We start from the raw sequence: 57,671 nt of genomic DNA, 5'->3' as shown, positions 1-57,671 counted from the left end.
CGTTAACCAGTACTCTTCTCTACCGTTACGATCCCATAACGAGAAACCACCATCAGGACGTTGCATGCTTAATAAATGAGGGATCCCCAATTCAATGGCTTTGCGACGGTCATCATCTGTCTGCGATTTTATACCTAACTTATTCAGCTCTGCTTGTGAAGAGTATAACGATGGATACAAGCCACTGATTGTCTGCTCAAGACAGCCATATGGATAAGCAAATAGCTCACGAATATAGCGGGCAATCTGCAATGGTGGACGGCTAGTTAGTAAAACTTGACCTTCGAGCGTATTAGGGGAGAGACCTTGTAAATTCTCGGTTGGTAATGACCATTGCTCACCCGGCTCAATAGCAACAGCATAAGAGACCGTTTCCGCAGGCTGTGCAGGGCGAACCCCGACTTTCCAACTATTGCTATACGCTTTCAATGATTCATCTGGCAAATCAATACCATTGATTGTCATTGAAACCTCACCCTGACCATAACCATAATCCGCGCGAACTGGCAACGTTACCGTTGTACGTTTACCTTTCACTAAGGCTAGCTCTTTCGTGGCGGCTCCTTCTAATTTCACCATTCCAGAAGCTTTAAAAGTCACTGTCACATTTTGTGTATTGTCCGTCGTGTTAGTGAGATCTAATGCGAAGTAAGATTTATCACCACCAGCCATAAAACGTGGCATCGACATTTGAGTGATAAGCGGCGCCGCTACCACGACTTTACTATCAGCATGACCAAAATCCTTCTCATTCCATGCTTGAGCCATTACGCGCAACTCACCATTAAAATCAGGGATCGGTAAGCTAATTTCACCTTCACCATTTTTATCTAATGTGACAGGTGCCGCCTGTTCCGCAATGATTTGCACTTCTGTAAGTAGCTTCATTCCACCACGATCTAATGAAGTATCTTCACCATCACCACCAAAACGTAAATTTGCTAACTTACCTTGGCCTTCAATGAGGTGACCGTACACATCGTACTGATCGACACTGTAACGTTTACGACCAAAGAAGGCGTCATACGGATCGGGCGTTTTAAAATCAGTAATGTTCAACACGCCAGTATCCACAGCAGATAGCAATACATTGACTTTTTCAGGTAATGGCTTGCCATCTTGTGCCGTCGCTTTCACTTTAACGATAAGGTCTTGGTTTGGACGCATTTGGGTTGGTGCTGAGAGCGCTAATCCAATCTTGCGATTTTCATCCGCTAACGGAAGATGAAGTACCCCAATCGCTCGCTTAACCGTTGCCTCTTTCGAGTCATCTCCTGGACGAACAACGACCGCAGTAATGTATAGGTCATGGCGAGCCCACTCTTTATTCACTGGTACCTCAATTTCCATTCCTTTTTCAGGAACATCAATTTCTTGCCACCACAGTGGACCATTACTTGATTCAAGTAAAATATAACCTTTACCCGCTTTTGGTGATTCCACACGAACTTTTGCTTTTTCACCCGGTAAATAAGCCGGTTTATTTAAACTCAGCTTAACTTGATCAGGGCGCACAGCCCCATTACCGCCCGTATTGTCTTGCCATGAATAACCGGCCCAAAACGGTAGACTGGTGACTAATTGGTTATTTTCATTGATAACCTCAAGACGGAAGGCACCCCAATCAACAGGAAATGAGACTTTTGTTGTCTGACCTTGACTAATCTTGATGTTTTCATTGGCCATCACTAAATCTTTTTGATCATAGTTTGATGTCCAACCACCACTTTCAGACCAATTCCAATAATAATCACGACGCTCATAAATTAGGCGTGCAGTTAAATTGTTGGCCTCTAATTTATTTCCGGCAGCATCAGCAAAGACAAGCTCAAACTCCGCTAAAGAATTTTCATCAACATTATAGCGTTGGGCATAGCGGTCAGTTCGATAATCATAAATTTCCTTTTTATTGAATAATGGGCGAATACCCACCATCTCCCTTGCTGGCCATACGGCTTGCTCAGCACGACGGGTCACCGGACGCCCGCCCGCCTCCAATAGACTAACTTGCGCAATAACTTTTATTGGGGAGCGTAAAGATTCCCAATTACTTTGTGGCACACTAATGGCGGTTTCACCCGTATCATCTAGCGTTAAATCGAATTCATCAAGCTTACGTTGCAACCCTTCTTCGCTCGCAAAACCAAATTCAAATCCAGGTAATTTAGCTACGGCTTCACGATCAGGACGAATAAATATTTGCCCTTGAAGTTCATTACCCGCGGCGGGTGCACCATATAAATAGCGGCCTTGAATATCAAACTCAACAGGCTGATTATTCAAAATAGGTTTATCTTTTGTAGTGACATCTAATGCCATGCGTTCAGGCATAAAGTCTTCAACATTGAATTTATAGTAACGTAGTGGTGACCCGTCACCTAAATCAAAGCGTAATGACCAGCCCCCCGTTTCCGCTGATTGAGGAATTTCATACTGGTATTGATACAAACCATCATGGTCTTTCTCAGGTTGCCACACAAAACTTCTAACAACCTGTCCATCCGTTTTTAAAACATCCACTTTAACAGGTTGCGCTTTAAGTGGATTTCCATCACCGTCGCGTAATAACCCATTAACCAATAACAGTTCACCTGGGCGATATAAGTCACGTGGCCCAAACACAAAAAATTGTTTTGCGTATCCAGTAGGGCCTGAAATATCAAATTCAGAGAGGTCTAAAGCAGGTTGAGTAAGGTCAATCATGCTCGTTTGCCCATCAAGGGTCGCTAGCAATAATTTTCCACCCGCTAATTTATCTAATTTGGCATGCCCCTCGCTATCAGTAGTCGCTTGGTTAACCAATTGACCTTTTTCATCAAGGATACGCAGCTCAACGCCTTTAAGGGCGGAACCTTTTGCGAGTGATTGCGTAAAAACATCAACCTGATCTTGATAGCTATGCAGTGAGACCCCTATGTCACTCAGGGTGAATACTGTTGCAGGGAACTGATAACTGTAGCTACCCGCTTTTTGCATGATAGCTAGGTAGACGCCGTCTTGCTGTAGCTCTTTAATGTCTTTTAAAGGTAGTAAAACGGTTTGGCGAGTGTTTTTATCAGGATTGAGGTCAAAGCGCCCTGTATAAGCAAGTTCGGTTTTATTGAGAAACTCTTCTGAATACCAATATTCATAGTTACTACGGTATTGCCACATTGACAGAAATTGTGGTAATTGCTTTTCGTCAATACGGAAAAAATTCACATCGACTTTATCTACATTCAGCGCAATAACGGGCAATCCTTGTGCTACTTTGCTCGGTAATAAGGAGCCTTTGCTTGCAAAACCAACTGTTGGGATAATCTGTGCTGTTTGCAGTTTTTTCTCAAATGGTTGCTCTATCGTACGCCCATTTATCGCCTTAATCCCTGTATTTACTGTGAGATTTAACTCTCTTGATGGCGGTAAGTGACGAAAACGTAACTCCATTTTATTATCGGATAGTTCCCAAGCACCATCCAATTTTCCTGATTTCACATCAACTAAGTTTAAATATTGACTAAAATCTTGCTCCTCATATAGCGGCACAGAGAAGGTGACAACCATTGCGCTTGCCCCATCTAGTTGCAACTCAGAGGCATCAAGAATAGTTAACTCTTTACCCGCATAGCGCTTCATCATTTCAGCTGCTGATAATTTCGGCGTAGCTCCCTTTGCCGCCGCTAACGGTGCCGTTTGAATCACTTTTTCTGTCGTTGCACTTTTTTCGGCTACGACGCTGTTTTCTTTACTATTTGTGTTGTCTGAATTATCACAACCTGTTAGTGCAATAACTGAGGCTAATGCTGCTACAATATAACGTTTTTTTGTTTTTAGACCCGCCAATGAAGCCCAACGAATATGTTGATTCATGACCGATTCTTCCTTTTATAGTTAATATATGGTGCTTTTACTTCCATCTATAAGTTGGAAGCTACAGAAATCTTGGCTGGATGTTAAAATAAGCAAAGACTGAGATAGTGCGTAAATCGGTTACACAATTTAACAGATTGTGCGATTAGTACCTATAAGACAAAGCGGAAAAAACCCTAACTATTTTAGGCATCAGTACAGATAAAACAGATATTAACGCACATAAGATAATCCATTAATGTATCAGTAGGCGGTGTTGTGATGATTTTGTAAGATACAAAGAAAAAATAGAGCCCTTCACATCAACAAAACAGGGCACCTGTCACATCACTGGAGGGAAATAAGTTCTTCTTGGCTTAGCCCTGTACTTTCCATAATTAACTCAAGGCTAATTCCATTTTTTAAAAGTGTTCTAGCGATAGCAAGATTTGCCTCATGTTTGCCTTTTTCAATGCCCTCTTCCAGACCTTGTTGATGCCCTTTTTCCCAGCCTGCTTTTACACCTTTATCTTGCAAACGTTGTGCAATATTCATAATAACCTCTTGATGCTTTTCAGTTTTTTCACTCAACTGTTGGACTATTTTCTCAACATTTTCTGCATCCATCGTAAAAAATAGATAGTTGAGAATAGTGATGACATCGCTATCAGTATTATAGTGATTATTGAGCGCTTGAGCCAATAGGGAGATCACATGCTCACTTTCCTCCCGCAAATGCTTATGTTTCATAGCCAATTCCATAATTGCAACCTTACGATAATTAACAATTTCATTATCATCAATAACCGTGACATCGACTAAAGGAAAAGAACGTGTGTACAAGTTATTAGCCACATCCGCGAGAGGAAAACAGTCAGTCCATAATTGTGAATATGGATAAGGTGAACTCTCCCCGTGATAAAACAAAACAGGTACCACTAGTGGCAAGTTCTTATGCCCTTGTTGCAAATGCTGATTCATCGCTAAAAATGCATAATGCATTAATCGCCATGCCATCAATTTGTCTGGTGAAGATTGATGTTCGACGAGTAAGTAAATATACCCTTCTCCTTCTGTCGTTTGAACTGAATACAACACATCTGATAATCGTGAACGCAATTGTTTGTCTATGAAAGAAGAATTAGTGAGAGTTAATGTTTCAAAATCACATAATGCATGAATATGCTCTGGTAAATGAAAATGAAAAAAATCTTTAGCATTTTCTATTTGCGCCATGAAACCTTTAAATGCCGCATCGTGAGCTGAGTGTCGTTGTACTTTCTTCATTAGCGAACCTTATCTAAGCAGACCTATAAAAATCATTGTGATATTTATTTGCAGGCGATTTTGGTGATTGCCTTAGAAGGGAGCATCGTATTTTAAATGACCACTATAACTCGTCATATATTAAGTCGTTACTGACTACACTCACACTAGCCATATCGTTATCGACACAGCAATATTTATGACTTTAAACTATTTAACCATCAATATGGACGATGTACCCTACTATTTGTCATTACATGACAAACCTATCATCTCAATACTGAAAAGGTCATTAGTCGCTCAATTAACTCACGACAAAAGTTTCTCTGAAAAATAGCATGATTCTGAAACGCTATATGTAATGACGCTCGCTGCTTAGGTTATTTAAGCTATTGGTCTAATGAGGGATACCCCACAGTGGGCCACTAACCCACTGCAGAAGCTTATTTGGTGTTTTTAATTGGGATTGAATCACGTAACCAACTGCCTAACTTACGTTGATAGAAAGGTTGAATATGTTCAGTAATAAAATGGCTAATACCCTTTTCTGCTTCATTAACTAAACAAAAATCAATGGACTCATTATCGTCTAAATATTCACACGCTAATGTTCCCGCTTGATGAATAATCTCATCGATATTCTCAGTTCCTGGCACAAACTCTAATGCCACCATTAAAATAGCTTCATCACCCTCTTGGTTTTCTTCTTGGGCAGATACTAAAAAGGCACGGCGTACCACCTTATGCTGTTTAAAACATTCAGTTAAGACCCCTACTAATGCTTCAGGCTCTTCTTCAAGTGCGCTTAATTTTAACGATGCCCCTTGAGGAATAACCAACTCAGTAAATTCGATATTGTTATCGTTGCTAAAAGGTTTATTCGATTCGGATTGCTGCGACATGCTTATGCCTCATAGAAAAATAATTAACCCTATAATAAAAAAACGGGCACGAAAAGTCGCCCCCTTCGTCCCCGCTAATGTTTATTAAGATAAAACTTTTTAGCCTGCTTTTTTCATCAGTAAGTTTGCTATCGTTCTTACACCAATTCCCGTTGCACCTTCAGCCCACAGGCTCACTGGTGATTTACGGTACGTTGCTGAACAATCAATATGCACCCAGTTTTGACGATAATTCTCAACAAAATGGGATAGGAATGCGGCTGCGGTACTTGCACCTGCTGTATGGGATGGTGCAGCAATGTTATTTAGGTCAGCAAACCCCGACGGCAATTGCTGGCGGTGGAATTCAGCCAGTGGTAAGCGCCAAAACAGTTCAAACTCTTCATTTGAAGCATCCATAAGCTCAGCAACCAGTTTATCATCAAAGCTAAGCACTGAATGATAGTCGTTGCCAACTGCGGTTTTTGCAGCCCCCGTTAAAGTTGCCGCATCAATAATCAGCGATGGCTGCTCTTTACTTGCATCAATCAAGCCATCAGCCAAAACTAAACGACCTTCTGCATCTGTGTTCATCACTTCAACAGACTTACCATTGCGGTAACGGATGATATCACCTAATTTAAAGGCATTGCTGCTAACCATATTGTCAGCCAAGCAAAGGAACAATTTAACGCGTTTTTTCAGACCACGATTAATAGCGAGTGCCAGAGAACCAACCAGCGTTGCTGCCCCACCCATATCTGCTTTCATTGAGTTCATGGATGATGAAGGTTTGATACTATAGCCACCTGAATCAAATGTGATCCCTTTCCCAACTAAGCAGGCAAAAACAGCCGCGTGGGGGTTGCCTGTAGGGTTGTAATCTAACGCTAATAAAGCAGGCGCACGGCTTGAACCACGACCTACCGTATGAATACCTGCATACCCTTGCTCAAGTAGATCATCACCTTTAATGATACGGTAACTGATATCTTCAGCATTAATATGACACAACAAATCAATCGCACGTTGCGCCAGTTGCTCTGGCCCTAACTCATCCGCTGGCGCATTGATCACATCGCGTACCCAATCAATTGTACGGATACGGTTTTCTAATTCTTGGCGATCCGCTTCTGGCAAAACTGGCCACTCTATTGTTCTTGCCCCTTTTGGTGCACGAAAACCTTGCCAAAATGCCCAACTTTTTTCTAGATCCCAACCTTCACCCGTTAAAGAAACATTACGAATACCTTGGCTATCCAATTTACGCCCTGCACTTTGTACCGCGCACAACTTACCCGGATGCTTTAAATGAATAGTTATTCCTTTATCGCCAGAACTCACTAACGCCCCTTCACCCCAACAAGGTGCCGCGGCTTCAAATGAAATCATTACTGGCATAATTTGTTTTGTCATCGTTTCTCCCACTTTATCTGTATCTGTTTTTTACAGGCAGCTCTTGTCTAAATCAGTCGCTGATAGAAGTAACTTAACCGATTAACGGCCAAATAGGTATCAAGATAGTGCTCATAAATAAAAACCGGACGAGTTGCCCGGTTTATCTATCAAATTTGAAAATTATTCGAACTCATCCAACCAAACCAATAAAATGGCTTCTAAGATTTTCTCGTTGGATTTTTGTGGATCATCGTCGAACTCTTCTAATTCACAAATCCATCGGTGCATATCCGTAAAGCGCACAGTTTTTGGATCCAAATCAGGATACGCATCGTACAGTGCTTCACCGATTTCTCGGCTATTCGACCATTTAAGGCTCATATTTGCTTCCCCACACAGCGGATTATATCAGTATTAATGCTCACGAGCGTGATTAATTGTATATTTTGGGATCTCAACAACCAAATCTTCGTCAGCGACCAAAGCTTGGCAGCTTAAGCGACTTTCTGGTTCTAATCCCCATGCCTTATCCAGCATGTCATCTTCTAATTCGCTGCTCTCTTCGAGAGAATCAAAGCCTTCGCGAACAATACAGTGACAAGTTGTACAAGCACATGATTTTTCACATGCATGTTCAAGTTCAATGCCAACTCGCAATGCTGCATTTAAAATTGACTCGCCCTGTTGTGCATCAACAACTGCACCTTCCGGACATAATTCTGTATGAGGTAGAAAAACTATTTTAGGCATAATTATATCTCATCCACAGATTGGCCTGATAGCGCTTGGCGAATAGAAGCATCCATTCGACGCGCCGCAAACCCCTGTGATTGCTTATCCAGTTGTTTAATGGCATTTTCAATAGCAGTAGGGTCTGTGCCTTCTACTGCTTCAATTAATATATTGACGGCATTATCAATCGCTGACTCTTCGTCGGGAGTCAATAGATTAGCATCTTGCTCTAATGCACTAGTCAAACTCTCAAGCACTCTTGCGGCTTCAACTTTTTGTTCCGCTAAACGGCGCGCATTTAAATCATCTTGCGCATTAGCCATTGAATCTTTAATCATGCTTGAAATTTCAGTATCAGTTAACCCATATGAGGGCTTCACCTGAATAGAAGCGGCTACTCCCGTCGATTTTTCCATTGCACTGACGCTTAACAAGCCATCCGCATCCACTTGGAAAGTGACACGAATATGAGCACCACCAGCAGCCATTGGCGGAATATCGCGTAATGAAAAACGTGCTAATGAACGGCAATCTGAAACCATTTCACGCTCACCTTGTACCACATGCACAGACATCGCTGTTTGCCCGTCTTTAAACGTCGTAAACTCTTGGGCACGTGCTACAGGTATCGTGGTATTACGAGGGATAATTTTTTCGACTAATCCCCCCATCGTTTCAAGACCTAACGACAATGGGATAACATCTAACAGCAACATGTCACTATCAGGCTTATTGCCCACTAAAATATCAGCTTGGATGGCAGCACCAATGGCTACTACTTTGTCAGGATCAATCGAAGTTAATGGTTGTTTACCAAAAAATTCACCAACCTTATTTCTGACTAAAGGCACGCGGGTAGAGCCACCAACCATCACCACATTTAACACGTCATCAGCATCTACTTGTGCATCTTTCAATGCACGACGGCAGGCCATTAATGTGCGTTTCACATGGTTTTGTATTAACTGTTCAAACACCTCACGCTGAATTTCTCCTTGCCATTGTGGCAATGAAATTTGTGCGGTTTCAGCCTCACTAAGTGCGATTTTCGCTTCGGTTGCAGCATTCAGTAATTGACGATTTAAATGGTGGTCACCTTGTGTCTGAATACCTGCTTGCTCGGCAATCCATTTGGCTAATGCTTGGTCAAAATCATCGCCGCCCAGTGCGGTATCGCCCCCTGTAGCAAGGACTTCAAACACGCCACGACTTAGGCGCAAAATAGAAACATCAAATGTTCCACCTCCTAAATCATAAACAGCGATGACCCCTTCTTGGCCTGAATCAAGACCATAGGCAATAGCCGCCGCTGTCGGTTCATTTAATAAACGGAGAACATGTAAACCGGCAAGGCGGGCTGCATCTTTTGTTCCTTGGCGTTGTGCGTCATCGAAATAAGCGGGTACGGTGATCACGACACCATCCATTTCTCCGCCTAATGTTTCTTCCGCTCTCTTTGCTAGCGTTTTTAAAATATCTGAAGAAACTTGGATCGGATCAACTTGCCCTGCTGCCGTTTGAATAAAAGGAAGCCCATTTTCACTAGCAGTGAAACGATAAGGTAGGTCGGGATAACGTTGTTGGATGTCAGCCAATGAACGCCCCATCATTCTTTTTACCGAAATAATGGTATTAACAGGGTCACGCTCTGCTAGCTGTTTTGCCACCCAGCCCACTTGTTTATTATCGGATTGATAATTGACGACCGATGGTAGTAAATAACGCCCATCATGATCAGGTAAAGCCGTTGCTTCACCGCTACGTACCGTGGCGACCAAAGAGTGAGTCGTACCAAGATCAATCCCCGCCGCCAATTTACGTTGATGTGGTGCGGCTGTCATGCCTGGTTCGCTGATTTGAAGTAAAGCCATAATCGTTTCTCTTAAAAATCATCCAGTAAACGTTCTTCGAGTTGTTCAGCTTGTTGCTGTAATTTATCGAGAAAACGCAATTTACGTACCGTATCTGCCGCCAATTCCCACTGTGCACTATCGAGTTGCTCAACCATCAATGCGGAACGTGTTTTTTGCATTTGTTTTACTTTCGTCATGAACGCTGTAAGCAAATCAGTCGCATTATTATGGTGCTCAATATTATCGAGCTCTTCTCGTAGCTCTAATTGCTCCATTAAGAATGCAGTGTCGTGCATAGTATGTTGTTCGTTATTAATATCAATCCCTTGTAGTAATAACATATATTCGGCACGTTTTAGTGGATGACGAAGAGCTTGGTAAGCCGCATTGATCGTTGCCGCTTGTTGAAGCGCTTGCATTTTTTCCTGTTCCGTACAGGCAGCAAAGCGATCTGGATGGTATTGGCGCTGTAGCGATTGAAAACGTTGCGTTAATTGTTCATTATCGATCGCATAGTTGGGCGTTAACCCAAAAAGAGTAAAATAATCCATAAGTACTTAGTTTCTCGAACTGACGCACTCATGCACTTCGTGTAGTTAGCTATCAAAACTCACTCACAATGTTAAATAATCAGCGCGAATATTCGCTTTCGATAGGTGTCAGGAGCCACGAAATGCATTAGTTAAAAATATTGCCTATAAAAAGACATTATACGTGAAAGCTTTCACCACAACCGCACTCACTGCTGACATTGGGGTTATTGAATTTAAAACCTTCATTTAAGCCTTCTTTGACAAAATCTAGCTCAGTACCGTCTAAGTAGACAATGCTTTTACCATCAACGATCACTTTGACACCTTTATCTTCAAAAACGGTATCTTCTTCATTGATAATATCTGCAAATTCGAGAATATAGGCCATGCCTGAGCAACCTGATGTTCTGACACCAAGGCGTAAACCTTCACCTTTACCACGGCTTGCGAGGAAAGCTTGAATACGTTGCGCAGCACTTTCTGTTAGAGAAATAGACATTGCGAACCTCACTATAGAAACAAACAAGGCAGATACTCACTAATTGGTAGCATCCGCCTTAAAAATTAATCAATTATACCGACCGATGTTTTCATCACACGGATTTTAGTTATTTATGTCCATGTGCCCATTAGCCGGAATTAAAGCCTTATTTGCCTTGGCGTTTGCTTTTATAATCCGCAATGGCTGCTTTAATTGCATCTTCAGCAAGAATCGAACAGTGAATTTTCACTGGTGGTAATTCTAGCTCTTCAGCGATAGCTGTATTTTTAATCGCTTCGGCTTCATCTAAGCTTTTACCTTTCATCCACTCAGTGACAAGTGAACTTGAAGCAATTGCTGAGCCACAGCCGTAAGTCTTGAAACGCGCATCTTCAATGATTCCATTATCATTTACTTTGATTTGCAGTTTCATCACATCACCACAAGCTGGCGCGCCAACCATCCCGCTACCTACGCTTGGGTCGTTATTGTCGAATGAACCCACATTACGTGGATTTTCATAATGATCGATGACTTTTTCACTATATGCCATTTTTAAACTCCTGAAACTGTCTGATTAATGGTGAGACCATTCGATGCTGTTAAGATCTACGCCGTCTTTGAACATTTCCCATAAAGGAGACAGTTCACGTAAGTGGCCAATTGCGCCATGAATCTGTTTGATTGCATAGTCAATTTCTTCTTCTGTTGTAAAGCGACCTAAAGAAAAACGAATAGAACTGTGAGCAAGTTCATCATTCATTCCAAGGGCACGTAGAACATAAGAAGGTTCTAGGCTTGCAGAAGTACATGCAGAGCCAGATGATACCGCTAAATCTTTAAGAGACATCATCAGCGATTCACCTTCAACATAGTTGAAGCTGACATTCAGAATGTGTGGAGCACCGTTCTCTAAATCACCATTGAGGTAAACTTCTTCAATATCTTTAATGCCATTCCAAAGACGCATGCGCAGTTTACGTAAGCGTGCTGACTCCTCAGCCATTTCTTCTTTTGCGATACGGTAAGCCTCACCCATCCCAACGATTTGAGGGACAGGTAATGTACCAGAACGCATACCACGCTCATGACCACCACCGTGTTGTTGAGCTTCAAGGCGAACACGTGGTTTACGACGCACATACAAAGCACCGATACCCATAGGGCCATACAGTTTATGTGCAGAGAATGACATCAAATCCACTTTCAGAGTGGACAGGTCGATAGGGAGTTTACCAACGCTTTGAGTGGCGTCGACATGGAAAATAATGTTGCGGCTACGGCACATTTCACCGATGGCTGCGATATCTTGAACGACACCAATTTCATTATTCACATGCATAATAGAAACAAGGATAGTATCGTCGCGTAAAGCAGCTTCTAAATCTTTCAGGTCAATCAAACCATTGCTTTGTGGTGCAAGGTAAGTCACTTCAAACCCTTCACGCTCAAGCTGGCGGCAGGTGTCTAAAACTGCTTTGTGCTCTGTTTTACAAGTGACAATGTGCTTGCCTTTCTTTTGATAGAAATTAGCGGCACCTTTGATAGCTAAGTTATCAGATTCTGTTGCACCTGAAGTAAAGACAATTTCGCGTGGATCGGCATTCACCAATTCTGCGATTTGATTACGTGCAATATCAACGGCCTCTTCTGCTTGCCACCCAAAACGGTGAGAGCGCGAAGCGGGGTTACCAAAAATGCCGTCCATTGTTAGACATTGCATCATTTTTTCAGCAACACGTGGGTCAACGGGTGTTGTTGCTGAATAATCAAGATAAATCGGTAATTTCATTGCTCACTTACTCCAAAAGACAAAATTGTCTTCATTTTCTAACGATACCTATGATGATCATTCATTCGAACCCCATCATTTTGTGTATCAACTGCAATTTATTAAAATATTATATAATTAAGCACGGACATTAATAATCGTTTCAGGTGAAAGACCACCTAATGTTGCCCGACGTTTTTCGTTATCTTGTCTATCGGCGACATCTATGACTTCTTGATTTTTAACTAATTCATCAAGGCTAATGCTGCTTAGGAAGCTTGTGATCCTATCGCTCAAATCACGCCACAGCGCATGCGTTAGACAACGGTCACCATTTTGACAACCTTCTTTGTTGCCTTGACAACGTGTCGCATCAACAGATTCATCAACCGCGGCAATTACTTGAGCAACAAAAATTTGATCAGCATCGCGGCCTAGCAAATAACCACCACCTGGGCCACGAACACTCGAAACAAGCTCGTTTTTGCGTAGACGAGCGAAAAGTTGCTCAAGATAAGAGAGGGAAATTCCCTGACGCTCAGAAATATCAGCTAAAGGTACAGGCCCTGTCTGAGAGTGTAATGCGACATCTAACATCGCCGTTACTGCATAACGCCCTTTGGAAGTGAGTCTCATAACATATACTCCGTGGTAAAATATTGCCCAATTGTGACATTCCCGACTAATTTAGTCAACTATTTACCTGACTAATTTACTCAAGTATTTTTCACGGAGTGATAACTCATTTTTTTGCCCATTTTTCCATTGAAGTCAGGATACCACGTAAAATATGTAGCTCCTGAGTTTCAATGTGTGCACGGGTGTATAAACGTCTCAATTTATTCATAATTAGGCCCGGATGCGCCTTACGAATAAACCCTGATTCATTCAACACACTTTCAAGATGCACATAAAAACGCTCAATATCTTCTACCGGCGGATATTCTACCTCATCCTCCTCCGAGTTCACTGCGTTTTTTTCCTCTAGGGCTAAATAGGCCATGCGAATTTCGTAACTGACCAACTGAACCGCCATCGCAAGGTTTAATGAACCATATTCAGGATTGGTAGGTATATAAAGATGGTACTGGCATTTTTGCAGCTCTTCATTGGTCAGCCCAATACGCTCACGGCCAAAAATTATGGCAACAGGCGCCGTTTTCGCTTGCATCACTGATTTTTCGCCACATTCACGCGGTGCAACCATCGGCCAAGAAAGTGTCCGGGAGCGCGCGCTCGTGCCAATGACTAATTTACACCCTTCTAGAGCTTCATCCAATGAATTGACTATCGTGGCATTGCCAATAACATCGCTGGCTCCTGCAGAAAGCGCAATCGCATGCGAGTCAGGCTGTACTTGTGGATTAACGAGATAAAGGTTGGATAAACCCATGGTTTTCATGGCTCTAGCAGTAGAGCCCATATTGCCAGTGTGTGAGGTCTCAACAAGGATAATGCGGATATTGTCTAACATGGTTTAGTCGTTTTTCTAAAAAATAATCGCAAGAGTCTAACACAAAATTGCTTATTGTGACGAACATCTATATAATCCGCCCACTCAAAGTTTTTCGTTCTTTAACATTCCAGTGGAAAAAGCCCATGCATCCGATGCTAAATATCGCCATACGTGCTGCGCGTAAGGCTGGCAACCACATAGCAAAAAGCTATGAAACGCCTGACAATGTTCAAATCACTCAAAAAGGCTCTAACGATTTCGTCACCAACGTTGACCGTGAAGCAGAACATTTAATTATCGAGGTCATCCGTAAATCTTATCCTGACCACACTATCATTACTGAAGAAAGTGGTGAGTTACTTGGTAAAGAAGATGATATTCAATGGGTAATCGATCCACTGGATGGCACCACTAACTTCACAAAACGTTTCCCTCACTTTGCTGTTTCTATCGCGGTTCGTATTAAAGGCCGTACAGAAGTCGCCGCTGTTTACGATCCTATGCGTAACGAGTTATTTACCGCTGTTCGTGGTCAAGGCGCACAATTAAATGGTTATCGCCTACGTGGTGCCGATGCTCGCGAACTCGATGGCGCGATCGTGGCAACCGGTTTCCCCTTTAAGCAAAAACAACACGCCGTTGTGTTCATGAACATCATGAGCAAAATGTTTGAGAGCTGTGCAGACTTCCGCCGTACAGGCTCAGCGGCTCTAGACTTGTGTTACGTCGCTGCGGGTCGTGTCGATGCTTACTATGAAATTGGTTTAAAACCATGGGATTTCTTAGGTGGTGAACTGATCATGCGTGAAGCTGGCGGTATTATGACGGATTTTGTTGGCAACCATAATTACTTAGCTTCAGGTAATATTGTTGCGGGTAGCCCACGCATTGTTAAAGAGATTTTATCTGTGATGCGTGAAGAATTATCCGAGTCACTGAAACGTTAATGATTTAATAAAGGTGTTGGGGCTTCCCCCAATGCCTTTAATTCTCCCCTCTCATATAACCCACCATAAGATAACTCAATTTGATAGAAAGCATTTTAGTGTCACGTTTTTTACTATCGATTACACCACCAAAATGCCTTCTTGTTAGTGATTTTGGATTGTTCATTCACTTCAGATATATATCTAACCCTGATATTTAGGAACAAACCCAAGTTAACCTTATGATTGTGCTACAACTTTCGGTCTAATAAACAAAGCAGGGATCGCCAATAGTGCCATTAAATAAAAGACTAAACCGTGATTGTCTGGCACACGCTCATAGATAGCCCCCACCACAACAGTGATGATAGCTAAACCGCCCCCTGTTGCTAATGCTGAATAAACACCTTGTAATGGAATAATTTCATTTTCTTTTCGAGCACTGATAAAACGCATTGCAGCGAGGTGGCATACGGTAAAGGTTCCGCTGTGCAATATCTGAACAACAATAAGGACTGGTAGTGAGGTAAATGCCCCCATTAGCCCCCAACGAATGATGCCGCTGATGGCAGATAACAAAAGTAGATTTCGTGAACTCCAACGACGAAATAGTTTGTTACTCAACATAAAAACCACAACTTCAGCGACAACGCCAAGTGCCCAGAGGCGACCTATAACGATGTCAGAATAGCCTGCTTCCTTCCAAAATAAAGAGGCATAGCCATAATATGCAGCATGTGCGCCTTGCAACAAGGTGACACAAATTAGGAACGTCACTACGTTTTTATCCGCAATGAGTTGTCTAAATGAGAGTTTATCTTCTCCTGCAACTTTAGGTATGCCTTTAGGCATAATTGCAGGCGTTAACATTGCCGTGAGTAATAAAGCTAAGCAGCTAATAATTAAAGCCACCATAATGGATTGATGACCTAATATATCGGCGAAATATCCCATCGCTATGGAGCCAATAATAAAAGCGACGGAGCCCCAAAGCCTAATTTTGCCATAATCAAAGGGAAACTGCTTTTGCCATGTTCCTGCCAGCGAGTCACCGAGTGGCACTAATGGCGCAAAAAATAAGTTAAACCCAGTCATGACAAAAAATAGCCATGCCCAATGGGAACCAAAGGAAAAGGCAACAGCAAAGAGTAGAGACAATCCTGCCAATATTCTTAATGCGTTAATGAGTTTGGATTGATCTTTAACCATCGGTGTAATAAACATTGCACCAAGGAAACGCGCAGCTAACCCAATCCCTAATAACACCCCGCTCATTTCAGCATCAATACCTTCACCTTGTAGCCAAATTGGCCAGAATGGTAGAAAAATACTGTAAGCGAAAAAATAGGTAAAATAATCAATCGCTAGCCAGCGAGTTGATGGAATTACCATCACTCCTCCTTGTTTTTCAATGCAAAAAACCCGCTTTTACCAAAGTGTAGAAGCGGGTTTTGAAACTAAATTAATTTTATTTTATGCGTAAACTGGGTATTTTGCGCAGATATTCAATACGTTTTGTTTGATACGTTCAATGGTCGCTTCATCATTGAGGTTATCCAGAACATCGCACATCCAACCAGCCAGTTCACGTGCATCGCCTTCATTAAAGCCACGACGTGTGATCGCTGGCGTACCAATGCGGATACCAGAGGTAACAAATGGACTTTTCGGGTCGTTAGGAACGCTGTTTTTATTCACCGTAATGTTTGCACGACCCAATGCAGCGTCAGCATCTTTACCTGTAATACCTTTATCAACCAGATCCACTAAGAACAGATGGTTCTCTGTGCCACCGGACACTACTTTATAACCGCGTTGTTGGAAAATTTCTACCATTGCTTTCGCATTTTTCGCAACTTGTTGTTGATAAACTTTAAATTCAGGTTCCATCGCTTCTTTCAATGCGACCGCTTTACCTGCAATAACATGCATTAACGGGCCACCTTGAGAGCCAGGGAAGACGGCTGAGTTCAGTTTTTTGTACAGTTCTTCGTCACCACCTTTCGCCAAAATCAGACCACCACGAGGGCCAGCTAATGTTTTATGGGTTGTTGTAGTAACAATATGTGCGTGTGGAACTGGGTTAGGATAGACGCCTGCTGCGATTAGACCCGCAACGTGAGCCATATCAACGAATAGATAAGCATTGATGCTATCTGCGATTTCACGCATTTTAGCCCAATCAACAATACCAGAATATGCAGAGAAACCACCGATGATCATTTTTGGCTTATGTTTCAATGCTTGTGCTTTGATATCTTCGTAGTCGATTTTTCCGCTTTCATCGATACCGTAAGGAACGATGTTATAAAGTTTGCCAGAGAAGTTGACTGGTGAACCATGGGTCAAGTGACCACCATGAGCAAGGTTCATACCCAATACGGTATCACCCGGTTGCAGCAACGCCATGTAAACAGCCGCATTAGCCTGTGAACCTGAATGAGGTTGTACGTTAGCATAATCAGCACCAAACAGCGCTTTTGCACGATCGATAGCTAATTGCTCGACAACGTCAACATACTCACAACCACCGTAATAGCGTTTGCCTGGGTAGCCTTCTGCATATTTATTCGTTAGCTGAGATCCCTGAGCTTGCATCACTCGTGGACTGGTATAGTTTTCTGAAGCAATTAACTCAATGTGTTCTTCTTGACGGACGACTTCTTGTTCCATTGCTTCCCACAGTTGTGGATCATAATCTGCAATATTCATTTCACGCTTTAACATTCGCTTCTCCTGCCTCAGCCATTCAATAAGTTGATAACAAAACTATCGCAATAGCACACAGTGTAAACTCTTTTTCTTCAGGGTGATAGCCCTAAAGAAAAAATATACGCAAACGTTTGCATAAATTTTCTCAGTCATAAAAGACTATCAAGCATACCAAGATAAAATCAGCCATATTCGCATTGCTAAAAGATTAAATCCTATTTATTGGGTGACTCTTTTATAAAGTTTCTATTTTTAAACTCTTTTTATAATAGACCTATTTACTTTGTGTGTTAAAAGTTATAAATTGCATTTAAAATACATGTTATGAAATTCATCATCGAATGAAATTATTTCAGGAGAGCCTGTATGCTAGACAGCCAAACTATCGCTATTGTTAAATCCACTATCCCAGCCATTGCTGCAACGGGTCCCAAACTAACTGCTCACTTCTACGACAGAATGTTCAAACAACATCCTGAGCTGAAAGATATTTTTAACATGACGCATCAAAGTAACGGCTCACAACGTGAAGCCTTATTTAATGCGGTTTGCGCGTATGCAACACATATTGAGACGCCCGAAGCATTGATTTCTGCTGTAGAAAAAATCGCACAAAAACATGCAAGCTTGAATATCAAACCTGAACACTACCCTATTGTCGGGGAAAATTTATTGGCTGCTATCGATGAGTTACTCAACCCAGGGCAAGAAGTGTTAGATGCTTGGGGTAAAGCTTATGGTGTCCTTGCTGATATTTTTATCAATCGTGAAGCAGAAATTTACCGCCAAAATGCAGATAAAACAGGGGGCTGGGAAGGTTTACGTGAGTTCCGTGTTGCGGCTAAACAGGCGCAAAGTGATGTGATCACAAGCTTTGAGTTTGTCCCTGTCGATGGTCAGCCTGTCGCAGATTATCGTCCAGGCCAATACATCACTATTTATATCAATGATGACAGCCTAACTAACCAAGAAATTCGCCAATATTCACTGACCACAGCACCAAATGGTCGTAGTTATCGTATTGCCGTTAAACGTGAAGATAATGGTGTTGTCTCCAATTATATTCACCAAAACTTAAATGAAGGTGATATTGTTCATTTAGCGCCACCATGCGGTGATTTCTTTATTGATATCGATAATAAAACCCCTGTCACTCTCATTTCAGCGGGTGTCGGTTTAACACCGATGCTGAGCATGCTCAATTCATTAACTCAGGAAGGCCATGAAGCACAAGTTAACTGGCTACATGCCGCCGAAAATGGTGCCGTTCATGCGTTCCATCATGAGGTAAATAAACACCTTGCTCACCATCCACATAGCCAATCCGCTGTTTGGTTTAATCAGCCACGTGCAGAAGATAAACAAGGATTTGATTATCAATTTAGTGGCTTAATGGATCTTTCGCAGGTTAAAGCGTGGTTAGGCGTTCCAAATATGCAGTTCTATTTCTGTGGTCCAGTTGGCTTTATGCAATACATCGCTAAACAACTGATTGAGATGGGCGTTTCAGCAGAGAATATTCATTATGAGTGCTTTGGCCCTCATAAAGTTCTACCTTTAAATTAATTTTAAATAACCTATTTAAATTTCGCGGTAACGGTTTTGCATACTAAACACTCTTTTAATCCCATTCCTGTGTTTATGCCGTTACCGCTTTTTATTAAATAATGACTAAGCTATTCCATGATGTTTGCCCCACGACCATTCCCTAAATAATGCGTAGTAAGTAGGGGTCGATGGCGCGGCTCCCTTGAAATGTGACTAGAGCCGCGAAAAAAGCATGGAAATTAAATCGCCTCTTCGTCCTGTTCACCAGTACGAATACGGATCACGCGAGCAACATCGTAGACAAAAATTTTGCCATCACCAATTTTGCCAGTTTGTGCCGTCTGCATAATAGTTTCTACGCAGCTTTCGACAATATCATCGGGCACAACAATTTCAATTTTGACTTTAGGCAGGAAGTCCACCATATATTCGGCGCCACGATAAAGCTCGGTATGACCTTTTTGACGACCAAAACCTTTGACTTCTGTTACCGTCATCCCAGTGATCCCCACTTCCGCTAACGCTTCTCGGACATCATCCAGCTTAAAAGGCTTAATAATTGCATCAATTTTTTTCATAAATAATTCCTGTTATGACCAGTTTTTACGGCCAAAACCTGACGTGATTGGATAACGACGATCTTTTCCGAAATTACGCACCGTAATACGTGGTCCAACTGGCGCTTGACGGCGTTTATATTCGTTAATATCGACAAGACGCACAACGCGATGAACCGTTGCTTCATCGAAGCCTTGCTCAATCAATTGTGCCACGGAATAATCTTTTTCCACATAAGCTTCAAGTAACGCATCTAAAATATCGTATGGCGGCAAGCTATCTTGATCGAGCTGCCCTGGTGCCAGCTCCGCCGATGGTGGCCTATCGATCACACGTTGCGGTATCGCAGGAGAGATCGTATTACGATATTTCGCTAACTCAAAAACCAATGTCTTTGGTACATCTTTTAAAACATCAAAACCGCCCGCCATATCACCATATAAGGTTGAATAGCCAACGGCAGATTCACTTTTATTACTGGTCGTTAAAACTAAACGACGGCGCTTATTGGACATCGCCATTAAAATAACAGCACGGCAACGCGCCTGTAAATTCTCTTCGGTAGTATCAACAGCAGTACCTTCAAACATTGGTTGAAGTTGTGACATAAAAGCATCAAACATAGGTTCGATTGAGACAATATCAAACTCAACGCCAAGCAATTCAGCCTGCTCTTTGGCATCATGGATACTCATTTCTGAGGTATAGCGGAATGGCATCATCACGGCCTGAACGCGTTCTTTGCCAATCGCATCCACCGCTATTGCCACTGTTAATCCCGAATCAATCCCACCGGATAAACCGAGTATAGCGCCATTAAAACCATTTTTATTGATATAATCGCGAGTTGCCATCACCAAGCCTTGATAAACCTGTGCAACTGGTGACAGTGCTGGTGCTAGCTTTTCCATCGGTACCGCGGATAACTCATTAAACTGGCAATTAACGATTTGCTCATCAAAATCAACCAGCTGATGTGTGATTTTACCGTCACTCGCCAGCACTTTAGAGCCACCATCAAAAATTAACTCATCCTGACCGCCCACTTGGTTCAAATAGATGATAGGTAATTGTGTACGCTGGCAATGCCTTACCAATAAATCACTCCGACTATGATCCTTGTTACGATCATATGGGGAGGCATTAATCGTCAACAATAGTTCGGCACCGGCTTGCTTAACGGCATCCACTGGCCCATCGAACCAAATATCTTCACAAATTAATAAGCCTATACGGTAACCTTTAAAGTCAACCACACCAGTTTTATCCCCCGCTGAGAAATAGCGAAGCTCATCAAAAACACCATAGTTTGGCAGCTCTTGTTTGAAATAGCGGGTGAGGAGTTTTCCTTGGTAGAAAAAAGAGAGGGCGTTATACATTTTCCCCGCTTCTGTCCACGGGTGACCAACAACAATCGCTGTTTCCGTGCTCGCATTTTGTAAGCGTTCTAATTGCACTAAACAACGTTGGGTAAAATCCGCACGGAATAAAAGATCTTCCGGTGGATACCCCGTGAGTGACAGCTCAGAGAACACAACAATGTCAGCGATATTCTTTTGTTCTTCAAAAACTTGCAACATGCGTTCACAGTTGCCTTCAATATCGCCAACTAACCAATTTAATTGAGCTAGTGAAATATTAAGCTTACGGCTCATAAGGTATTTCTTCTCCCGAGCATTGATATTGATACCTTAATTCACTCTTCACTAGCCATTACCACGGCAGCGATAAATTGAGTGACTTAAACACGATAAATTTAGATGATAAGGCCAATTATTCTTTAAAATCATTAGCCTCTAAATCATGACGTGCCAATAATTTATAAAATTCAGTACGATTTCTGCCTGCCATGCGAGCGGCTTGTGTCACATTCCCTTTTGTCATCTGTAATAGTTTACGTAGATAGTTAAGCTCAAATTGGTTACGTGCCTCAACAAACGTTGGAAGTGCCGTATTTTCACCTTGTAACGCTTGGCTAACCAGCGCTTCACTGATCACAGGTGTTGTAGTCAATGCGACGCATTGCTCAATGACGTTAACCAATTGACGTACGTTGCCCGGCCAACTGGCTGACATCAAACACTTCATAGCTTCTGTCGAGAAGCTACGAACAAACGGCTTATGCCTAGATGCCGATTCACGTAGTAAATGGTTAGCTAAAATAGGTATATCCTCCGCCCTCTCATTCAGGGCTGGGATGCGCAAATTCACCACATTCAGACGATAATAGAGGTCTTCACGAAACTCATTTTTTTCCATCGCCTTCGGTAAATTACGGTGTGTTGCAGAGATAATACGCACATCAATATCTAAATCACGATTACTGCCAAGAGGACGTACTTTGCGCTCTTGTAATACGCGTAATAATTTAACTTGCAGCGGCATTGGCATATCGCCGATTTCATCAAGAAATAGCGTTCCCCCATTTGCGGCAAAGAATAGCCCTTCTCGGCTACTCACAGCCCCTGTAAAGGCCCCTTTTGCATGGCCAAATAGCTCAGATTCAAGTAATTGTTCTGGTAATGCGCCGCAGTTAATCGCGATGAATGGCTTGCGTGCCCGTGGGCTTGCCTTATGGATTGCCTGTGCTAAGACCTCTTTACCTGTACCACTCTGCCCATTAATTAATACGCTCACATCCGATTGCGCGACCATATGGGCTTGTTCTAACAGTCGGATCATCAACGGGCTGCGGGTAACAATGCCTTCGCTCCACTCTTCATCACTGATTGGTGTTGAAGATAATGCCAATGCTTCATCAATGGCCTTGTAGAGCGCATCTTTATCAACAGGTTTGGTTAGGAAACTAAATACGCCGCGCTGTGTTGCTGCAACGGCGTCGGGAATTGAGCCATGGGCAGTGAGGATTATCACGGGTAAATTAGGGTGTTGCTTCTGGATCTCATCGAACAGAGCCATTCCATCCATTTCATCCATTCGCAAGTCACTAATCACCAACTCTATTTTTTCTTTTTGAAGCAATTTTAGCGCTTCTGGCCCACTTTCCACGGTGGTGACTTTAAAACCTTCACTGCTTAAGCGCATACCCAGTAATTTCAGCAGACTAGGATCATCATCCACCAGCAGAAGATTTGCTGATTTACGGTTGGTCATTGCGCTCATTCTCCGATGGGTTATTAGTTGAAGAGTTACCATCTTCAGCGACTGGTTTTTCCGTTTTAGCCGCTTCTTTTGGTTGCTTTTTATCTACCGCTTCAACCTCTTTTTCCGTTTCATTGGTAATTTGTTTGCGAGAGGAGAGTTGCCTCTCAATGTCAGTTAAATTTTCTAATTTACGTGAGGTTGTATTCAGTTCAAATACCAGTCTGGCATTTTCTTCTTTCATACGGTCAAGTTTATTGTCTGTATCTTGCTGTAGCCGCTTAAAACGAGAATTGGCTTCAGCAAGATTAATTGTTTGTACCTGTTGTTCACGCCAAAGTTGTAATAACGGGCGAATTGCCGTGGGGAAATTAAGGCTAAAAGTGTTCATACTGTCGACCATTTTGCGTCGTTCAGCAATTGTGGGTTCAGCCGCGCCCATTAAGATACTGTGCTGAAATGCGTCCGACCAATTTTCAATCTGTATCTGTGATGCCTGCTTGCGTGCTGTAGCAGGGTCGAGACGATCGGCACAGTCCATCATCCTCAACCAAAAAAGTGCATTTTCTCGCGCATTAGGCTGATAATTTTCCCAAACGCCCTCACATGCCGCATAACGGTAATCGGTCACTTTAACTTCAGGGACAACAACTTGAGCTAACGTATCTAAAGAAGATTGCCCATTTTGAGTCGTACACCCCGTTAAAATGAGTGACAACAATAACGCGCCTATATGCACCGCTTTTTGCTTTTGGATGAATGTAGAGTTTTTTTTCGTTAACCCGATATATCGCTTTGGTAACACCGCAAAGCGTAATGCAACCAAAACATCTGTAGACCTATTTGCCATTATTATTCATTCTCTGCAGTTAAAGGCAGTTCAATTCTAAAGCAGACATCTGCTAATTTATTGGGTACTAGTGAAAGTTCACCCCCCATTTGCTTAATGCAATCATGTGCAATACTTAGCCCCAATCCGCTGCCTTTGACAGCTCCTTTTCTCACAAGCGACCCTTGGTAAAAAGGTTCAAAAATCATACTTTGTTCTGACTCAGGAATTGGTGTGCCAGTATTAGCAACTTCAATAACAAGCTTATTATCTATTCTGCGGCTTGTGATCCAAATATTACCTGATTCACTGCCATAGTGCACCGCATTGGAGTAGATATTATCAATAACCCGTCCTAGTAGCGTTGGTTCAGCAAGGCAATGGTCAATACGTAGACGAATATCCGTTTGAATATTTTTCGCTCTCGCAGGTAAATTATGAGCCATAACAATGTCTTCAATCAATTTTTGCAAATCAACATGTTGTGCTTCTGGCGGGCTATCTGCTAATTTACGATTATAATCAAGAAGCTGCTCAATAAGTTGCTGAAGATGCTTACTGCTGTTATCAAGAATTTCTACAACCTCTTTTTGTGACTCGGTAAGCGGCCCCGCCACTTCATCGGCCAGTAATTCAGTGCCTTCACGCATACTTGCTAATGGTGTTTTCAGCTCATGGGAAATATGCCGCAAAAACTCATGGCGCTGCGATTCTAACCAAGCTAAGCGTTCACTTAACCAGATAATCCGCTGCGCTAACGAGCGTAGCTCTCGAGGCCCTTTAAATAATTTTAAATTATTTGTCAGCGTTCTGCCTGTGCCTAATCGGTTGATCATACGTTCGATGCCTTTCACTGGCCCGATAATCATTCGAGTAAACAAAGCAACTAAGAGCACACTCAATAAAAAGAGGATAAGGCTCTGCCAACCAAAAAGCTGTCCTTTATTGGCAATTGCTTTTTGTAATTGCTCCCCTCGACTAAATATTACGTCGCGGGTCTCTTGTATTAATGCATTATTCTGCTCTGAGAATTGGCTTAATGCTGCGGTGACTTCTTTAGGCGGTTCACTATTCTCACAAACTACCGTTTTTAATTCTTCCAACGCGCGAGTCAGTGCCGATGTATCTGCATTTTTAGGCAGTATCGTTTTTTGCCGCTCAAACATCTGCTGATAATCAGAAAACTGCTTGAGGTAGAGGGTATGTAATGAAGCATCTTTCAAAACACAGTATTGGCGATAGCTTCTTTCCATTTCTAAAGCTAGTCCACCCATCGCTTCACTTCGCCGGGTATCTAAAAGTGTTGTTTTATTGATTTGAGCAGCTTGATTACTTAATTGCTCCAAGCTTTGGTAAGCCTGATAAGCCAGAACCAATAGTGGCAATAGCACTAACCAAAATGCCATGACAACCAATTGGCGCAAGGAGCGCGGAAATAGACGCCATTTACTCAATGCATTCATCTCACACCTGTTAAACGAGGTTCCATGGTAACAGAACTGAATGAATTACGTGAACTTGATGATCACCACAGTTCGATTTTCCCTCTTATTTCATAAGAGTCACGCTAGTTACAGCAAGCAATGTGCCAATCTCATTGAGAATAAACAAGAAAAATTATGGGGGGATAAATACAGGAAGGCGGAATAAAGAGTTCAACTTTATTCCGCCAGCGATTTACTGATGTGATATATGATTATCTCTTTATAATCATATAGGTGGTGCCTCACTCCACGTGTCGCCCTGTGTTTGATAAGGCTCGAAAGCGAATATCTGTGCTGTTGGACGGTAGGCACCTTACTTTGGCATCATTCTTGCTTTATGTGGTATGTTCCCACCCTAATGTGGACCGACATAATAATGTTGAATGAGCAACTGAATATTATTATGCACACATCGTGCCAACTTTTCAATATATTTATTAATTAATTGAAAGATAAGCACTTTTATTTTTTCGGTTTCTTATTTCTTCTTTTTCACCTCTAAAATTTTTCTTTCTTTCCTCTATACTGTCTCCTTTTAAAGACACCCACCACAGCATAGAAAATTATTTTTATTTTTCAACAAATTAAATGTCTCCATTTGGAGACACCCAAATAAGGGGTTTGTCGCCAATTTTATACACCTCGAAAAAAAACCTCATCACCTGAATAAAAAAACCTCAGAATAATTAATAAAATTGATATTTATTGCGAGACCAACAGAAATCCAAATTAAAGCGAAAATAATAAACACTATGGCACCCCTAATTTTTATTGATAAAAATTAAGAGTACTTTCCAAGAAATAATTTTACTAATCTATACTTCACGACAATACTTAACTTTTACTTATTGATTTGATAATAAAGATTCGATGAGGAAATTTATGAATATGCAATCAAGTAACACAATAGAGCAGAACGATATGCAAGCCGCGTTGTATGTGCTTGAGCAAACTATTGGTTTTGTATTTCAAGCAGCACTACGCGCCGCGGTGCAGTTAAATATTGCGGATCATTTAATGCAGGAAGCAAAGACCGTTGAGCAACTGGCTGCTGAAATAAAGGCAGATGCGAGAGTCGTGAAAAAAATTCTTCGAGTACTCGCAACCCGTAAAATTTTTACTTGTTTAGATGGCACTCATTACGCATTAACGCCAGAAGCGACCTTTTTATGCACTGATCACCCCTACTCATTGCGCCCTGCTATTCTCTGGTTGACTGATAAAACCTTTTGGCTAACGAGCGCAGAGTTCACACAATCCGCTTATGGTAAGCGCGTATTTGAAGATTTATTCGGAAGTACATTCTTTGATTACTGGGAAAAGAATGCTGACCAACCAGAAGGCTTTGATGAAGGGCAAGCTTCTTTATCAAAAATTGAAAACGAATTTATCCTAAAAAATTATACTTTCCCAGAAAATATCATTGTTGCCGATATTGCTGGCGGCTTAGGCAACCTGCTACTTGAAGTATTGGCACGTAATCCGTCATTAAAGGGTATCCTATTTGATAGGAAACATGTGCTAGAAAAAAATATTCTACATCGGCTCAAAGATGATACCCGTTGGACATTACAACCCGGCTCTTTTTTTGAACAGTGTCCAGAAGCTGATATCTACCTATTGAAATACATAACTCATGATTGGAGTGATGATAAGCTTATTGAGATATTTAAAACCATCCGTCGCGCCATGAAACCAACCTCAAAATTACTAGTCATGGACGCGATTATCCCCGAAGATAATCGCCCCCATTTTGGAAAGGAATTAGAGCTTATATGCTTTAGTGTTATTCACGATAGTAACGAGCATACAGAAGCTGAATTTAACGCATTGTTCTCGCAAGCAGGTCTAAAAATCAACCGAATTATTCCAACAGAAAGCCATATTGCTATCATTGAAACCGTTCCTGTCTAATCGGCAACGACGAAAAAATAGCCCCGTATTACGGGGCTATCAGATTCAGGTTACTTAGCCTAATTGCTTACGCGCATTACGGAAAATACGCATCCATGGGCCATCTTCACCCCAATTTTCTGGGTGCCAAGAGTGACTTACAGTACGGAATACACGCTCAGGATGCGGCATCATAATTGTTGCGCGGCCATCCATTGATGTCACCGAAGTAATACCATTCACTGAGCCATTAGGGTTAGCAGGGTATTGCTCTGTGACCTGCCCATAGTTATTCACAAAGCGCAGTGCTACTAATGAATGATTTTCCAATTGCTGAATATGGGCAGGATTACGCGCCTCAACCAAACCTTCACCATGAGATACCGCAATCGGCATGCGTGAACCGACCATATCTTGAAGCAATAAAGAAGGGCTCTTAGCTACCTCGACCAAACTAAAGCGCGCTTCAAATCGTTCTGAGCGATTGCGTACAAAACGAGGCCACAGTTCTGCTCCTGGGATCAACTCATATAAATTGGACATCATTTGACAACCATTACACACGCCAAGGGATAATGTATCTTGACGAGCAAAGAAAGCAGCAAATTCATCACGTACTTGGTTATTAAACAGGATTGATTTTGCCCAACCTTCCCCAGCACCTAATACGTCACCGTATGAGAAGCCACCACATGCAACTAAGGTTTGGAAGCCTGCCAATGATAGATGCCCCGCGAGCAGATCACTCATATGGACATCAACCGCATCAAAACCAGCACGGTCAAAAGCAGCTGCCATTTCCACATGAGAGTTAACACCTTGTTCGCGCAACACCGCAACTTTAGGGCGTACACCAGACAGGATATAAGGTGCTGCGATATCCTCTGCAATATCGAAAGTAAGCTGAGTATTTAGACCAGGGTCTTGGCTATCCAACTTCGCTTTATGCTCTTCATCTGCACACGCCTCATTATCACGTAAGCGTTGCATCTGCCATGTTGTCTCAGCCCACCACTCACGTAATGTACTGCGAGATTCCTGATAAACAACAGTATCACGACTATTAATCACTAATGCATCTTCTTGGGTGACCGTACCTAGATAATGTAAACATTCACCTAAACCCGCTTCAGCAAAGCAATTTTCAACATATTGCTTATCTTGCTGTTTAATTTGGATAACGGCGCCCAACTCTTCATTAAACAGCGCGGCGAGAATATCTTCATCAAATTCGCTAATATCAACATTAATACCGCAATGGCCTGCAAATGCCATCTCAGCTAATGTTACGAACAGACCACCATCAGAGCGGTCATGGTATGCTAGCAGTTTTTGCTCTGACAATAAGCGTTGGATAGCGGCAAAGAAACCAGATAGTAATTTAGGGTCGCGCACATCCGGTGCTTTGTTACCTAACTGACGGTAAACTTGCGCAAGAGCCGAGCCGCCTAAAGCATTATGCCCTTGACCAAGGTCGATTAACATTAAGGCAGAGTCAACGTCCGTTTTTAATTCAGGTGTCACCGTCAAACGCACATCTTCAACACGACCGAATGCGCTAATAATCAGTGATAGTGGTGATGTCATTTCACGCTCTTCACCATTATCTTGCCAACGTGTTTTCATTGACATCGAATCTTTACCAACAGGGATAGTCAACCCTAAAGCAGGACACAGTTCTTCGCCTACCGCTTTCACAGCTTCATACAGACCTGCATCTTCCCCGGGATGCCCCGCCGCCGCCATCCAGTTAGCTGAAAGTTTTACTCGTTTTAGATCTTGCACATATGCGCTAGCAATATTAGTTAATGCTTCCCCTACCGCCATACGGGCAGAAGCGGCGAAGTCTAACAATGCAACAGGGGTTCTTTCACCAATTGACATAGCCTCGCCATAGTAGCTATCAAGACTCGCTGTTGTGACCGCGCAGTCCGCGACAGGGATCTGCCAAGGCCCAACCATCTGATCACGCGCAACCATACCAGTCACTGTACGGTCACCAATAGTAATTAAAAATGTTTTTTCCGCGACGGCTGGAAGATGCAACACGCGTTTTACTGCTTCATTTAAATGGATAGACGTTCTATCTAACGCCCCTGGTTGTGCCTTTAATGTATTCACATCACGCAACATTTTAGGGGTTTTACCTAACAGCACATCAAGAGGCATATCAATAGGTTGATTATTAAAATGCGCATCTTTTAAAACTAATTCACGCTGTTCGGTTGCTTCACCAATTACTGCAAAAGGAGCACGTTCACGCTCACAAATTACCGTAAATAGAGCCATTTGTTCTGGAGCAACGGCTAAGACGTAACGCTCTTGAGACTCATTACACCATACTTCTAATGGGCTCATTCCAGGCTCATCATTCAGAATTTTGCGCAGTTCAAAGCAACCACCACGGCCCCCATCACTCACTAATTCAGGCATGGCATTCGATAAGCCACCCGCTCCCACATCATGGATAAATAAAATGGGGTTGTTCTCACCCAACTGCCAACAATTATCAATAACCTCTTGGCAACGTCGCTCCATTTCTGGGTTATCACGCTGCACTGATGCAAAATCCAGATCAGCATCTGATTGACCAGAAGCCATAGAAGATGCGGCACCACCACCAAGACCGATATTCATTGATGGCCCACCAAGGACGATGAGTTTTGCTCCAACAGGGATCTCACCTTTTTGCACGTGATCCGCCCTGATATTGCCAATCCCTCCAGCTAACATAATAGGTTTATGATAGCCGCGTAGCTCTTCACCGTTATGGCTGTTAACCTTTTCTTCATAGGTACGGAAGTAACCTAATAGTGCTGGGCGACCAAATTCGTTATTAAACGCCGCGCCACCTAATGGCCCTTCTAGCATAATATCGAGAGCGGTAACGATACGTTCCGGTTTGCCGAAATCTTCTTCCCATGGCTGCTCAAACCCAGGGATACGTAAATTCGATACTGAGAAACCAACTAAACCTGCTTTCGGTTTGGCACCGCGCCCTGTCGCCCCTTCATCACGAATTTCACCGCCCGAGCCCGTTGCTGCCCCCGGCCATGGAGAGATCGCTGTAGGGTGGTTATGTGTTTCGACTTTCATCAAAATATGAGCATCTTCTTGATGATAACGATAAGTACGGCTATCTGATTCTGGGAAGAAACGCCCCACGGAAGATCCTTCCATCACTGCCGCATTATCTTTATAAGCAGATAACACATAGTCTGGCGTCGTTTCAAAGGTGTTTTTAATCATTTTAAACAGCGATTTAGGCTGCTTTTCACCATCAATGATCCAATCTGCATTAAAAATTTTATGGCGGCAGTGTTCTGAGTTTGCCTGTGCAAACATATACAGTTCAACATCCGTTGGGTTGCGTTTTAACTCAGTGAATGCATTTAGAAGGTAATCAATTTCATCATCAGCAAGTGCTAACCCCATTTCTACGTTAGCTTTTTCGAGGGCAGTTCGACCATGACGACTGATATCAATAACTTTCATTGGTGCGGGTTGATGATGAACAAACAGTGCCTCAGCTTGCTCAAAAGAGCCAAAAACACTCTCCATCATGCGGTCATGTAGTAGCGCTGCAACGTCTAGCCACTGTGCTTGTGATAATGAATCGGCTTGCACATAATAAGCAATACCACGTTCAATTCTTTCGACCTGAGATAAACCACAATTGTGAGCAATATCTGTCGCTTTAGATGACCAAGGAGAAATTGTTCCTGGGCGTGGTGTCACTAATATGAGTTTACCAAAAGGCTCGTGCTCCGCGAGAGAAGGACCGTATTTCAGCAAACTACGCAGTTTGCCTTGCTCGCTTTCACTTAAAGGCGCTGATAGTTCAGCAAAGTGCATATATTCAGCATAAATATCCGTAACAGGAAGCTGTTTTTCAGCAAACAACGCCAACAGGCGAGCAATACGAAATGCTGATAGAGCAGGTGAACCACGCAAAATTTCCATAGTCTTAAATTCTCTCATTTAAACGCCAGCCCTGATCATAAAAGCAGGGGAACCGGAACACATTATAGAGCAATGCGAATCAATACGAAACCGTTTGCGTGACTAAAAATAAAGCAAACCGTTAAAAATTATTAGGAACGAAATAGCACAATATTGGTTGCACGGATCATAATTGTTGAGCAAAATGTCCAAACACTGGAAATATAACCATTACTTATAACAATTTTTATTACAACACCGGCATACAAACACCCACAATTTTCTGGGCGATTGAGAGATAGCAACATTCATCTATTGACTCGCTTGGATAGCAGCTTCGATTGCTAAACAGTGCAAAGCAATCTGGACTTGAAGTATAAAGGGTATACATACGAGATATTTTTTTTGAATAACATCAAGGTTAATTATTTCATTATTGGGATTATTGCGCTTGTTGCGGCCATGATTATCGGACTGAATCTCCGCTGGCCCAATACACAAAATAATCAACTCAATCAAATCCTCTCTCGAGGTGAATTGCGAGTCAGCGCGATTAGCTCCCCTCTGATTTATCTTGACGATGAAGCGAATCTGCATGGTTTTGATTATGAGCTTGTACAAAGCTTTGCCGATTACCTCGGCGTAAAACTAATCATCACCATGAGACCCACCGTCGAGCTTATTTTTGATGATATTGAAGAGGGGAATGCAGATATCGGGGTTGCTGGTCTGCTCTATAATAAAGATAGATTACAAAAAATGAAAACTGGGCCAAGCTACCTAAATGTGACACAGCAATTGGTCTACCGAAAAGGTTCTACTCGCCCTAAGAGCTTTAATGATATTAAAGGAAAATTGGTGGTTATGGCAGGCTCTGCACACGCTAGCACCCTCAAATCATTAGCCGGTAAATACCCAGAGCTGACTTGGCAAGAAACTACCGAATACACAACCAATCAATTGTTAGAAATGGTTGCCGAAGGGCTGATTGACTATACACTCGAAGATTCAATTTCCGTTGCCCTCCAACAACGCATTCATCCAGAAATTGCTGTTGGATTCGATTTAGTCGATGATCACGCCATTACTTGGTATATGAAACGTCTTAATGACGATAGCCTAAACGCTGCCCTTCTCGACTTTTTCAATGTCAGTAATGAAATAGACTTACTCGCAAGACTTGATGAAAAATATTTCAGTCACGTTAGTTCATTCGATTATTTTGATACCATTTCATTTATTAACGCTATCAACAAAAAACTGCCCAATTATCAGCCACTATTTGAAAAATATGCCACGACCCTTGATTGGAAACTCTTAGCCGCTATTGCATGGCAAGAATCCCATTGGGATCCTTTGGCTACCTCACCAACAGGTGTACGTGGACTAATGATGCTTACAAAACCAACGGCGGAAACCATGGGTGTCGCTGATAGGTTAGACGCTGAGGAGAGTATTAAAGGAGGAGCTGCCTATCTCGAATATCTGATGCAGCGCCTGCCAGTATCCATTGCTGATGACGATAGAATTTGGTTTGCTTTAGCCGCCTATAATATGGGCTATGGCCACATGCAAGATGTTAGAAAGCTAACTGAAATGCAAGGAGGTGATCCTGACCGCTGGCTAGATGTGAAATCAAGGTTACCTCTTCTAACACAAAAAAAATATTATTCTCAACTTAACTATGGTTACGCACGGGGTCACGAAGCCTACCGCTATGTTGAAAATATTCGCCGCTACCATCAAAGTTTGGTTGGGTATTTACAAAACCAAGATAAAAAACAGCGTGCACTAGCGATTGCGGAAAAATCGCTCATTTTATTTCCGCCTCTTACAACGCCTAACGAGCAGAAGCAGGCTGTTGAAAATGCAGACACCGCAAAACAGGATGATGTGACCTCAAACGCACCACAAGCATCTTCAACACAAAATCCCCACCAAGAAAAGGTTAGCCTAAAACACGTTCAATCTGCTCCAGTACAGCAGAAGTTACCCGCTATTCCCCCGAAGGATACGCTCACTTTGGGGCAATATTTTCTTTCACCCCATACACAAGAAGGCTCCCATGCCAAGGAGCCTACAGAGCCAGTAACAACAAATAATTAGAAACTTAATCATAGCTAATCAGAATGAAAGAGGGATTAAGGTGATTTTTGCTGCTGACATCCTCCGCACTCACCTTCTGTTTGCGCCAACATCTGTTTCTGCGCTTTCTTTTGTGCTCTACGCATTTTAAAAAAATTACTTAACATCGCTGAGCAGGTTTCTTCTAAAACCCCGCCCTTCACATCCACATAATGATTTAATCCGGGGCGCTCTAAGATATTAATAAATGAACCGCAAGCACCGGTTTTAAAGTCTCTCGCCCCATAGACTAAACGCCCTATTCGACTATGTACTAATGCGCCAGCACACATAATGCATGGCTCCAACGTTACATAAAGTGTTGTGTCTAATAATCGGTAATTACTAAGCGCACGACCACCTTGCTGTAACACCATTATTTCTGCGTGAGCTGTAGGATCATGACTTTCGATTGAACGATTCCAACCCGATGCAATTAATTGATTATCTTTCACTAATAGAGCACCAACAGGTATTTCTCCTGCATCTTGAGCATTTTTCGCCAATTCTAAAGCGCGCTTCATCCAAAACTCATCAACTTCGGCTTGTGTCACAGCAACCTCTAATCTATCTATTTAAATAGATTATACCGTAAATTATTTGAGTTGCTGTAGGGCGGTAATGAGGAAATTTATCAATCACTGCATAGAGAGGAAGTTACCGTGGTTTTGATATGCCACGATAACTGATAAATAGACAACAGTGTGAACAAGGCAAAATCTCGCCTTAATTACTAAAAATCGCTAATTTTGCAGCAAACCCCATAAAAAAGCTTCCTACCGCACAGTTACCCAATTTAGCCAATATTTGTTTTTCACGTAAAAAACGCGCGATAAGATAACCACTAAAAATCAGCAGACTAAGATAAATAAAGCTGACAAGCTCCAAAATAGACGCGAGCACCAAATATGGAACCCAAGCGTGCGAGTAATTAAAGTCAATAAATTGAATAAAAAAGGAGATATAAAATAGAATCGCTTTTGGATTAGTTAAGCTTAGGATCAACGCACGCGTAAAAATTTTCTCTGATTTAACCACCATTGGCTCAGTATCTGAACTTGCTAATTTTTTTTGCTTAAAAGTCGCATAAAGAATTTTGCAACCTAAGTACAACAGGTACGCCGCGCCTAAATACCTTACGACCATAAAAAGTGTAGGTGACGCTTTTATCACTGACGCAACCCCAATAAATGAGAGAAAAATGAGTATTGCATCACCGGTAAATACGCCTAATGCTGCCCGATACCCTGCTTGAGTACCATGAGATGTACTTGATTTTAAAACATATAATGAATTTGGCCCCGGCACTATGATGATAAAAATCAACCCTGCCATATAAGTCCAGAAATTCAAAACACCAAAACTTTCAAACATAATGAAAACCTTAACCATTTTTTTCTTATTACTATCACAATCTTAACCAGTTGTGAATATTTATAAATTCAATTATTACCATAACATTTAAAAATATGAAATAAGCTAATAATAATGATTATTTTTAAATATGCCTTATTTTCATAATATCAAAGTGCTTATAAACAATTTAACTTACTAATAAATAAAGGAGCTGATATGTCTCTGATCCAATCAGGTATTCAAGCGGGTATATTTGAACAGTTTTACCCAACCACGCTTGTCTACACTGCTGCAAAAAATATTCTTCTTAGGCCATACTCCTCAAGATAAGGCCTACTTTATTTATAATGTTAGTGATAAAGGGATTATTGATACAAGTGCTCCTATCCATAAAGGGAAATTAAACAGCTACCTTAGCAATCTACAATATGTACAAGATTTAACGCTGAATAAACAGTATATTTATGGTTATAATTTAGAAGAAAAGACCATTCAATTCTTTGTTGTTTTAGATAATGGCAATCTTGAAAATGTTTACGACTTTACTTTTAACGCTAACGGCATGCAAATTAGAACAGCGTCGTTCTTCGTTATCAACGGCATTTTATACTATTACTACCAGTATGAAAAATCAAAAAATTGGGAATCATTCTCTGTCGTAATTGTAAAATAATAGTGTTTGATAGCTAAAGAGTTCCTTTTAAGGATTGGTAACCCCAATCCTTTATTTTAAAAGTTATCTCTTATATAAGATTAAAGCAACCACACTAAATAAGATAATTTTAGATAAGCCTTACAGTCAGCGTTTTCAATATTAATTAACCCGATAAATAACAAAATCCCACCATCTAAAATTTATAGTCACTGTAATGCTAAATCTTTAATCCATAATAAACTAATGACACATAACAAAGAATACTAAATAATACAAAAAATTGTATATCTAAAAAACAGGCTAACTTAATACAATCGACTTCGATGTGTTTATTCTATTTTTCCCTATTAAATAGAGATAGCTCATACTCTCTAAGATAATATTACTAATACACATTCTATTTAGCACATAATAATAAATGTTATCATATTGAACCGCGAATTCAGATAATAAGTGCAACGCTCGGTCATGTTAGATGGAAGGACGGTTAGCTACTGATAAGCTATCCTGCTCTTCCGACCAAAGATGAGCGAGTAAGTATGAAGTATCAGCAACTAACCGAAGGACAACGATACCAGATATCGATACTGCGTGAGGATAATTTATCCTGCCATGAGATAGGTATCCGTATCGGTGTAAGCAAGTCCACGGTCTCCCGTGAACTGAGGCGTAACACTTCAGATACTGGTTATAACCCACAACAGGCACACCAGAAGTGCTGTGATAGGCGGCTGTCATCTGCCAAAAGGACAATTCCTCAGCAGACCATAGATTTCGTGATATTTGCTCTGGAGTGGAAGTGGAGTCCTGAGCAAATAAGTGCAATTGGCAGCATTATTGGTCTTAGCGTCAGCCATGAATGGATTTACCAGTATATCTATGCGGATAAGCGTAGCGGTGGCGAGTTGTACAGGCATCTTAGGCAGGGCAAACGGCGATATCGTAAGGGCTACGGGCAGAAACGAGGGCGCATCCCTGATGCGGTATCCATTGAGCTACGGCCGTCAGTCGTCGATGACCGTAGCCGTCTGGGGGACTGGGAGGCCGATTTGGTGCAGGGTAAACAGGGCACTGGTGCTATCGTGACACTGGCAGAACGCAAAAGCCGTATTTACCTGACAAAAAAGGTGTTTTCAAAGGATGCGGTGGAAGTCAGTAAGGCCATTATCTCACTGCTGAGTGAGTATCAGGATGTATGTCACACAATAACGTTCGATAACGGTCTAGAGTTTAGTGAGCACAAGGCGATAGCAGAAGCACTGAACGCAGATACGTACTTTGCCCATCCGTATGCCTCGCATGAGCGTGGGCTGAACGAGAATACGAATGGGTTGTTAAGACAGTTTATCCCGAAAGGAACAGACCTGCGGACAGTGACAGAAGAAGACTTACAACGCTATCAGGGAGCGTTGAACAGCAGGCCACGCAAGTGTCTGGGGTTCAGACAACCTTCGGTGGTGTTTGCGGAGCTAAGAAAGGCGGCTTAGCGTTGCACTTCGGACTTGAATCCGCCAACAATGTTTATTATCTTTGCTATGGAAATTATAGCCACGCTTATCCCTTTTCCAGTTATGCATAATAAATAATACAATTTTTTAACATAAAAAGAAGATGTTAGGTGAAATTGATAGAATTAGTATTTAATTTCCCTATTTCCGTGTAGAATTAGTCACCTCATTAGAATTATTTATGGTAACAGATTTAACTGATTGAAATGGCACTATTAATTACTAAAAAATGTATCAATTGCGATATGTGCGAACCCGAATGCCCTAATAATGCTATCTATATGGGTGACGAAATTTATGAAATCGATGCAGATCTCTGCACTGAATGTGTCGGCCACTATGATAAACCGACCTGTCAATCGGTTTGCCCTATCAACAATACGATTATCACAGACCCACAACATATTGAAACACAAGAACAATTATGGGATAAGTTTGTCATGATCCATCATGCTGATAAAATTTAGCCTATTAGCACTTTCTACCTGTTCCCAGACACTTACTCACGACCCAGCGCTATCGCTGAGTGTTGATTACCCCCGCCGCATAACGGCGAGGTATCATCCTCTTCTTATCAAATATGCCCTCTGGATAAGAAGAGTTATTGAGCCTATTGTGTGCCAATTACACACTTTCAATAATCACCGTCGCAGCGGCATAATGGCGCTCATCCGTAATAGATACGTGAATATGCGTTACGTTCATACGCTGCGCTAGTTTTTCAGCCTCCCCCACCAATGTTAGTAGCGGTTTCCCCAAAGAGTCATTACTGACTTCAAATTGGTTAAAGGCCAATCCATTACGAATTCCGGTACCGAGCGCCTTAGCTGCCGCCTCTTTAACCGCAAAACGTTTTGCTAAGAAACGAGCTGGCTGAGCTTGTTGTTGAAACTGCGCAAATTCATTTTCAGTCAATATCCGTTTCGCTAAGCTGTCAGCTGAACGTTTAATCACCGCTTCTATTCGGGCTATTTCAACAATATCCGTACCAAGACCTACGATTGCCATTAGTAACGCGCTTCTCTGAGTAGTTTTTTCATATCTGCCACCGCATTCGCTAGGCCGCTAAATAACGCTCGCCCAATAATGGCATGCCCGATATTCAATTCATAAATTTCAGGTAATAGCGCGATCCGCTGAACATTATGATAAGTTAAACCATGGCCCGCATTTACTTTTAGGCCTTTCCCTGCCGCATAAGCTACGCCATCACGAATTCGACGATATTCGATTTCTTGTTCTTGCTCCGTTTTCGCATCTGCATATGCACCTGTATGTATCTCAATAAATGGTGCACCTGCTGCTTGCGCCGCATCAATTTGAGTGTGATCAGCATCAATAAACAGAGATACTTGAATACCGGCTTCAGTCAAGCGTTTAACAGCATCAGTAATTTTGGGTAATTGCCCCGCCACATCAAGCCCCCCTTCCGTCGTGACCTCTTCACGCTTTTCAGGTACTAGGCAGCAAAATGCAGGCTTCACTCGACATGCAATGTTAATCATTTCCTCTGTCACTGCCATTTCAAGGTTCATTCTGGTTTGAATAGTCTCTTTTAGCAGCTCAATATCCCTATCAGTAATATGGCGGCGATCTTCTCGCAAATGCACAGTAATACCATCAGCTCCTGCTTGTTCTGCAACAAATGCGGCTTGTACAGGATCAGGATACTGTGTTCCCCGTGCATTTCTCACTGTTGCGATATGATCTATGTTTACACCTAACAAAAGCTCAGCCATTTTTCACTCCCTATCATAAATACAGTCAAGTACGCTCAATGCTCCTATCCTACTGCAATTTAATATTGAGTGGGAATAAATCTCTATCGCTTCGAGCGCCTTTCCATATTTTGACGACTTTTTCAGCAAACTTATTAGATTTTGGGAAGCGGCTCGTAAAATATCGGCGTGGTGCAGATTTTGATTTGGCATACTGACCATTGTCGGTCACACTTAGCTCATGATTTTGGTGTATTACCAACAGGGGGCTTAGTAAATTGTCGGAATAGTTCGCGGCTCTTTAGCGGTTTTCCACCTAAATAGGGTTTCAAGGCTATACGAGTAAAGCGTTTAGCCGCTCTCAGTGTGTCACTGTCGGGGAATTCGCGTGCTGCCAAGGCTTTAAGGTGTTTACCAGTAAAACTAAGTTGGTCGATGACTAAACTACCAATAAAACCTTTTTCTTCTCGATAACGGTAAGTCATTGTGTCTGAAACAGGCTCGCCACTACCTGCGCAATGAAGAAAATCAACACCGTAACCAAGGTAGGATAACAAGGCTAGCTCAAATTGGCGTAACGCAGCTTCAGGTGTGTGTTCACTAGCAGCAAGTAATTGTAAGCAAGAAAGGTAATCAAAGAATAATGCTGAATACGGAGTACCAAATTCAATGACTCTCGTCACTAATTCATTGAGATATAACCCACTATAAAGTACGGTTCCCGTTAGTGGTAATGAGAGTGAAATAGGATCTGCATGGGTTAATGTTTTAATCTCACCTTTGCCACCCCAGCGGATTAACAAAGGTGTAAAGGGCTGCAAGCAGCCCCTAAAAGGTGAACGGTTTCGGCGAGCCCCTTTTGCTAATAAGCGGATTTTGCCTTCCCCCTCAGTGAAGAAATCGACTAATAAGCTCGTTTCACTAAAGGGTCTAGAATGGAGTACAAACGCACGTTGCCAGCCACTCACAATTTCACCAATAAATTTATTTTAGGTCATCAACATAGCCTAAGCTGCGTAATGCGCGTTCATCATCCGCCCAGCCAGCTTTCACTTTAACCCACAGTTCAAGGTGTACTTTGGTATCAAACAGCTTTTCCATATCGATGCGGGCTTCCGTACCGATTGTTTTAAGCTTACTACCTTTATTACCAATCACCATTTTCTTTTGGCCTTCACGTTCAACAAGGATCAAGCCATTGATATGGTATCCCCCCCTTTCCATCATTTTGAACTGCTCAATTTCAACAGTCACAGAATAAGGAAGTTCATCACCTAAGAAACGCATCAATTTTTCACGAATGATTTCTGATGCCATAAATCGCTGAGAGCGATCGGTAATATAATCTTCAGGGAAATGATGCTCAGCTTCAGGAATGTGCTGCTTAACAATTTTTGCAATCGTATCAACGCCTTTACCTTTTTCAGCACTAATTGGCACAACGTCCAAAAAGTTCATTTTTTGGCTGACAAAGCCAATATGCGGTAACAGCACTGTTTTATCCGTGACATTATCAATTTTGTTAATTGCTAAAATCACAGGGCAGCGAAGACCTTTTAATTTGTTGAGTACCATTTCATCGTCGTCAGTCCAATTCGTGCCTTCTACGACAAAAATAACTAGCTCAACATCCCCTATTGAACTTGAAGCTGCACGGTTCATCAAACGATTGATTGCTCGTTTTTCTTCAATATGCAGGCCTGGCGTATCCACATAGATGATTTGATATTCATCTTCAGTATGGATCCCCATAATACGGTGGCGCGTCGTTTGAGGCTTTCTCGACGTAATTGAAACTTTTTGCCCCAATAGCTGGTTTAATAGCGTTGACTTACCGACATTTGGTCGCCCAACAATAGCTACAAAGCCACAGTGGGGTAATTTTTCACTCATTCAATCTCCAAAATTTTCAATGCTTGCTCCGCAGCGGCCTGCTCAGCTTTACGTCGACTTGAACCAACCCCGTTAATAGGTTGTTCAATACCACTGACTTGGCAGTGGATAGTAAATTCCTGATCATGAGCCTCACCTTTAACTTGGACAACGATATAGTTAGGCAAAGGCAAATGACGCCCCTGTAGATATTCTTGTAGTCTCGTTTTCGGGTCCTTTTGCTTGTCACCCGGGCTGATTTCATTCAACCTAGTTTGATACCAATCTAAAATAATTTTTTCTATTGTTTGGATATCACTATCGAGAAAGATCCCCCCGATCAATGCTTCCACTGTATCAGCGAGGATAGATTCACGGCGGAAACCGCCACTTTTTAGTTCGCCTGGCCCTAAACGTAAACACTCGCCAAGCTCAAATTCACGAGCAATTTCCGCCAGTGTATTTCCGCGCACTAGCGTTGCTCTCATGCGACTCATATCTCCTTCATCCACTTTCGGGAAGCGATGATATAAATCATTTGCGATCACAAAACTTAAAATAGAATCGCCAAGGAACTCTAGGCGCTCGTTATGCTTACAGTTTGCACTGCGATGCGTAAGCGCCTGAATTAAAAGATCGTGTTGATTAAACTTATAACCAAGTTTTCGTTGCAATTGCTCAAGTAAAGAGGGGTTCATGCGCGTTCAGCCATTTCTCTGATTGACAAAAAAGCACACGCAACAGACCTGTAAAAAACAAAACTGTTGCGTTTGCACTGACTCTTAACGCTTTTATCTTTCATTTATATAATAGAACTAAGCTTAAAATTCAGCATAACACTATTAATGAATAAAATGATAAGAGTTAATTAAGAAGCCAATAAATATTAATTTAAATTATATTGTACACTGAGATAAACAATAATGCTTCGGTTTATACGGGTTTTCACACGAAAACCCGTATAAATCTACCTTATGAACCTAGTGGCCCAATTCGGCTAAAGCGAATACCTGTCGGCCATTCACCTTCTTGTTTCTCAAGACTTAGCCAGATAAATACAGCGCGACCAACCAAATTTTGTTCCGGAACAAAGCCCCACATACGGCTGTCTGAGCTGTTATCTCGGTTATCCCCCATCATGAAGTAGTGTTTCTCAGGTACAATCCACTCATTTGGCGGCATATTAGGCTGTATGTAACGAGATTCCGTAATGGCCTGACGAATAATCAAAATCTGGTGCTCGACGGTATCGAGAGTTTCACTTCTTTGATATTGACGTAATGCATTTCTTGGCAATGGTTCGTCAAGAGGAATTTCATAGTTACCTTTTTGGCTATCGACCAAAGACTCCACATTGAAAAACATGGTCCACTCACTCGGCGCTAACGGACCATATTTTATTGGAAGTTGTTTCGTACAGTTATTATCTGCGCAATTCGGATAAATTGTCAGCTCTTTAGCGTTTGGATCATAAACAATTTTATCACCCGGTAAGCCAATAACCCGTTTTACATAGTCAATTGTTGGATTTTCTGGATATTTAAATACGGCAATATCACCACGCGCAGGTTTTCCCGTTTTAATTAACGTCGTTTGCGTAATGGGATCTTTTAGACCATAAGCAAACTTCTCAACCAGCATAAAATCCCCAACCAACAACGTTGGCATCATTGACCCAGATGGAATTTGAAAGGGTTCATAAATAAATGAACGAACCACCAATACAATCGCTAATACTGGGAAAATCGAGGAGCCTGTTTCAACCCACGATGGACGGCGTACAGCTTTATCCATCTCATCTTGAGTTAATGAGCCTTGACTCACTTCCTGTATATGTTTGAGCTTTTTCTTCCGCTCAGGCGAAAATTTAAAGCGATCTAAACACCAAATAATCCCCGTAATCACTGTCGCCAGTGTTAGGATCAAGGCAAAGGTGTTAGCCATTGAGACTCCTTGTAATTTTAGTTGTCTTTACCAACATGCAAAATAGCGAGGAAAGCTTCTTGAGGTAATTCAACATTACCCACTTGCTTCATGCGCTTCTTACCTTCCTTCTGCTTCTGCAACAGTTTCTTCTTACGGCTAACATCACCACCATAACATTTAGCCAGTACGTTTTTACGCAATTGTTTAACGGTAGAGCGAGCAATAATATGGTTACCAATTGCAGCTTGGATCGCGATATCAAACTGTTGACGAGGGATTAAATCCTTCATTTTTTCAACCAATTCACGACCACGATACTGTGAGTTAGCTCGGTGAGTGATCAATGCCAAGGCATCCACACGCTCGCCGTTGATCATAACATCAACACGAACCATGTCTGACGTTTGGAAACGCTTAAATGCATAATCCAAAGAAGCATAACCACGAGATGTTGATTTCAAGCGATCGAAGAAATCCAATACCACTTCTGACATTGGAATATCATACGTTAATGAAACTTGATTACCATGATAGACCATATTTGTCTGAACGCCGCGTTTTTCCACACAAAGTGTAATAACGTTGCCAAGATACTCTTTAGGCATCAGCATGTGACATTCAGCAATTGGCTCACGCAACTCTTCGATATTATTCAATGGTGGCAACTTAGCGGGGCTATCGACATAAACGATTTCACCGTTCGTTTGCACAACTTCATACACAACGGTCGGAGCCGTGGTGATCAGATCTAAATTGTATTCACGCTCTAAGCGCTCTTGAATGATCTCCATATGCAGCAGGCCAAGGAACCCGCAACGGAATCCGAAGCCAAGAGCACTAGAGGTTTCAGGCTCATAAAAGAGTGACGCATCATTCAAGCTCAACTTGCCTAGTGCATCACGGAATGCTTCATAATCGTCTGAACTGACTGGGAATAAACCTGCATAAACTTGAGGTTTAACTTTTTTAAACCCAGGTAATGCTTTATCAGCAGGATTACGAGCGCCCGTTAAAGTATCCCCGACAGGTGCCCCTGTGATATCTTTAATCGCACACACTAACCAACCAACTTCACCGCAACTGAGAGAGTCGCGATCAATTTGTTTTGGTGTGAAAATACCAAGACGATCCGCGTTGTACACTTGGCCCGTGCTCATCACCTTAATTTTATCGCCTTTGCGTAACGTACCGTTTTTAATACGGATAAGTGATACAACACCTAAATAATTATCAAACCATGAGTCGATAATAAGCGCCTGTAAAGGTGCCTCTGCGTCACCTTCTGGCGCAGGGATAGATTGCACTAAACGCTCAATAACATCTTGAACGCCAATCCCCGTTTTTGCCGAACAACGTACCGCATCATGCGCATCAATGCCCACAATATCTTCAATTTCTTCTGCAACGCGTTCAGGATCAGCCGCTGGTAAGTCGATTTTGTTCAACACAGGAACAACTTCAAGATCCATTTCAATCGCTGTATAGCAGTTAGCCAGCGTTTGAGCTTCAACCCCTTGCCCCGCATCAACAACGAGCAGCGCACCTTCACAGGCAGCTAATGAGCGTGATACTTCATAAGAGAAGTCAACGTGGCCTGGGGTATCGATAAAGTTCAATTGATAGGTCTCACCATCGGAGGCCTTATAATCCAGCGTCACACTTTGCGCTTTGATTGTAATTCCGCGTTCACGTTCTAAATCCATAGAGTCTAGAACCTGAGCCGCCATTTCTCTGTCCGTTAAACCACCACAAATCTGAATAATACGGTCAGACAACGTGGATTTACCATGGTCGATGTGAGCAATGATAGAAAAGTTTCTTATGTTATTGATTTTCAAGGTAATATCTTCTTTTAAATTGCCTACAAAATCAGCTCTGCATAAATAGGTATCGCAGAACTAAAATGCTATGATTATCACAAGATTACTAATTAGCTGCATTTTACATAGAAGATCTCTGTAACACAAAGGTTCAATGTAAAACAACTGTAAACTATGCAGGTTTTTGCTAGATAGGAGCGCTGAACTCGCCAAACCGCCTATCAAGCAAGGCGGGTTCACTCAGCAATCAACTTGAACTGACAGTTCGTTGGGGGGTAAGCCTATTTGTAAGATAACTGGTTGAAATGCAGTCTCATCCCGCCAATAAGAGGCGATTTTACGCGCTAAAAAGAAGCCTAAAAAGCCACCAGCGACACCAGAAAGAGCAACCCAGACTTGTTCAAACCCCGCTAATTGTACTAACGCTGCAACCAGAAATAGGCCAATCAACGGGGTTAAATAAACGAGCATAGCAGAGCGCAGCAAACTCCCTTCAGGAATTCCAACCTCCACTTTTTGCCCAACAACTAAAGGTTGCTCAATGTCAACTTCGAGCTGATGTTCGGTATTTGGCCCTATTTTACTCAATGCGTATGAACCACATGCCGCGCGCGCGCTACAGCTACCACACCCAGAAGAAGCCCCATAACGCAATAACGCCCTTCCTTGGTGCCAACGAATAACTGTTGCCCACTCTTTTATCATCATCTACTCCTGAAAACGAATGCTTGCAGCGACTTGCTGTGCCGTTGATAACGGCAGTTCACCTATTATGGTAATCACATTTTGTTTCTGAGTCATTGTATAAATTGTGCGGCGGCCATTTTGGACTGGTTGTTCTAAAGGCAAGCCTTGCTCAGCTTTAGTGACATTAACCGAAAAAGTGAATAAGCCATCACTAAATAATGCGCTCTCTACCTCATCATTTTCGGCAAGTTTACGTTTTGAACGAGAGACTTCTTCAAACCCAGGAGGTAAAAGTCCAACACGCCATTTAAATGACGGACGATTATCCTGAGGGGAGACTAGCAGCGGTGGTAAATTAATCTTACTTAAATTCACTAGAGAGTCATTCACCGTTTTGCTGTCTAGCACCGTTGAAATGACGCGAAACTGTTCTAACGTTTGGTTATTGTTATCTAAGAGATCGACCCGTAATGGCAACTTATTTTCTTCATCAATCAGAAGAACATAATTAAAACGAGAGTTATCTTTAGAAATAATGCGAATAACGAGTGAAGGCTTATCACCGATATGGGTTCGCCCCGCATCGATAAAATTATAGTACGGTTTGATTTTGTCATAATCAGCAAATAATACCGAAGGCAAATTATCGACAATATGCTTCCCATTTAAGCTGAAGGCATCAAAACCGGGTTCAAAATAACTGATCCTTTCCCCTTTTTGCACTATTTCACGCCGCGTAGAATCCATTTGGATCATTTGAGAGACAGGAACATTATTAATGATCCCATGTCGATAACGGACAGGCACGATGCTTCTGGGACTAAAGGACATAAAAGACATTTCGTAGGAAAGATTTTGGGCAGCGCTCCCCATCTCTTTAAAGAGAGCTTCGGCATCTTGTTGAGATGCCGAAGCTTGATTAGATAAAATCAGGCTGCCCGCCAGGCAGATGACGGATAACCACTTATTCATTAGCGCGCTTTAGCTCCAGCGGGTGCTGTAGTAATATTATCATTATCATGATATTGCTGATTAAGCATTGAACGTCTTTCAATTTCATATTGCTGTAGCATTGCATTTACACGCTGATTTTGCTGCTCAACTTGTTGCATTTGTTGCTCGTTACCAAAAAGTTGACCATCAGAGAAATTTAAACTCACAGGTGCGCCTGCTCCAACGGGAACGGTGTTAAACACAGGTTCATCAATCACCGATTCCGTTGAATTACTTTGATTATACTGCTGCACCCCAACGATAACAGCAAGGGATACACATGCTGCAACACCAATTTGGGTGATTTGACTTGCCCATGGACGAATTTTTTGCCAGAACGGCATCGCGCCCCATGTTGCAGGTTCAGGCTGTGACTCAACAACTACCTGAGGATTAATACGCACAACTTCATTCTCTAATGCTGCGGCGACTTTACCCGCTATGTCAAAATTGATGACATCAGGTGTGTCATTACGCAGAGTATCACGAATAAGATGATAGCTCTCCCAACGTTTTTGTAACGTTGAATCACATGAAATGGCATTTAACAGTTCTACATCTAGAACTTCGCCATCCATCATTGCGGAAAGTTTCTCTCTTTGCATGCCCGAATACCTTCAGTTAATTGCATCACAATTACAGTTTAATGCCCTGATTTCGCTATTTTTTGCACGTTATCTTGTGTTCCAAAAAACAATTCAATAAACACAAACATATTAGCGCTGCTGGATCAGTGGCTGTACTTTATTATCAATAGCTTCTCTTGCTCTAAAGATACGCGAACGCACGGTGCCTACAGGACAATCCATGATCTCGGCGATCTCTTCATAGCTTAAACCATCAAGTTCTCTGAGTGTTATTGCCATTTTTAAATCTTCAGGTAACGACTCAATGGTTCGAAAAACTACTTTCTTCAATTCATCAGACAACATTAAGTTCTCTGGGTTCGATATTTCTTTCAAAGCGCTTGCAGTTTCGTAGTTTTCTGCATCGCTTGCTTCAAGATCTGACGCGGGTGGGCGCCTATCTTGAGCGACTAAATAATTTTTAGCCGTGTTTACCGCAATACGATATAGCCAAGTATAAAAAGCACTATCACCGCGAAACGACCCTATCGCACGATAAGCTTTGATAAAAGACTCCTGAGCAACGTCAGGTACATCCGCTTGTGGTACATAACGGGAAACCAAGCTTGCAACTTTGTGCTGGTATTTTACAACCAGTAAGTTGAACGCTTTTTGATCGCCCTTTTGGACTTTTTCGACCAACATCTGGTCCGTTAGTTGCTCGCTCATTACTGGGAAAATCTCCCGCGCTCAGGCTGTAAATTTGTTAACTTGATCATGTCTCCCTTCCTAAAGCAAGCGTTACTTTGAGTAGTAAAAACAAGTGAAGTTCAATTTAATACATAAAAATAGTAAAAAATTGACAAAAAACCGTGTGACTACCGATATAGGATCTAAGAGCCTATCTCAATAGGAGGTAAATTCATCACCTTACCCAGCCATATCGATGTTTAAAAGTCAGGCTGTATAAGGTTTTGGTTACAGTGATAATATATTTTTTATGCGGTAATTAATCCCTATTGAGATAGGTTCTAAGTGATCCTAATTAATTTATCGCTAATTTATACATTATTCTACGTATCACACCGCTTTATTTACCCTAAGTACCAAACCTGACTCAACCCCCTAGTAGATATACAAGGCTGAACGCTATTTCACAAATAGCATTGCCAAGCCTGATAGGCTAACATGAAACTTCCAATAGATACTATACTGTGACTGCTCTCTGCCGTAAACGGCTAGGCCTGCCACTTCTTAGGGCGCAACCGTCTGTATAACGGGTTTTATGCTGCCCCTTATGGGTAGAAACGACGAGTATATACAACATGCAAACACTTATGAACGATCCCACACAGCATTACACTGATATTCTGATTATTGGCAGCGGTGTCGCTGGGCTTTCCGCCGCTTTACGACTTGCTCCTTTTCATAAAGTTACTCTCCTAAGTAAAAGCACACTCAATGAAGGGGCTTCTTATTACGCACAAGGTGGAATTGCAGCCGTTTTCGATAATACCGACAGCATTGAATCCCATGTAGAAGATACTTTAATTGCAGGCGCAGGTATTTGTGAAAGAGAGGCCGTCGAATTTATCGCCTCGAATGCCAAAGAGTGCGTTCAGTGGTTAATTGATCAAGGCGTACTATTTGACACGGAAGTGACTGAAACAGGTGAAACCCAATATCACCTCACTCGCGAAGGTGGACACAGCCATCGCAGGATCCTTCACCATGCAGATGCAACTGGCAAAGAGGTTGAAACGACTCTCGTCAATCTCGCTTTTGCGCATCCGAATATCCATGTTAAAGAGCGCTATAATGCGGTTGATCTCATTCGCTCCGATAAGATCGGATTAGCAGGCGAAAGCCGTATTGTCGGTGCCTATGTTTGGAATCGGCAAAAAGAGCACGTTGAAACGATCCGAGCAAAAATCGTTGTTTTGGCTACAGGCGGCGCCGCAAAAGTCTATCAATACACAACAAATCCCGACATCTCTTCTGGGGATGGCATTGCGATGGCATGGCGTATTGGATGTAGTGTCGCTAACTTAGAATTCAATCAATTTCATCCAACCTGCCTCTTTCATCCGCAAGCTCGCAATTTTCTATTAACGGAAGCGTTACGTGGTGAAGGAGCCTATTTGAAACGCCCTGATGGAAGCCGTTTCATGCCCGACTATGATCCACGCTGTGAATTAGCGCCGAGAGACATTGTTGCAAGAGCGATCGATCATGAAATGAAACGCTTAGGTGCTGATTGCATGTACCTTGATATTAGCCATAAACCCGCTGATTTTATTCAAAGCCACTTTCCTACCATCTATGAAAAACTGATAACACTTGGTTTGGATCTGACGAAAGAGCCGATCCCCATTGTACCCGCAGCCCATTACACATGTGGCGGTGTCAGCGTCGATCAAAACGGTATGACCGATATCCCCAACCTTTATGCCATTGGTGAAGTCAGTTATACAGGGTTACACGGAGCCAACCGCATGGCATCTAACTCGCTGTTAGAGTGCCTCGTTTACGGATGGTCCGCCTCACAGCATATTTGCCATGCGATCACGCAGATCGAGGATATTCCCGTTCTCCCTGAATGGGATGATAGCCGTGTACACAACTCAGATGAGCAAGTTGTGATTCAACATAACTGGCATGAGCTACGCCTATTTATGTGGGATTATATGGGGATCGTACGAACCACTAAGCGTTTAGAACGCGCCTTGCGACGCATCCATTTGTTACAGCAAGAAATTCACGACTATTATGCCAATTTCCGTATTTCTAATAACTTACTTGAACTGAGAAACCTCGTCCAAGTGGCTGAACTGATGGTTCGCTGCGCTTTAGAGCGTAAAGAGAGCCGCGGGCTACACTATACGTTAGACTACCCTGATCTGCTGGAGCATTCAGGCCCCACCGTACTCAAACCGTAATCTCATACCTAGCCAACCTGAGGGTTGGCTATTAATATTTCAAATAAAAATCCCGAATAAGCCGCTGAAAGTCTTCAGTATAGATGTTATTGTCTGCTTCTTTTAACACTAACGTTGAAATTTCTGGCTCAACTAATTCCCGCTTTAATCCCAACAACATACGGTGAAATGGCGTCGTTGCTTTATCTCGAATATTAACGCGATAAGCAGTAAACCAGCCATTACGATGCGCCATAAGCTCAACTTTTTCACCGACATCATAGGGTAATACAAGGCAAAATAGGCCATCTGTGGTTAAACAATCCATCGCACTATCTAATAATGCCTGATGGGTTAACGTCGCGGTATAGCGAGCTTGCTCTCGTTGTTCACTACTGCATGATACTGATGGCTCAAAATAAGGTGGATTACTGACAATCAAATCATACGCTTTTTGCCTTGATACACTAAACTGCGTTATATCTTGCTCAAAAACCTGTAGCCTCTCTCCCCACTTTGACTCAGCGAAATTCTCCTGTGCCTGTTGAGCCGCTGCTTTATCTAGTTCAACAGCATCAACGGTCATTTGCTGATTGCGTTGTGCGAGCATTAGCGCAATGAGTCCACTGCCGCTCCCTATATCTAACGCCTTTTTAGCCTGCTGAACAGGTGCCCATGCGCCAAGTAATACTCCATCGGTTCCGACTTTCATAGCGCAACGGTCATGACCAACAAAAAACTGCTTAAAGGTAAAACCACCTTTGCGATAGCTTTTTTTCACGTTATTCAACCACTCTAAATCGTATATTAATCAATCAATCTTTCATTATGTGACAATTTAAGAATGCAAATTTTACACTTTTTCTACAAAATAATTCTCACATTATGAGAATATTATTTGAGCATCAAAATTTTTACTGCTAAGTTCGAAAAAAAGGGGATACCATGAACAGTATTAACAGGACATTGAATATTTTATCTTACATCACTGCAAGCGCGGCTCCGGTAACTCCGCAAGTGATTTCTAACGCATTAAATATTCCAGTTTCTACTGTTTATCGATTATTAGCCATTCTCATAAATTGGGAATTTGTGACCCATGCAAAACAATATGGCACTTACACTGTTGGTGCGCAGAGTATCAAAACTCAAGAAAAATACTATCACCACAGCTTACTCATGAATTCATCCCAACTAGAACTCCAAGCTCTGAGTAAAAAGACCCAAGAAACGGTCGCTATTATTACATCAAACCTATGTGAAACTATCTGTGTTGACATGATTGAGAGTTCACAAGCCTTACGCTGCTCTTTTGTCATTGGCCGTGGTAATACTCTAATTAAAGGCGCTAGCGCGAAAACCTTGCTCGCCTTTCGAGATGAAGACTACCAATCATTAGTATTTGAAACTCATAAAGAACAGTTACCCTCCCCTGAAAGTATAACGCAATTAAAAAATGCACTGATGCAAATCCGCCAGCAAGGATATGGCGTTTCATGCGGTGAAATAGATGAAGGAGTCTTAGGCGTTTCAGCCCCTATTTTTAAAGGAAACGATGTGATTGCCGTCGTCTCTGTGATGGCACCTGAATTTCGTTCAACCCATCGAGTTGACGAGTTTATCTCTGAGACCTGCAAAGCAGCTCATAACATGACTAAACTAATTAATATGGAGTAATTATGGCAGCACCTTTTATCTGGCAAGGCCGTACTGATGGTGATACTGAGGAGCACCTACGTATCCATCAAGTCATGAATAAAAATACCCCTGCACAGTTTGCTTTAATTGGTTTTGCATCTGACGAAGGCGTTAGGCGCAATAAAGGACGGCTCGGTGCCAAAGCAGGACCTGATGCAATCCGTCAGCAGTTGGCTGGCCTTCCGATACATCACCCCTTGCCCATCCGTGATGCCGGCACTGTTCGCTGTGACGATGGCGATTTAGAAGCAGCGCAACGTCGTCTTTCGGATGAACTTATCAATATTTTATCATCAAATCAGACCCCCATTGTTTTAGGTGGCGGTCATGAAGTGGCTTTTGCCAGCTTTCAAGGACTGTTTGACTTCATCGCTCAAACCCAGCCTACAAAAACAATAGGTATCATTAATTTTGATGCGCATTTTGATTTACGAACGGCACCTGAAGCCACTTCCGGCACACCTTTTTTACAATCGGCACACTTATGCCAGCAGCATCATCGCCCATTTAATTATCTCTGTTTAGGTATTGCTGATCATGGTAATACGAAAGTGTTATTTGATACGGCGGATAAATTAGGTTGCCAATATATTCGTGATAAAGAACTAAATCACAGTCAATTACCTAAGGCCATAGAGCGGCTTCAACAGTTTATTAATAACGTCGATTATTTATATATAACCGTTGATCTGGATGTCTTTTCTGCCGCAATTGCGCCTGGAGTCAGCGCTCCCGCAGCGAAAGGGATCACTACTGAGATCTTTGATGAACTGTTTTCGGTGATTAAAGCCAGCAACAAAATTGCACTCTTTGATATTGCAGAGTGCAACCCAGAATTCGATATCGATAATCATACTTCAAAATTAGCAGCTTATTTGATTTACCAATTTTTATTCTAATAAACACAATAACGCGACTGATAAATCGCCCGTAGACTCAATTTGTAGCGATATAACAATAACAGTATTTGAAAAAGTACTGACAAAAAATAAAGCGGCAATGATAGATCTCTAGCATGTTCTTCTTTAGTTAATCAGCTAAGTAGAAATAGGCTTTGGAATTTCAAAACTGTCGCTAGGCAGCGTACAAGCAACCTTTAAAGTATCAATAAGGATGCGGCTAGCCGCTAAAGACGACAAATTGCGAAAGCGGGCACACCGGGAAAATTATATGACATTACAACTAGACACATTATCTACACTCCTGCTTACTGTATTGTGCCTGCTTATGGGCATCCATTTAAAAAAACGTATCGAATGGCTACAACGTTTTTGTATCCCATCCCCAGTAATTGGTGGCTTCTTAGTAAGCCTGATTATTTGGGGGCTAAAATCCTTTAATTTAGCTGAAATCCAATTTGACACGAGTTTGCAAACCTTCTTAATGGTTGCCTTCTTTACCACGATTGGTATTGATGGCAGCTTTCGCATTCTCAAAAACGGCGGTAAGCTCCTGTTTATTTATCTGTTTATTTGCTGGTTTACAGTGATCTTCCAAGATACGTTTGGTGCCGGACTGGCGCATTTATTAGGCATTGACCCAGTCATTGGCGTTATGGCAGGTGGTGTTTCATTAACAGGAGGCCATGGCGGTGCTGCTGCATTTGGTCAAATGGCAGAAGGCTTAGGTGTGCAGTCAGCGACGGTTGCGGCGATTGCAGCGGCAACTTTTGGTTTAATCACCGGTAGCCTACTAGGCGGCCCCATTGCCTCTTTCCTGATTAAAAAATATAAGGTGACCATCCAAGCGGATGAGTCAGTGCAAAGCCCAAAAGTAACAGAGACCATTGCAGGTAAGATTGAGTCCATTGACGCTCATGCCTTTTTGAAAATGCTCGCTTTGGTACTCGGGATCATGGTAATTGGTCAATTCGCATCTGCACAATTTACCAAAGCAACGGGCTTCTCTTTGCCTAGCTATGTCGGTGCTATGATCATTGCGATTATTATTCGTAATATTAATGACCAAGTTAACCTATTTAAAATCAACCAAAAATCTGTTGATTTAATTTCTGAGGTCTCTCTCGGCCTATTCTTAACCATGGCAATGATGTCGCTAAAAATTTGGGAGCTCAAAGACGTTGCCTTACCACTCTTTATTATTCTATTCGCCCAAGTGGTTGTCCTCGTTCTATTGGTTGTATTCGTGATCTTTAAACTTTTAGGCAAAGATTACGATGCCGCCGTTATGTGTGCTGGATTAATGGGGCATGGATTAGGAGCGACACCTAATGCAATGGCAAATATGTCCTCTGTGTGCGAACGCTATAAACATGTCTCAATGAAAGCGTTCATGATCGTTCCGCTAAGTGGTGCTGTTTTAATTGATTTAGTTGGTATCCCTTATCATACTTGGTTAATTAATATCCTCAGCTAACCTCCATCGCGTGCTTTTCACCTCGGAAAAGCACGCTTTCTGGCAATATCACTGCCCGTTGAAACTTAAAACAGGTACACTTTGCTAAAAGATCGATATTTTCTGATGAACAATTTGGCTAACCTGTTTATAATCAGCGCCCCAAATAGAGGTATATCATGACTGCAACCACATTTACTGAACTTGAACTCGATGAAAGCCTGATCAACGCGCTGGCAGACAAAGGCTATGAACGCCCAACTGCAATTCAGGCTGCCGCTATCCCTGCCGCAATGGATGGGCGTGACGTTTTAGGTTCAGCCCCTACTGGTACGGGTAAAACCGCCGCATTTTTGCTGCCAGCCATCCAACACTTACTTGACTTTCCAAGGAAAAAGTCCGGTCCTCCGCGAGTGCTGATATTAACACCAACGCGTGAGCTAGCCATGCAGGTTGCAGACCAAGCAAAAGAGTTATGTGCACATAACCATCTCGATATCGCTACGATTACAGGCGGTGTCGCGTATATGAACCATGCTGAAGTTTTTAGCGAAAACCAAGATATTGTTGTCGCGACAACAGGCCGCTTGCTTCAATACATCAAAGAAGAAAATTTTGACTGTCGCGCCGTTGAAATCCTGATCCTTGATGAAGCTGATCGCATGCTCGACATGGGCTTTGCCAATGACATTGAAACAATTGCAGGTGAAACACGCTGGCGTAAACAAACTATGCTGTTCTCTGCTACCCTTGAAGGCGAAGCTATTCGTGATTTTTCTGAACGACTGCTAGAAGATCCTGTTGAAATTGATGCCGAATCGTCACGTCGCGAACGTAAAAAAATACAACAGTTTTACTATCGTGCCGATAATTTACAACACAAAACAGCCTTGTTGTGCCATCTGCTAAAACAAGAGGATGTGACTAAGTCCATTGTTTTTGTTCGTAAGCGTGAGCGTGTCCGTGAAGTCGTACAATGGTTACGAGATGCAGGTATTGAGTCTTGTTACCTTGAAGGAGAAATGGCTCAAGCGAAACGTAATGAAGCCGTTCGTCGTTTAGTGACAGGGCAAGTCAAAGTACTCGTAGCGACCGATGTTGCATCGCGAGGACTTGATATCGATAATGTCAGTCATGTCTTTAACTTTGACATGTCGCGCACCGCTGATGTGTATCTCCACCGTATTGGTCGTACCGGTCGTGCAGGCCGCAAAGGCACCGCTATTTCACTGATAGAAGCTCATGACTATCCGCTGTTCGGTAAAGTCAGCCGTTATATTGAAGACTCCATTAAAATGCGAGTCATCGATAGTCTACGCCCAAGCACCAAAGCACCTTCAGAATCTATGATGAATAAACCAAAACCATCTAAGAAAGTGCTCGCAAAACGTAAAGAGAAAAAGAAAAAAGAAGAAGAGTCCAAAAAGAAAACCAAAGTTCGTCATCGTGACAAAAAGAACATTGGCAAACGCCGTAAACCAAATTCCTCTTCTACGGCACCAACTCGCGATAACGCTGAATAATGCAACTAACGGGCTACGGCCCGTTTTTTATTGCATCATTATCATCTGCAATTTTTCACGCATTCTTTTTCCTTGCGCAGATAACATATCCACTTTAATCATATGGTTTACTAAAACATCACGGCAATCATACCCCTGATAGTTTTTAATACGCCAATCAGCACCTTGGCTCAGTAAAAACTCAGCAACTGATAATGCATGGCTCCCTAATGCATCATGTAACGATGTGTTACCTAAATCATCTATTGCGTTGATTTCTACCCCTTCAGCTAATAAAACTTCCAGTTGCTCTAACCTTCCTGACTGCGCCGCTAAATGCAAATAAGTGCGATTTTGTGGCAATGACGTTTTTCTGATTTCATCTGTATAAGCAGAACTCAGAAGAATTTTCATAAAGCGAGGATCAGTCGAACGAACGGCATACCCTAGTAGCTCATTAAAATTCGCTGGTTTATTTCTCATTGAAAGCAAGGTAGAAAATTCAGTCACATTGCCTTGCTTAATACTGTTTTCACAGCTGTTTTGCCAATCTGCCAGAGTGCTGTCATGACTCAATGCAAAATTGCAGCTAAATTCTTCTAACTGTGTATTAAAATCATCATTAACCATCGCCTGTTTATTTACCCACGGTGTAAAATGACACATCATTTTGAGAATTTTTGGCATCGTATGGGCGATAAAATTACGTGTTAACAGACGATGAGGGAGCCAATCCCGCCACGTTTTTTCCCCTTTATAGTAATCCAACACAATTTTGTTACCTAAGGCGGGAGGAAATGGCATCACTGACTGCAACAAATCTAACCAATCATAACGAACCACATAAAAGCGAACGAGACCATCCTTTGCCACTTGTTTTGCGGTGTCGTAATCCATACCAATCTGCTTGATAGTATTTGCAGAAACACCAGCAGAGCTAAAGGCGATGCAAGGTGTCTGGCTTGCAAGAGCTGCAAATGTGGCTAATCCGCCGCCTAAAGAGTGACCTATACAAATCATATTCCCTTTAGAGACCCGATGTAGAATGTTGGTTAAATTTACCGCTTGAAAATATTGCGGTTCAAAGTAGCCCAGCCCTTGTCGTAAATCAGCATAGAAATCAACGAGTTCATCAGAACCAGCAAAACTAATAATATACAAATCATTAAAGCGACAAATATTAGCTTCAAAACCTGTTGATTTATCGCGTAGTAAGCTTGGATCAATGCCAATTTCTTTGAGTTGCAGAGCATTAAGGCGCTCAACACCATGCAGATTTTTCCAATCTTTAAGATAGACCCCATAAGCAATTAACCCAATAAGATAATCATGCGATTGAGCATGTGGGCCTAAAAGTTGCGTTGGCGATAGCGTCTGCGTCCATTGATTTTGTTCAGAGCACAATGCCAATACACCACTTTTTCTCTGATAGATATTAATGCTTTCTTTAATTAACGATATTTCATTTAATGAGTTAGTTTGGATACTCTGATTGATAGAAGACATAGACTCTCCCCATTGAAGATGTGATAAGGGAGATCATTAAAGGCGAAATTTCAGCAGGGAAAAAGAATGTACTTTATTAGAGAAGAATAAAAAAGCCATTTAATTCAATGGCTTTTTGAATTAATTTTAAACTAATACTTCTACCTTGAACAATACAACAATTACAGGCTTTCAGTAAAAGTACGAGTGATCACGTCACGTTGTTGTTCTGGTGTCAGAGAGTTAAAACGCACTGCATAACCAGAAACACGAATTGTTAACTGTGGATATTTTTCAGGGTTTTTCACCGCATCTTCTAAAGTTTCACGGCTTAAAACGTTGACATTCAGGTGTTGACCACCTTCAACACGGACTGTTGGCTTAACTTCTAAAGGTACTTCACGGTACTCAAAAGCACCTAACTCATCCTTAGCAACAATTTGTCCTTCGTTATAATCTGCTTTTGCACAAACACAACGCGCTTCATTTTTCTCTTCATCAAGTAACCAAAAAGAGTTCAATAGCGCTGCATTGTCAGTTTTAGTAATTTGAATACCAGTAATCATGTCGACCTCCACGTTCGGGTAGGATTGGGATCAATCCACTCATTTGACTGCCAATAAAATATTTGGTCTAACCAATGTTTCTACACACTATATACCAGCTAGAACCCTCAGCTTCTTTGATATTTATCAACAATTTCAAGGGGTAATTAACCGTCATTCACCCAACACTATGTTTTAAATCAATTTTTATTATTTATAAAAATCAATTTTTTTAGTTATTTTTAAAAAATTTTTTAATCAAATAGACAAAAGCTCGCCTTTATCTCTTGGGTCTTAAACTGTAAGCTTATAGACATAATTTGTTTGTTATAGGAATTTTCATGTCAAACACACCTACTTGGCACGACGTCATTGGCTCAGAAAAAACACAGGCTTATTTTAAAGACACGCTTGCCTATGTGGCGAACGAACGTCAAAAAGGAAAAATTATTTATCCCCCACAGCAAGATGTGTTTAACGCCTTTAGATATACCGAGCTTGCCGATGTTAAAGTCGTCATTTTGGGTCAAGATCCTTATCATGGTCCGGGTCAAGCCCATGGCTTATCTTTCTCAGTTCTTCCGGGAATTAAGCCCCCTCCCTCATTGGTCAATATGTACAAAGAGTTAGAAAACGACATCCCTGGGTTTAAACGCCCCAATCATGGCTATCTGCTGAGTTGGGCGCAACAAGGGGTGCTCTTGTTAAATACAGTATTAACCGTAGAGCAAGGCAATGCGCACTCTCATG

Annotated in this window: 50 protein-coding genes (2 of these 50 only partly in view); 13 read left to right on the top strand and 37 right to left on the bottom strand. The window is 42.0% G+C overall.

The annotated features are described in order from the left end of the window. The 13 genes from M1E93_RS07200 to trmJ form a co-directional block, all read right to left on the bottom strand. Positions 1–3,849 carry the 5' portion of an alpha-2-macroglobulin family protein gene (locus M1E93_RS07200; RefSeq protein ID WP_426207233.1) on the bottom strand. The gene continues 1,200 nt to the left of window position 1, outside the view, so only the first 3,849 of its 5,049 coding nucleotides appear in the window; the start codon lies at positions 3,847–3,849; its stop codon lies beyond the left edge, outside the window. Between the two features lie 327 nt (positions 3,850–4,176). Continuing rightward, positions 4,177–5,115 (bottom strand): Rpn family recombination-promoting nuclease/putative transposase, encoded by a 939-nt coding sequence (locus tag M1E93_RS07195; RefSeq protein WP_154625620.1) that lies wholly within the window; start codon positions 5,113–5,115, stop codon positions 4,177–4,179. Between the two features lie 422 nt (positions 5,116–5,537). Further along, positions 5,538–5,996, bottom strand: a complete 459-nt coding sequence (locus tag M1E93_RS07190; protein ID WP_004921371.1) for an enhanced serine sensitivity protein SseB C-terminal domain-containing protein — start codon at positions 5,994–5,996, stop codon at positions 5,538–5,540. Positions 5,997–6,095: 99 nt separating this feature from the next. Further along, the gene (pepB, locus tag M1E93_RS07185) at positions 6,096–7,391 is read right to left on the bottom strand and encodes an aminopeptidase PepB (RefSeq protein ID WP_004921373.1); all 1,296 of its coding nucleotides are present in this window, start codon (positions 7,389–7,391) and stop codon (positions 6,096–6,098) included. Between the two features lie 162 nt (positions 7,392–7,553). Next, positions 7,554–7,754, bottom strand: coding sequence for a Fe-S cluster assembly protein IscX (iscX, locus tag M1E93_RS07180; protein ID WP_053110534.1), 201 nt, complete (start codon positions 7,752–7,754; stop codon positions 7,554–7,556). A gap of 33 nt (positions 7,755–7,787) precedes the next feature. Continuing rightward, positions 7,788–8,123, bottom strand: coding sequence for an ISC system 2Fe-2S type ferredoxin (gene fdx, locus M1E93_RS07175; RefSeq protein WP_004921377.1), 336 nt, complete (start codon positions 8,121–8,123; stop codon positions 7,788–7,790). Positions 8,124–8,125: 2 nt separating this feature from the next. Next, on the bottom strand, positions 8,126–9,976 hold the full coding sequence (gene hscA / locus M1E93_RS07170; protein ID WP_088499172.1) for a Fe-S protein assembly chaperone HscA: 1,851 nt from the start codon (positions 9,974–9,976) through the stop codon (positions 8,126–8,128). An 11-nt stretch (positions 9,977–9,987) separates the two neighbouring features. Next, positions 9,988–10,509: a co-chaperone HscB gene (gene hscB / locus M1E93_RS07165; RefSeq protein WP_004921381.1), complete on the bottom strand. Its 522-nt coding sequence runs from the start codon at positions 10,507–10,509 to the stop codon at positions 9,988–9,990. Between the two features lie 157 nt (positions 10,510–10,666). After that, positions 10,667–10,990: an iron-sulfur cluster assembly protein IscA gene (iscA, locus tag M1E93_RS07160; protein WP_004921385.1), complete on the bottom strand. Its 324-nt coding sequence runs from the start codon at positions 10,988–10,990 to the stop codon at positions 10,667–10,669. 148 nt (positions 10,991–11,138) lie between these two features. Next, the gene (gene iscU / locus M1E93_RS07155) at positions 11,139–11,525 is read right to left on the bottom strand and encodes a Fe-S cluster assembly scaffold IscU (RefSeq protein ID WP_004921389.1); all 387 of its coding nucleotides are present in this window, start codon (positions 11,523–11,525) and stop codon (positions 11,139–11,141) included. A 24-nt stretch (positions 11,526–11,549) separates the two neighbouring features. Further along, entirely contained in the window at positions 11,550–12,764 is a 1,215-nt protein-coding gene (locus M1E93_RS07150; protein ID WP_426207232.1) for an IscS subfamily cysteine desulfurase, read from the bottom strand. A gap of 117 nt (positions 12,765–12,881) precedes the next feature. After that, a complete protein-coding gene (gene iscR, locus M1E93_RS07145) occupies positions 12,882–13,379 on the bottom strand; it encodes a Fe-S cluster assembly transcriptional regulator IscR (RefSeq protein WP_004921396.1) in 498 nt (165 codons plus the stop codon). Positions 13,380–13,485: 106 nt separating this feature from the next. Then, on the bottom strand, positions 13,486–14,217 hold the full coding sequence (trmJ, locus tag M1E93_RS07140) for a tRNA (cytosine(32)/uridine(32)-2'-O)-methyltransferase TrmJ (protein WP_004921401.1): 732 nt from the start codon (positions 14,215–14,217) through the stop codon (positions 13,486–13,488). A gap of 125 nt (positions 14,218–14,342) precedes the next feature. On the opposite strand from trmJ, the gene suhB reads away from it, so the two are divergent. Continuing rightward, a complete protein-coding gene (gene suhB / locus M1E93_RS07135; protein WP_004921404.1) occupies positions 14,343–15,146 on the top strand; it encodes an inositol-1-monophosphatase in 804 nt (267 codons plus the stop codon). 219 nt (positions 15,147–15,365) lie between these two features. Here suhB and M1E93_RS07130 read toward each other — a convergent pair whose 3' ends face one another. Both M1E93_RS07130 and glyA read right to left on the bottom strand, forming a co-directional pair. Then, positions 15,366–16,517 (bottom strand): 3-phenylpropionate MFS transporter, encoded by a 1,152-nt coding sequence (locus tag M1E93_RS07130; protein ID WP_004921405.1) that lies wholly within the window; start codon positions 16,515–16,517, stop codon positions 15,366–15,368. A gap of 81 nt (positions 16,518–16,598) precedes the next feature. Then, entirely contained in the window at positions 16,599–17,852 is a 1,254-nt protein-coding gene (gene glyA / locus M1E93_RS07125) for a serine hydroxymethyltransferase (protein WP_004921412.1), read from the bottom strand. A gap of 351 nt (positions 17,853–18,203) precedes the next feature. Between glyA and hmpA the strand changes: the two genes are divergently transcribed. Then, positions 18,204–19,403 carry an NO-inducible flavohemoprotein gene (gene hmpA, locus M1E93_RS07120; protein ID WP_072502416.1) on the top strand — a complete coding sequence of 400 codons (1,200 nt, stop codon included), beginning with the start codon at positions 18,204–18,206 and terminating at the stop codon, positions 19,401–19,403. Between the two features lie 221 nt (positions 19,404–19,624). Here the strand turns inward: hmpA and glnB are convergent, their stop codons facing one another. The 5 genes from glnB to M1E93_RS07095 form a co-directional block, all read right to left on the bottom strand. Beyond that, positions 19,625–19,963, bottom strand: coding sequence for a nitrogen regulatory protein P-II (gene glnB / locus M1E93_RS07115; protein ID WP_004921424.1), 339 nt, complete (start codon positions 19,961–19,963; stop codon positions 19,625–19,627). A gap of 12 nt (positions 19,964–19,975) precedes the next feature. Beyond that, the gene (locus M1E93_RS07110; protein WP_014656326.1) at positions 19,976–21,598 is read right to left on the bottom strand and encodes an NAD+ synthase; all 1,623 of its coding nucleotides are present in this window, start codon (positions 21,596–21,598) and stop codon (positions 19,976–19,978) included. A gap of 118 nt (positions 21,599–21,716) precedes the next feature. Beyond that, entirely contained in the window at positions 21,717–23,057 is a 1,341-nt protein-coding gene (glrR, locus tag M1E93_RS07105) for a two-component system response regulator GlrR (protein WP_426207231.1), read from the bottom strand. Then, complete coding sequence (gene qseG, locus M1E93_RS07100; RefSeq protein ID WP_004921434.1) at positions 23,044–23,895, bottom strand: two-component system QseEF-associated lipoprotein QseG; 852 nt, start codon at positions 23,893–23,895, stop codon at positions 23,044–23,046. The genes glrR and qseG overlap by 14 nt, the downstream gene beginning before the upstream one ends. A 2-nt stretch (positions 23,896–23,897) precedes the next feature. After that, the gene (locus tag M1E93_RS07095) at positions 23,898–25,337 is read right to left on the bottom strand and encodes a sensor histidine kinase (protein WP_014656328.1); all 1,440 of its coding nucleotides are present in this window, start codon (positions 25,335–25,337) and stop codon (positions 23,898–23,900) included. A 903-nt stretch (positions 25,338–26,240) separates the two neighbouring features. On the opposite strand from M1E93_RS07095, the gene M1E93_RS07090 reads away from it, so the two are divergent. Next, complete coding sequence (locus M1E93_RS07090; RefSeq protein ID WP_052038375.1) at positions 26,241–27,272, top strand: methyltransferase; 1,032 nt, start codon at positions 26,241–26,243, stop codon at positions 27,270–27,272. A gap of 54 nt (positions 27,273–27,326) precedes the next feature. On the opposite strand, the gene purL is transcribed toward M1E93_RS07090, so the two are convergent. Beyond that, the gene (gene purL, locus M1E93_RS07085; RefSeq protein WP_426207282.1) at positions 27,327–31,214 is read right to left on the bottom strand and encodes a phosphoribosylformylglycinamidine synthase; all 3,888 of its coding nucleotides are present in this window, start codon (positions 31,212–31,214) and stop codon (positions 27,327–27,329) included. 441 nt (positions 31,215–31,655) lie between these two features. Here purL and mltF point away from each other — a divergent pair, with 441 nt between their 5' ends. Continuing rightward, positions 31,656–33,299, top strand: a complete 1,644-nt coding sequence (gene mltF / locus M1E93_RS07080) for a membrane-bound lytic murein transglycosylase MltF (RefSeq protein WP_230089727.1) — start codon at positions 31,656–31,658, stop codon at positions 33,297–33,299. A gap of 35 nt (positions 33,300–33,334) precedes the next feature. Here the strand turns inward: mltF and tadA are convergent, their stop codons facing one another. Continuing rightward, a complete protein-coding gene (gene tadA / locus M1E93_RS07075) occupies positions 33,335–33,871 on the bottom strand; it encodes a tRNA adenosine(34) deaminase TadA (protein ID WP_004921454.1) in 537 nt (178 codons plus the stop codon). Positions 33,872–34,043: 172 nt separating this feature from the next. Next, on the bottom strand, positions 34,044–34,691 hold the full coding sequence (leuE, locus tag M1E93_RS07070) for a leucine efflux protein LeuE (protein ID WP_014656332.1): 648 nt from the start codon (positions 34,689–34,691) through the stop codon (positions 34,044–34,046). Between the two features lie 235 nt (positions 34,692–34,926). Here leuE and M1E93_RS07065 point away from each other — a divergent pair, with 235 nt between their 5' ends. From M1E93_RS07065 to M1E93_RS07055, 3 genes are all read left to right on the top strand, one after another. After that, a complete protein-coding gene (locus tag M1E93_RS07065) occupies positions 34,927–35,346 on the top strand; it encodes an XRE family transcriptional regulator (RefSeq protein WP_426207230.1) in 420 nt (139 codons plus the stop codon). A 521-nt stretch (positions 35,347–35,867) separates the two neighbouring features. Next, a complete protein-coding gene (locus M1E93_RS07060) occupies positions 35,868–36,815 on the top strand; it encodes an IS30 family transposase (protein WP_140035165.1) in 948 nt (315 codons plus the stop codon). Positions 36,816–37,042: 227 nt separating this feature from the next. Continuing rightward, on the top strand, positions 37,043–37,303 hold the full coding sequence (locus tag M1E93_RS07055; RefSeq protein WP_004921463.1) for a YfhL family 4Fe-4S dicluster ferredoxin: 261 nt from the start codon (positions 37,043–37,045) through the stop codon (positions 37,301–37,303). A gap of 157 nt (positions 37,304–37,460) precedes the next feature. On the opposite strand, the gene acpS is transcribed toward M1E93_RS07055, so the two are convergent. The 11 genes from acpS to rpoE form a co-directional block, all read right to left on the bottom strand. Beyond that, positions 37,461–37,844 carry a holo-ACP synthase gene (acpS, locus tag M1E93_RS07050; protein WP_004921465.1) on the bottom strand — a complete coding sequence of 128 codons (384 nt, stop codon included), beginning with the start codon at positions 37,842–37,844 and terminating at the stop codon, positions 37,461–37,463. Then, entirely contained in the window at positions 37,844–38,575 is a 732-nt protein-coding gene (gene pdxJ, locus M1E93_RS07045) for a pyridoxine 5'-phosphate synthase (protein WP_004921469.1), read from the bottom strand. The genes acpS and pdxJ overlap by 1 nt, the downstream gene beginning before the upstream one ends. Before the next feature lie 218 nt (positions 38,576–38,793). After that, the gene (gene recO, locus M1E93_RS07040; RefSeq protein WP_004921473.1) at positions 38,794–39,522 is read right to left on the bottom strand and encodes a DNA repair protein RecO; all 729 of its coding nucleotides are present in this window, start codon (positions 39,520–39,522) and stop codon (positions 38,794–38,796) included. A gap of 16 nt (positions 39,523–39,538) precedes the next feature. After that, complete coding sequence (gene era / locus M1E93_RS07035) at positions 39,539–40,447, bottom strand: GTPase Era (protein WP_004921475.1); 909 nt, start codon at positions 40,445–40,447, stop codon at positions 39,539–39,541. Beyond that, complete coding sequence (gene rnc, locus M1E93_RS07030) at positions 40,444–41,124, bottom strand: ribonuclease III (protein ID WP_426207229.1); 681 nt, start codon at positions 41,122–41,124, stop codon at positions 40,444–40,446. The genes era and rnc overlap by 4 nt, the downstream gene beginning before the upstream one ends. A gap of 274 nt (positions 41,125–41,398) precedes the next feature. Continuing rightward, positions 41,399–42,370 (bottom strand): signal peptidase I, encoded by a 972-nt coding sequence (lepB, locus tag M1E93_RS07025; RefSeq protein ID WP_004921482.1) that lies wholly within the window; start codon positions 42,368–42,370, stop codon positions 41,399–41,401. A 17-nt stretch (positions 42,371–42,387) separates the two neighbouring features. Then, positions 42,388–44,184: a translation elongation factor 4 gene (gene lepA, locus M1E93_RS07020; RefSeq protein ID WP_036943946.1), complete on the bottom strand. Its 1,797-nt coding sequence runs from the start codon at positions 44,182–44,184 to the stop codon at positions 42,388–42,390. A 228-nt stretch (positions 44,185–44,412) separates the two neighbouring features. Beyond that, positions 44,413–44,877, bottom strand: a complete 465-nt coding sequence (gene rseC, locus M1E93_RS07015; RefSeq protein WP_014656334.1) for a SoxR-reducing system protein RseC — start codon at positions 44,875–44,877, stop codon at positions 44,413–44,415. Positions 44,878–44,880: 3 nt separating this feature from the next. Further along, a complete protein-coding gene (gene rseB, locus M1E93_RS07010; protein WP_004921489.1) occupies positions 44,881–45,831 on the bottom strand; it encodes a sigma-E factor regulatory protein RseB in 951 nt (316 codons plus the stop codon). After that, positions 45,831–46,457 (bottom strand): anti-sigma-E factor RseA, encoded by a 627-nt coding sequence (rseA, locus tag M1E93_RS07005; protein WP_426207228.1) that lies wholly within the window; start codon positions 46,455–46,457, stop codon positions 45,831–45,833. Before rseA ends, rseB begins: the two co-directional genes overlap by 1 nt. A gap of 111 nt (positions 46,458–46,568) precedes the next feature. After that, positions 46,569–47,147, bottom strand: a complete 579-nt coding sequence (gene rpoE / locus M1E93_RS07000; protein WP_426207227.1) for an RNA polymerase sigma factor RpoE — start codon at positions 47,145–47,147, stop codon at positions 46,569–46,571. A 608-nt stretch (positions 47,148–47,755) separates the two neighbouring features. Between rpoE and nadB the strand changes: the two genes are divergently transcribed. After that, positions 47,756–49,357 carry an L-aspartate oxidase gene (gene nadB, locus M1E93_RS06995; protein ID WP_014656336.1) on the top strand — a complete coding sequence of 534 codons (1,602 nt, stop codon included), beginning with the start codon at positions 47,756–47,758 and terminating at the stop codon, positions 49,355–49,357. 31 nt (positions 49,358–49,388) lie between these two features. Here the strand turns inward: nadB and trmN are convergent, their stop codons facing one another. Beyond that, entirely contained in the window at positions 49,389–50,117 is a 729-nt protein-coding gene (gene trmN / locus M1E93_RS06990) for a tRNA(1)(Val) (adenine(37)-N(6))-methyltransferase TrmN (protein ID WP_014656337.1), read from the bottom strand. A gap of 164 nt (positions 50,118–50,281) precedes the next feature. Between trmN and M1E93_RS06985 the strand changes: the two genes are divergently transcribed. The 4 genes from M1E93_RS06985 (at position 50,282) to srmB (ending at position 54,912) form a co-directional block, all read left to right on the top strand. Continuing rightward, positions 50,282–51,013, top strand: a complete 732-nt coding sequence (locus tag M1E93_RS06985; RefSeq protein ID WP_154625282.1) for an IclR family transcriptional regulator — start codon at positions 50,282–50,284, stop codon at positions 51,011–51,013. A 2-nt stretch (positions 51,014–51,015) separates the two neighbouring features. After that, positions 51,016–51,933, top strand: a complete 918-nt coding sequence (hutG, locus tag M1E93_RS06980) for a formimidoylglutamase (protein ID WP_154625283.1) — start codon at positions 51,016–51,018, stop codon at positions 51,931–51,933. 271 nt (positions 51,934–52,204) lie between these two features. Beyond that, positions 52,205–53,410, top strand: coding sequence for a sodium/glutamate symporter (gltS, locus tag M1E93_RS06975; RefSeq protein WP_014656340.1), 1,206 nt, complete (start codon positions 52,205–52,207; stop codon positions 53,408–53,410). A gap of 158 nt (positions 53,411–53,568) precedes the next feature. Further along, positions 53,569–54,912 carry an ATP-dependent RNA helicase SrmB gene (gene srmB / locus M1E93_RS06970; protein WP_004921516.1) on the top strand — a complete coding sequence of 448 codons (1,344 nt, stop codon included), beginning with the start codon at positions 53,569–53,571 and terminating at the stop codon, positions 54,910–54,912. 27 nt (positions 54,913–54,939) lie between these two features. Here srmB and M1E93_RS06965 read toward each other — a convergent pair whose 3' ends face one another. Both M1E93_RS06965 and grcA read right to left on the bottom strand, forming a co-directional pair. After that, positions 54,940–56,397, bottom strand: a complete 1,458-nt coding sequence (locus M1E93_RS06965) for an ankyrin repeat domain-containing protein (protein WP_154625284.1) — start codon at positions 56,395–56,397, stop codon at positions 54,940–54,942. Positions 56,398–56,558: 161 nt separating this feature from the next. Then, a complete protein-coding gene (gene grcA, locus M1E93_RS06960) occupies positions 56,559–56,942 on the bottom strand; it encodes an autonomous glycyl radical cofactor GrcA (protein ID WP_004921525.1) in 384 nt (127 codons plus the stop codon). A 320-nt stretch (positions 56,943–57,262) separates the two neighbouring features. Here grcA and ung point away from each other — a divergent pair, with 320 nt between their 5' ends. Next, a protein-coding gene (gene ung / locus M1E93_RS06955) for a uracil-DNA glycosylase (RefSeq protein WP_004921528.1) crosses the window boundary here: on the top strand, positions 57,263–57,671 show its 5' portion. Its footprint extends 272 nt past the window's final position; 409 of the gene's 681 nt are visible here — the first part of the coding sequence; its start codon is at positions 57,263–57,265; its stop codon lies beyond the right edge, outside the window.

The organism is Providencia sp. PROV272, assembly GCF_049901975.1.
GTDB lineage: Bacteria > Pseudomonadota > Gammaproteobacteria > Enterobacterales > Enterobacteriaceae > Providencia > Providencia stuartii.
This window is presented reverse-complemented; position numbering and strand designations above follow the sequence as displayed.

Excerpts from the sequence above, each read along its gene's own strand:
- M1E93_RS07195 (WP_154625620.1), bottom strand. The coding sequence starts at position 5,115 with ATGAAGAAAGTACAACGACACTCAGCTCACGATGCGGCATTTAAAGGT.
- M1E93_RS07190 (WP_004921371.1), bottom strand. The coding sequence starts at position 5,996 with ATGTCGCAGCAATCCGAATCGAATAAACCTTTTAGCAACGATAACAAT.
- pepB (WP_004921373.1), bottom strand. The coding sequence starts at position 7,391 with ATGACAAAACAAATTATGCCAGTAATGATTTCATTTGAAGCCGCGGCA.
- iscX (WP_053110534.1), bottom strand. The coding sequence starts at position 7,754 with ATGAGCCTTAAATGGTCGAATAGCCGAGAAATCGGTGAAGCACTGTAC.
- fdx (WP_004921377.1), bottom strand. The coding sequence starts at position 8,123 with ATGCCTAAAATAGTTTTTCTACCTCATACAGAATTATGTCCGGAAGGT.
- hscA (WP_088499172.1), bottom strand. The coding sequence starts at position 9,976 with ATGGCTTTACTTCAAATCAGCGAACCAGGCATGACAGCCGCACCACAT.
- hscB (WP_004921381.1), bottom strand. The coding sequence starts at position 10,509 with ATGGATTATTTTACTCTTTTTGGGTTAACGCCCAACTATGCGATCGAT.
- iscA (WP_004921385.1), bottom strand. The coding sequence starts at position 10,990 with ATGTCTATTTCTCTAACAGAAAGTGCTGCGCAACGTATTCAAGCTTTC.
- iscU (WP_004921389.1), bottom strand. The coding sequence starts at position 11,525 with ATGGCATATAGTGAAAAAGTCATCGATCATTATGAAAATCCACGTAAT.
- M1E93_RS07150 (WP_426207232.1), bottom strand. The coding sequence starts at position 12,764 with ATGAAATTACCGATTTATCTTGATTATTCAGCAACAACACCCGTTGAC.
- iscR (WP_004921396.1), bottom strand. The coding sequence starts at position 13,379 with ATGAGACTCACTTCCAAAGGGCGTTATGCAGTAACGGCGATGTTAGAT.
- trmJ (WP_004921401.1), bottom strand. The coding sequence starts at position 14,217 with ATGTTAGACAATATCCGCATTATCCTTGTTGAGACCTCACACACTGGC.
- suhB (WP_004921404.1), top strand. The coding sequence starts at position 14,343 with ATGCATCCGATGCTAAATATCGCCATACGTGCTGCGCGTAAGGCTGGC.
- M1E93_RS07130 (WP_004921405.1), bottom strand. The coding sequence starts at position 16,517 with ATGGTAATTCCATCAACTCGCTGGCTAGCGATTGATTATTTTACCTAT.
- glyA (WP_004921412.1), bottom strand. The coding sequence starts at position 17,852 with ATGTTAAAGCGTGAAATGAATATTGCAGATTATGATCCACAACTGTGG.
- hmpA (WP_072502416.1), top strand. The coding sequence starts at position 18,204 with ATGCTAGACAGCCAAACTATCGCTATTGTTAAATCCACTATCCCAGCC.
- glnB (WP_004921424.1), bottom strand. The coding sequence starts at position 19,963 with ATGAAAAAAATTGATGCAATTATTAAGCCTTTTAAGCTGGATGATGTC.
- M1E93_RS07110 (WP_014656326.1), bottom strand. The coding sequence starts at position 21,598 with ATGAGCCGTAAGCTTAATATTTCACTAGCTCAATTAAATTGGTTAGTT.
- glrR (WP_426207231.1), bottom strand. The coding sequence starts at position 23,057 with ATGACCAACCGTAAATCAGCAAATCTTCTGCTGGTGGATGATGATCCT.
- qseG (WP_004921434.1), bottom strand. The coding sequence starts at position 23,895 with ATGGCAAATAGGTCTACAGATGTTTTGGTTGCATTACGCTTTGCGGTG.
- M1E93_RS07095 (WP_014656328.1), bottom strand. The coding sequence starts at position 25,337 with ATGAATGCATTGAGTAAATGGCGTCTATTTCCGCGCTCCTTGCGCCAA.
- M1E93_RS07090 (WP_052038375.1), top strand. The coding sequence starts at position 26,241 with ATGAATATGCAATCAAGTAACACAATAGAGCAGAACGATATGCAAGCC.
- purL (WP_426207282.1), bottom strand. The coding sequence starts at position 31,214 with ATGGAAATTTTGCGTGGTTCACCTGCTCTATCAGCATTTCGTATTGCT.
- mltF (WP_230089727.1), top strand. The coding sequence starts at position 31,656 with ATGATTATCGGACTGAATCTCCGCTGGCCCAATACACAAAATAATCAA.
- leuE (WP_014656332.1), bottom strand. The coding sequence starts at position 34,691 with ATGTTTGAAAGTTTTGGTGTTTTGAATTTCTGGACTTATATGGCAGGG.
- M1E93_RS07060 (WP_140035165.1), top strand. The coding sequence starts at position 35,868 with ATGAAGTATCAGCAACTAACCGAAGGACAACGATACCAGATATCGATA.
- M1E93_RS07055 (WP_004921463.1), top strand. The coding sequence starts at position 37,043 with ATGGCACTATTAATTACTAAAAAATGTATCAATTGCGATATGTGCGAA.
- acpS (WP_004921465.1), bottom strand. The coding sequence starts at position 37,844 with ATGGCAATCGTAGGTCTTGGTACGGATATTGTTGAAATAGCCCGAATA.
- pdxJ (WP_004921469.1), bottom strand. The coding sequence starts at position 38,575 with ATGGCTGAGCTTTTGTTAGGTGTAAACATAGATCATATCGCAACAGTG.
- era (WP_004921475.1), bottom strand. The coding sequence starts at position 40,447 with ATGAGTGAAAAATTACCCCACTGTGGCTTTGTAGCTATTGTTGGGCGA.
- rnc (WP_426207229.1), bottom strand. The coding sequence starts at position 41,124 with ATGAACCCCTCTTTACTTGAGCAATTGCAACGAAAACTTGGTTATAAG.
- lepB (WP_004921482.1), bottom strand. The coding sequence starts at position 42,370 with ATGGCTAACACCTTTGCCTTGATCCTAACACTGGCGACAGTGATTACG.
- rseC (WP_014656334.1), bottom strand. The coding sequence starts at position 44,877 with ATGATAAAAGAGTGGGCAACAGTTATTCGTTGGCACCAAGGAAGGGCG.
- rseB (WP_004921489.1), bottom strand. The coding sequence starts at position 45,831 with ATGAATAAGTGGTTATCCGTCATCTGCCTGGCGGGCAGCCTGATTTTA.
- rseA (WP_426207228.1), bottom strand. The coding sequence starts at position 46,457 with ATGCAAAGAGAGAAACTTTCCGCAATGATGGATGGCGAAGTTCTAGAT.
- rpoE (WP_426207227.1), bottom strand. The coding sequence starts at position 47,147 with ATGAGCGAGCAACTAACGGACCAGATGTTGGTCGAAAAAGTCCAAAAG.
- nadB (WP_014656336.1), top strand. The coding sequence starts at position 47,756 with ATGAACGATCCCACACAGCATTACACTGATATTCTGATTATTGGCAGC.
- M1E93_RS06985 (WP_154625282.1), top strand. The coding sequence starts at position 50,282 with ATGAACAGTATTAACAGGACATTGAATATTTTATCTTACATCACTGCA.
- hutG (WP_154625283.1), top strand. The coding sequence starts at position 51,016 with ATGGCAGCACCTTTTATCTGGCAAGGCCGTACTGATGGTGATACTGAG.
- gltS (WP_014656340.1), top strand. The coding sequence starts at position 52,205 with ATGACATTACAACTAGACACATTATCTACACTCCTGCTTACTGTATTG.
- srmB (WP_004921516.1), top strand. The coding sequence starts at position 53,569 with ATGACTGCAACCACATTTACTGAACTTGAACTCGATGAAAGCCTGATC.
- M1E93_RS06965 (WP_154625284.1), bottom strand. The coding sequence starts at position 56,397 with ATGTCTTCTATCAATCAGAGTATCCAAACTAACTCATTAAATGAAATA.
- grcA (WP_004921525.1), bottom strand. The coding sequence starts at position 56,942 with ATGATTACTGGTATTCAAATTACTAAAACTGACAATGCAGCGCTATTG.